At 54.2% G+C, this 57,671-nt stretch carries 55 protein-coding genes (2 of these 55 cut by a window edge); 52 read left to right on the forward strand and 3 right to left on the reverse strand.

The window, feature by feature from the left end; genetic code table 11:
- From NYE74_RS15375 to NYE74_RS15415, 9 genes are all read left to right on the forward strand, one after another.
- On the forward strand, positions 1-102 hold the final stretch of the coding sequence (locus NYE74_RS15375) for a Gfo/Idh/MocA family protein (RefSeq protein WP_240751863.1). 981 nt of this gene lie to the left of the window's left edge; the window shows 102 of its 1,083 coding nt (coding positions 982-1,083); its start codon lies beyond the left edge, outside the window; it ends in the stop codon at positions 100-102.
- A 42-nt stretch (positions 103-144) separates the two neighbouring features.
- On the forward strand, positions 145-1,113 hold the full coding sequence (locus NYE74_RS15380; protein ID WP_270618684.1) for a sugar phosphate isomerase/epimerase family protein: 969 nt from the start codon (positions 145-147) through the stop codon (positions 1,111-1,113).
- 186 nt (positions 1,114-1,299) lie between these two features.
- Positions 1,300-1,617 carry a winged helix-turn-helix transcriptional regulator gene (locus NYE74_RS15385; protein ID WP_036621667.1) on the forward strand — a complete coding sequence of 106 codons (318 nt, stop codon included), beginning with the start codon at positions 1,300-1,302 and terminating at the stop codon, positions 1,615-1,617.
- Between the two features lie 59 nt (positions 1,618-1,676).
- Positions 1,677-2,243, forward strand: a complete 567-nt coding sequence (locus NYE74_RS15390) for an FAD-dependent oxidoreductase (protein WP_340928128.1) — start codon at positions 1,677-1,679, stop codon at positions 2,241-2,243.
- A gap of 183 nt (positions 2,244-2,426) precedes the next feature.
- Positions 2,427-3,125 carry an iron-sulfur cluster repair di-iron protein gene (ric, locus tag NYE74_RS15395; protein ID WP_036627926.1) on the forward strand — a complete coding sequence of 233 codons (699 nt, stop codon included), beginning with the start codon at positions 2,427-2,429 and terminating at the stop codon, positions 3,123-3,125.
- Between the two features lie 155 nt (positions 3,126-3,280).
- Positions 3,281-4,006, forward strand: a complete 726-nt coding sequence (locus NYE74_RS15400; protein WP_036621670.1) for a hypothetical protein — start codon at positions 3,281-3,283, stop codon at positions 4,004-4,006.
- 226 nt (positions 4,007-4,232) lie between these two features.
- A complete protein-coding gene (nirB, locus tag NYE74_RS15405; protein WP_036621671.1) occupies positions 4,233-6,671 on the forward strand; it encodes a nitrite reductase large subunit NirB in 2,439 nt (812 codons plus the stop codon).
- A 37-nt stretch (positions 6,672-6,708) separates the two neighbouring features.
- Positions 6,709-7,056 (forward strand): nitrite reductase small subunit NirD, encoded by a 348-nt coding sequence (nirD, locus tag NYE74_RS15410; protein WP_172531688.1) that lies wholly within the window; start codon positions 6,709-6,711, stop codon positions 7,054-7,056.
- 87 nt (positions 7,057-7,143) lie between these two features.
- Positions 7,144-7,953 (forward strand): formate/nitrite transporter family protein, encoded by an 810-nt coding sequence (locus tag NYE74_RS15415; protein WP_036621672.1) that lies wholly within the window; start codon positions 7,144-7,146, stop codon positions 7,951-7,953.
- 348 nt (positions 7,954-8,301) lie between these two features.
- Here NYE74_RS15415 and NYE74_RS15420 read toward each other — a convergent pair whose 3' ends face one another.
- Positions 8,302-9,018: a Crp/Fnr family transcriptional regulator gene (locus NYE74_RS15420; protein WP_036621673.1), complete on the reverse strand. Its 717-nt coding sequence runs from the start codon at positions 9,016-9,018 to the stop codon at positions 8,302-8,304.
- A gap of 341 nt (positions 9,019-9,359) precedes the next feature.
- Between NYE74_RS15420 and adhE the strand changes: the two genes are divergently transcribed.
- The 21 genes from adhE (at position 9,360) to NYE74_RS15525 (ending at position 39,113) form a co-directional block, all read left to right on the forward strand.
- Entirely contained in the window at positions 9,360-11,975 is a 2,616-nt protein-coding gene (gene adhE, locus NYE74_RS15425; protein WP_036621676.1) for a bifunctional acetaldehyde-CoA/alcohol dehydrogenase, read from the forward strand.
- Between the two features lie 295 nt (positions 11,976-12,270).
- Positions 12,271-14,532, forward strand: a complete 2,262-nt coding sequence (gene pflB / locus NYE74_RS15430) for a formate C-acetyltransferase (RefSeq protein ID WP_036621677.1) — start codon at positions 12,271-12,273, stop codon at positions 14,530-14,532.
- Positions 14,533-14,607: 75 nt separating this feature from the next.
- Positions 14,608-15,363: a pyruvate formate-lyase-activating protein gene (pflA, locus tag NYE74_RS15435; protein WP_124332950.1), complete on the forward strand. Its 756-nt coding sequence runs from the start codon at positions 14,608-14,610 to the stop codon at positions 15,361-15,363.
- 195 nt (positions 15,364-15,558) lie between these two features.
- Positions 15,559-16,947, forward strand: coding sequence for an extracellular solute-binding protein (locus NYE74_RS15440; protein WP_124332949.1), 1,389 nt, complete (start codon positions 15,559-15,561; stop codon positions 16,945-16,947).
- A gap of 85 nt (positions 16,948-17,032) precedes the next feature.
- The gene (locus NYE74_RS15445) at positions 17,033-17,917 is read left to right on the forward strand and encodes a carbohydrate ABC transporter permease (RefSeq protein WP_124332948.1); all 885 of its coding nucleotides are present in this window, start codon (positions 17,033-17,035) and stop codon (positions 17,915-17,917) included.
- The gene (locus NYE74_RS15450) at positions 17,917-18,744 is read left to right on the forward strand and encodes a carbohydrate ABC transporter permease (protein ID WP_036621683.1); all 828 of its coding nucleotides are present in this window, start codon (positions 17,917-17,919) and stop codon (positions 18,742-18,744) included. The genes NYE74_RS15445 and NYE74_RS15450 overlap by 1 nt, the downstream gene beginning before the upstream one ends.
- A gap of 78 nt (positions 18,745-18,822) precedes the next feature.
- On the forward strand, positions 18,823-20,667 hold the full coding sequence (locus tag NYE74_RS15455) for a cache domain-containing sensor histidine kinase (protein WP_278738119.1): 1,845 nt from the start codon (positions 18,823-18,825) through the stop codon (positions 20,665-20,667).
- Complete coding sequence (locus NYE74_RS15460; protein WP_227872909.1) at positions 20,636-22,261, forward strand: response regulator; 1,626 nt, start codon at positions 20,636-20,638, stop codon at positions 22,259-22,261. Before NYE74_RS15455 ends, NYE74_RS15460 begins: the two co-directional genes overlap by 32 nt.
- Positions 22,262-22,279: 18 nt before the next feature.
- On the forward strand, positions 22,280-23,917 hold the full coding sequence (nagZ, locus tag NYE74_RS15465) for a beta-N-acetylhexosaminidase (protein WP_213510321.1): 1,638 nt from the start codon (positions 22,280-22,282) through the stop codon (positions 23,915-23,917).
- 112 nt (positions 23,918-24,029) lie between these two features.
- Complete coding sequence (locus tag NYE74_RS15470) at positions 24,030-26,258, forward strand: copper amine oxidase N-terminal domain-containing protein (protein ID WP_036621690.1); 2,229 nt, start codon at positions 24,030-24,032, stop codon at positions 26,256-26,258.
- A gap of 378 nt (positions 26,259-26,636) precedes the next feature.
- A complete protein-coding gene (locus NYE74_RS15475) occupies positions 26,637-27,092 on the forward strand; it encodes a Fur family transcriptional regulator (RefSeq protein ID WP_036621692.1) in 456 nt (151 codons plus the stop codon).
- 2 nt (positions 27,093-27,094) lie between these two features.
- Positions 27,095-27,379 (forward strand): membrane protein insertion efficiency factor YidD, encoded by a 285-nt coding sequence (gene yidD, locus NYE74_RS15480; RefSeq protein WP_051985378.1) that lies wholly within the window; start codon positions 27,095-27,097, stop codon positions 27,377-27,379.
- A gap of 441 nt (positions 27,380-27,820) precedes the next feature.
- Positions 27,821-29,857 carry a methionine--tRNA ligase gene (metG, locus tag NYE74_RS15485; RefSeq protein ID WP_036621694.1) on the forward strand — a complete coding sequence of 679 codons (2,037 nt, stop codon included), beginning with the start codon at positions 27,821-27,823 and terminating at the stop codon, positions 29,855-29,857.
- A gap of 245 nt (positions 29,858-30,102) precedes the next feature.
- Positions 30,103-31,128: a metal ABC transporter substrate-binding protein gene (locus NYE74_RS15490; RefSeq protein WP_036621696.1), complete on the forward strand. Its 1,026-nt coding sequence runs from the start codon at positions 30,103-30,105 to the stop codon at positions 31,126-31,128.
- Between the two features lie 90 nt (positions 31,129-31,218).
- The gene (locus NYE74_RS15495; RefSeq protein WP_036621701.1) at positions 31,219-31,980 is read left to right on the forward strand and encodes a metal ABC transporter ATP-binding protein; all 762 of its coding nucleotides are present in this window, start codon (positions 31,219-31,221) and stop codon (positions 31,978-31,980) included.
- 22 nt (positions 31,981-32,002) lie between these two features.
- Positions 32,003-32,806 (forward strand): metal ABC transporter permease, encoded by an 804-nt coding sequence (locus NYE74_RS15500; protein WP_036621704.1) that lies wholly within the window; start codon positions 32,003-32,005, stop codon positions 32,804-32,806.
- Between the two features lie 114 nt (positions 32,807-32,920).
- Positions 32,921-33,634 carry a cytochrome c biogenesis CcdA family protein gene (locus NYE74_RS15505; protein WP_036621706.1) on the forward strand — a complete coding sequence of 238 codons (714 nt, stop codon included), beginning with the start codon at positions 32,921-32,923 and terminating at the stop codon, positions 33,632-33,634.
- A gap of 132 nt (positions 33,635-33,766) precedes the next feature.
- Positions 33,767-34,192, forward strand: a complete 426-nt coding sequence (gene mntR, locus NYE74_RS15510) for a transcriptional regulator MntR (RefSeq protein WP_036621708.1) — start codon at positions 33,767-33,769, stop codon at positions 34,190-34,192.
- Between the two features lie 127 nt (positions 34,193-34,319).
- The gene (locus NYE74_RS15515; protein ID WP_036621709.1) at positions 34,320-35,996 is read left to right on the forward strand and encodes a family 10 glycosylhydrolase; all 1,677 of its coding nucleotides are present in this window, start codon (positions 34,320-34,322) and stop codon (positions 35,994-35,996) included.
- A gap of 355 nt (positions 35,997-36,351) precedes the next feature.
- Positions 36,352-38,061 (forward strand): proline--tRNA ligase, encoded by a 1,710-nt coding sequence (locus NYE74_RS15520; protein ID WP_124332946.1) that lies wholly within the window; start codon positions 36,352-36,354, stop codon positions 38,059-38,061.
- Positions 38,062-38,138: 77 nt separating this feature from the next.
- Positions 38,139-39,113, forward strand: coding sequence for a patatin-like phospholipase family protein (locus NYE74_RS15525; RefSeq protein WP_036621713.1), 975 nt, complete (start codon positions 38,139-38,141; stop codon positions 39,111-39,113).
- Positions 39,114-39,504: 391 nt separating this feature from the next.
- Here NYE74_RS15525 and NYE74_RS15530 read toward each other — a convergent pair whose 3' ends face one another.
- Both NYE74_RS15530 and NYE74_RS15535 read right to left on the reverse strand, forming a co-directional pair.
- A complete protein-coding gene (locus NYE74_RS15530; protein WP_036621715.1) occupies positions 39,505-39,834 on the reverse strand; it encodes a hypothetical protein in 330 nt (109 codons plus the stop codon).
- A gap of 7 nt (positions 39,835-39,841) precedes the next feature.
- On the reverse strand, positions 39,842-40,840 hold the full coding sequence (locus NYE74_RS15535; protein ID WP_036621717.1) for a DUF1385 domain-containing protein: 999 nt from the start codon (positions 40,838-40,840) through the stop codon (positions 39,842-39,844).
- Between the two features lie 168 nt (positions 40,841-41,008).
- On the opposite strand from NYE74_RS15535, the gene NYE74_RS15540 reads away from it, so the two are divergent.
- The 22 genes from NYE74_RS15540 to xseA form a co-directional block, all read left to right on the forward strand.
- Entirely contained in the window at positions 41,009-41,608 is a 600-nt protein-coding gene (locus NYE74_RS15540; protein WP_082207733.1) for a YqhR family membrane protein, read from the forward strand.
- A 75-nt stretch (positions 41,609-41,683) separates the two neighbouring features.
- On the forward strand, positions 41,684-42,130 hold the full coding sequence (aroQ, locus tag NYE74_RS15545; RefSeq protein ID WP_036621719.1) for a type II 3-dehydroquinate dehydratase: 447 nt from the start codon (positions 41,684-41,686) through the stop codon (positions 42,128-42,130).
- 51 nt (positions 42,131-42,181) lie between these two features.
- Positions 42,182-43,255 (forward strand): M24 family metallopeptidase, encoded by a 1,074-nt coding sequence (locus NYE74_RS15550; protein ID WP_036621721.1) that lies wholly within the window; start codon positions 42,182-42,184, stop codon positions 43,253-43,255.
- Between the two features lie 169 nt (positions 43,256-43,424).
- Positions 43,425-43,982 (forward strand): elongation factor P, encoded by a 558-nt coding sequence (gene efp, locus NYE74_RS15555; RefSeq protein ID WP_036621724.1) that lies wholly within the window; start codon positions 43,425-43,427, stop codon positions 43,980-43,982.
- Positions 43,983-44,203: 221 nt separating this feature from the next.
- On the forward strand, positions 44,204-45,457 hold the full coding sequence (locus NYE74_RS15560) for an aspartate kinase (RefSeq protein WP_036621726.1): 1,254 nt from the start codon (positions 44,204-44,206) through the stop codon (positions 45,455-45,457).
- A 482-nt stretch (positions 45,458-45,939) separates the two neighbouring features.
- Entirely contained in the window at positions 45,940-46,206 is a 267-nt protein-coding gene (locus NYE74_RS15565) for a YqhV family protein (protein ID WP_036627938.1), read from the forward strand.
- A 151-nt stretch (positions 46,207-46,357) separates the two neighbouring features.
- Positions 46,358-47,356: a stage III sporulation protein AA gene (spoIIIAA, locus tag NYE74_RS15570; RefSeq protein WP_240751862.1), complete on the forward strand. Its 999-nt coding sequence runs from the start codon at positions 46,358-46,360 to the stop codon at positions 47,354-47,356.
- A complete protein-coding gene (gene spoIIIAB / locus NYE74_RS15575; RefSeq protein WP_036621732.1) occupies positions 47,349-47,867 on the forward strand; it encodes a stage III sporulation protein SpoIIIAB in 519 nt (172 codons plus the stop codon). Before spoIIIAA ends, spoIIIAB begins: the two co-directional genes overlap by 8 nt.
- 59 nt (positions 47,868-47,926) lie before the next feature.
- Positions 47,927-48,130 carry a stage III sporulation protein AC gene (spoIIIAC, locus tag NYE74_RS15580; RefSeq protein WP_036621734.1) on the forward strand — a complete coding sequence of 68 codons (204 nt, stop codon included), beginning with the start codon at positions 47,927-47,929 and terminating at the stop codon, positions 48,128-48,130.
- 10 nt (positions 48,131-48,140) lie between these two features.
- Positions 48,141-48,530, forward strand: coding sequence for a stage III sporulation protein AD (spoIIIAD, locus tag NYE74_RS15585; protein WP_240751861.1), 390 nt, complete (start codon positions 48,141-48,143; stop codon positions 48,528-48,530).
- Positions 48,531-48,593: 63 nt separating this feature from the next.
- Positions 48,594-49,793: a stage III sporulation protein AE gene (gene spoIIIAE, locus NYE74_RS15590; RefSeq protein ID WP_124333687.1), complete on the forward strand. Its 1,200-nt coding sequence runs from the start codon at positions 48,594-48,596 to the stop codon at positions 49,791-49,793.
- Between the two features lie 43 nt (positions 49,794-49,836).
- Positions 49,837-50,664 carry a stage III sporulation protein AF gene (spoIIIAF, locus tag NYE74_RS15595; RefSeq protein WP_036621741.1) on the forward strand — a complete coding sequence of 276 codons (828 nt, stop codon included), beginning with the start codon at positions 49,837-49,839 and terminating at the stop codon, positions 50,662-50,664.
- A 17-nt stretch (positions 50,665-50,681) separates the two neighbouring features.
- The gene (spoIIIAG, locus tag NYE74_RS15600; RefSeq protein WP_036621744.1) at positions 50,682-51,323 is read left to right on the forward strand and encodes a stage III sporulation protein AG; all 642 of its coding nucleotides are present in this window, start codon (positions 50,682-50,684) and stop codon (positions 51,321-51,323) included.
- Positions 51,324-51,514: 191 nt separating this feature from the next.
- Positions 51,515-52,360 carry a SpoIIIAH-like family protein gene (locus NYE74_RS15605; RefSeq protein ID WP_124333688.1) on the forward strand — a complete coding sequence of 282 codons (846 nt, stop codon included), beginning with the start codon at positions 51,515-51,517 and terminating at the stop codon, positions 52,358-52,360.
- 168 nt (positions 52,361-52,528) lie between these two features.
- Positions 52,529-53,014, forward strand: a complete 486-nt coding sequence (gene accB / locus NYE74_RS15610) for an acetyl-CoA carboxylase biotin carboxyl carrier protein (RefSeq protein WP_036621750.1) — start codon at positions 52,529-52,531, stop codon at positions 53,012-53,014.
- Positions 53,015-53,070: 56 nt separating this feature from the next.
- Complete coding sequence (gene accC / locus NYE74_RS15615; RefSeq protein WP_036621753.1) at positions 53,071-54,414, forward strand: acetyl-CoA carboxylase biotin carboxylase subunit; 1,344 nt, start codon at positions 53,071-53,073, stop codon at positions 54,412-54,414.
- 115 nt (positions 54,415-54,529) lie between these two features.
- Positions 54,530-54,937 (forward strand): Asp23/Gls24 family envelope stress response protein, encoded by a 408-nt coding sequence (locus NYE74_RS15620; RefSeq protein ID WP_036621756.1) that lies wholly within the window; start codon positions 54,530-54,532, stop codon positions 54,935-54,937.
- A gap of 68 nt (positions 54,938-55,005) precedes the next feature.
- Positions 55,006-55,545, forward strand: coding sequence for an alkaline shock response membrane anchor protein AmaP (gene amaP / locus NYE74_RS15625; protein WP_036621759.1), 540 nt, complete (start codon positions 55,006-55,008; stop codon positions 55,543-55,545).
- A gap of 14 nt (positions 55,546-55,559) precedes the next feature.
- The gene (locus NYE74_RS15630; RefSeq protein ID WP_036621763.1) at positions 55,560-55,793 is read left to right on the forward strand and encodes a DUF2273 domain-containing protein; all 234 of its coding nucleotides are present in this window, start codon (positions 55,560-55,562) and stop codon (positions 55,791-55,793) included.
- Between the two features lie 165 nt (positions 55,794-55,958).
- Positions 55,959-56,408 carry a transcription antitermination factor NusB gene (nusB, locus tag NYE74_RS15635; RefSeq protein WP_036621766.1) on the forward strand — a complete coding sequence of 150 codons (450 nt, stop codon included), beginning with the start codon at positions 55,959-55,961 and terminating at the stop codon, positions 56,406-56,408.
- A 29-nt stretch (positions 56,409-56,437) separates the two neighbouring features.
- Positions 56,438-57,295, forward strand: coding sequence for a bifunctional methylenetetrahydrofolate dehydrogenase/methenyltetrahydrofolate cyclohydrolase FolD (gene folD / locus NYE74_RS15640; RefSeq protein ID WP_124333689.1), 858 nt, complete (start codon positions 56,438-56,440; stop codon positions 57,293-57,295).
- A gap of 15 nt (positions 57,296-57,310) precedes the next feature.
- A protein-coding gene (xseA, locus tag NYE74_RS15645) for an exodeoxyribonuclease VII large subunit (protein WP_036621771.1) crosses the window boundary here: on the forward strand, positions 57,311-57,671 show its start. Its footprint extends 1,016 nt past the window's final position; the window shows 361 of its 1,377 coding nt (coding positions 1-361); it begins with the start codon at positions 57,311-57,313; its stop codon lies off the right edge, out of view.

Consider the following 57,671-nt stretch of genomic DNA (forward strand, 5'->3'; position numbering starts at 1 on the left):
AAAGAGCCGCTCGTGAAGCCGGAACAGGCGCTTGTGGTCACGGAAATTTTGGAAGCCATCTATAAATCGGCCAAAACCGGCCAAACCGTATATTTTGACTAACCCGGCCTTGGGCCAAACCACGAAGCAAGGAGGAGCATAGAGGTGAAATTAGGAGTATTTCTGGTTCTGTTTGGAGGCCTTCCGCTCGAACAAGCGCTCGATAAGGCGGCCGCACAAGGGCTGAAAGCCGTGGAAATCGGCACCGGCGGACATCCCGGGAACGCCCACTGCAATCCCGATGTGCTGCTGGAAAACAAGGCGGCCCGGGAAGAGTTCAAAAAAGCGGTGGAGTCCCGCGGACTCATTATCAGCGCGCTAAGCTGCCACGGCAATCCGCTGCATCCGCAAAAGGCGATCGCCAAGGAGTTCCACGACGTTTTCGTCAAAACCGTGCAATTGGCCGAGTTGCTGGAAGTGCCGGTCGTCAACACGTTTTCCGGCTGTCCGGGCGATCATGAGGATGCCAAGTATCCCAACTGGCCGGTAGCGCCTTGGCCCAACGACTTTCAGGAAGTTCTGGACTGGCAGTGGAAAAATAAAGTCATTCCGTATTGGACGGAATGGGGCAAATTTGCCGCCGATCACCATGTGAAGATCGGGCTTGAGCTGCACGGCGGATTTTCCGTGCACACGCCGGCGACGCTGCTGCGCCTGCGCGAAGCGGCCGGCGAAGTCATCGGGGCCAACCTCGACCCGAGCCATATGTGGTGGCAGGGAATCGATCCGGTTCAAGCGATTGCGATCCTTGGCAAGGCCGGCGCCATCCACCATTTCCACGCCAAAGATACGACGATTGATCCGGTGAACGTAAACCGTTACGGCATCACGGATATGCAGCCTTACACGAACATGCAGGAGCGGGCTTGGCAGTTCCGCACCGTCGGTTACGGCCACGATCTGAAGACGTGGGCCGACATTATCAGCGCGCTTCGGCTGTACGGCTACGATTACGCGGTAAGCATCGAGCACGAAGACGGGCTAATGTCGATCGATGAAGGATTTACCAAAGCCGTGCGCAATCTGCAGCAAGTGCTTATGGAAGATTCCGCCGCGGAGATGTGGTGGGTATAACTGACCATAAACGTAATATACTATATTAGCGGCTGCCGCCAAGGCGGCCGTTTTTTCGGATACGGGGCGGTGAATGAAGAGTCCCCCCCTTACTTTCCGCGTGTAAATATGCTATTATGAAATATATTAACTTACTTAACGTAAGTTTAACGCTTGCAGGCTTGCTATAATAATGAGGTGAATGTTATGGATGAGCATTCGTATGGAATGTGTCCGCGATTTGAATCGGCTTTTTCGTTTTTGGGAAAACGCTGGAACGGCTTGATTATTCAAACCCTGATGAGCGGGCCGAAACGCTTCAAGGATATTTCCAATCAGATTCCTTCCATGAGCGATAAGATGTTATCGGAACGGATGAAGGATTTGGAATGTGAGGGGATTTTGGTCCGTCATGTTTATCCGGAAACGCCGGTTCGCATCGAATATGAATTGACTGAGAAAGGGCGGGCGCTTCGTCCGGTGATGGAACAGGTGCAGTCCTGGGCGGAGCAGTGGATTAAATAAGCTCATGCCGTTTTCGGGTCGCGAAGGCGGCATGAAAATTTTAGAAAGTAGGTGTACTTGTGGCTGAGGTAATTGTAATCGGGGCAGGGCCGGCTGGAGCCAGCGCGGCGTTATTTTTGGCCAAGGCGGGCAAAGAAACGCTTGTTTTGGACAGCAACGCAAGCATGACGAAGCGGGCCTGGATTGAGAACCATTACGGGGCAAAGGACATTTCCGGACCGGATTTGCTCAAAATCGGACGGGAGCAGGCCGAAAAATTCGGCGCCAAGTTCATTGAAGAAAAAGTGACGCATATCGATGCCAACGGCGGTTCGACAGTAACCGTAAAAACGGAATCCGGCCGCAGCTACGAGGCGTCCCATATCATATTGGCCACCGGCGCGTTGACCGATCTTGCAAGCGCTGCCGGCCTGGAGCTGAAAGAAGGCCGCGAGCCGAGAATCAAAACCGTCATCGCTACGGACGGGCAAGGCCGGACCCGCGTTCCGCGAATCTGGGCGGCCGGCACGGCGGCGGGCGTCAGCGTTCATACGATCATTACGGCAGGCGACGGGGCAAAGGTCGCCATCGAGTTGATCAGCGAAATAAACGGCGAACGGTACGTGGATCACGATGTGCTGAAATAAAACGAACTTATTTGCAAGTCCAGACGATAACAAGGCCTCCCGGTTACGGGCGGCCTTTAAATATTTTGAGCGGAAGCAAGAAAAACAAAAGTGATTAAAATCACAAGGAGAGGCGCTTCTATGCGTTAAGTTAAAAACGTAAGCTTACGACATTAGCTCAGGAGGTCTTTCCGGATGAATCACATACAAGCATTATTTAAGGAACAAGACATGGTTCGTGATATCGTGCTTCGTTTTCCAAAATCGGCGGATTATTTCCGCGGGCGGAAAATCGATTTTTGCTGCGGCGGCGCGCGTCCGTTGGGGGAAGCGGCGGCAGAGCGGGGGATTCCGGTTGAAACGCTGCTCACGGACTTAAACCGCTTGGCGGCCGAACATCCCCGGGCAGAGGAAGAACAGGATTGGACAAAGGCGGAATCGGCCGATTTGATCGGGCATATCGTAAACACGCACCATCGCTATTTGCGCGAGGAACTGCCGGAAATTCAAAAAAACGTGACCAAGGTGTCCCGGGTCCATGGGGATGCGGATACGCATTTGCGCGAGGTCGAGCGGTTGTTCGGTGAGCTTCGGCGCGAGCTGCTGGAGCATACCGACAAGGAAGAGGCAGAGGAGTTTCCTAAGATAATCCTTTGGGAGAAGAGCCGGGACCCGGAAGTGCTGGAAAAATTGCAGTCCGCCATCGCGGAGTTGGAATCCGAACACGACGCGGCGGGCGACATTCTCAAACAACTGCGGGAGTTGACCGACGATTTTCAGCCGCCTGGCCATGCGTGCACGACGTACCGTTTGACCTATTCGCGTCTAGAAGAGCTGGAAGCCATGACTTTTACGCATGTGCACCTGGAGAACAATATATTATTTCCGCGATATACAATATAACTTGAAGTATTCAGGCCTCGCCCTTCCCTGCTTAGGGAAGGGTTCTTTGCGCCTGCCCCGAAATTTGAGAACTTTCTGCCGGTCCGGTATGCTTAAGATATGGAATATTCCTGGATTGAATCAGGGAAAATGATTAAAGGAAAGGCGGGGCGGCGATGCGCTGGAGATTGAAATGGCTGGCAGGACTGTTGGTTTTGGCCGCGTTCTTCACGGCAGCCTGCGCCGATGGCGGGACGATCGACAAACCGGACCCTTCGGAGGAGCTGCAAAGCGAGGATGGGCATGCCGATGACATTACTTTAACGATTGACGGGGGGACGTTTATCCCCGATGTGACGCGCAGTTTGCATTTTGATTATACGGAAGGGATTACCGTTCTTCAGGCGCTTGAAAGCAGCGGTATCGTAAAACTGACGGAGGATAGGGGCAAAATTCAATCCGTGGGTGAAGTTTCGCTTGATTCGACGCTGGAGTGGGGGATCCGCCTAAATGACAAGGAGCTGCCGTCCCGCGATTGGGACAAACAGCTCAAGGCGGGGGACAACATACTCGTTTACGTTAAAACCGCGGGCAGCGCAACGGCGGGGCAAAATGGAGCATCGCTGCTGCTGACCGTGAACGGGGGCAGTCAAAATCCGCAGCTTAAAAGCTATTTTGTCCATCAATACAATGAAAACACGACCGTGAGGGATTTGCTCAAGCGCAGCGGGATCGTGGAGCTGAACAAAACCGGGCAACATATCGTTTCCGTCAATGGTTATCGTCCGGAGGAGACGGAAGCATGGGTGCTGAAGGTCAATCATAAGAAATTGCTGGACACCGGCCTTGACATGAGGTTAAAACCCCAGGACAATGTGGAAATCGCTTTGGTGCGAAAATAAGTTTCGGAGAAAAAGCAAATCCGCAGTTCTCTTAGATAAGAGGCTGCGGATTTTTCAATAGGTATGCAAAAAAAAATGTGACAATTAAATGTGATAACTTTCACAATTAATGTGAATGAAATCACAAACTATTCATAATTTTAAATGTATACTTTCGGCATAAGGGATTGCAGGTAATCAACTAACAATTCGGAACAGTCTTATTCTGAAAGGGGCTTGGATGAAGATGGCTACAGCAAAAGAGAAACTGGTCGTGATCGGTAACGGAATGGCGGGCATCAGTACCGTTGAACAAATATTGAAACTAACTTCCAAATTCGAAATAACGGTGTTTGGCAGCGAGCCGCATCCCAACTATAACCGGATCATGCTTTCCTATGTGCTTGAAGGCAGCAAAACGATAGACGATATTATTCTGAACGATTTGAACTGGTATCGCGATAACGGGATTACGCTGCATACCGGAACGGCGGTGGCCCGGATCGACAAGGATACGAAGGAGGTTGTCACGGAGGACGGCCAGCGCGTGCCTTACGATAAGGTGCTGATCGCTACCGGGTCGACTTCGTTTATCCTGCCGATTCCCGGCAGCGATAAGGAAGGCGTGGTCGGCTTCCGCGACATTTCGGACTGCGAGCAAATGATCCAGGCGGCCAAGACTTGCCGCAAAGCGGCGGTCATCGGCGGAGGCCTGCTCGGACTGGAGGCGGCCAAAGGGCTCGTTCAGCTCGGCATGGACGTGACGGTCGTGCATTTAATGGAAGATTTAATGGAGCGTCAGCTGGATCATCAGGCGGCGGGGATGCTAAAAGCGGAACTGGAGCGCCAGGGCATCAAATTTAAAATGGGCGCGCAGACGACCGAACTGCTTGGCGGTTCGCGGGTAAGCGGGCTGCGGTTCGCCGACGGCACGGAACTGGAAGCGGAGTTCGTCGTCATGGCGGTCGGCATCAAGCCGAACGTTGCGGTGGCCAAAGCGAGCGGCATCGAAGTGAACCGCGGGATCGTCGTCAACGACTATTTGCAGACATCGCTGGAGGGCGTTTATTCCGTCGGCGAATGTACGGAGCACCGTGGCGTCTGCTACGGACTGGTCGCTCCGCTGTTTGAGCAGGGCATGGTACTGGCGAAGCATATCAGCGGCGTGGAAACCGCGCCTTACGCCGGTTCGGTCGTTTCGACCAAGCTGAAGATTTCCGGGGTTGACGTTTTTTCGACCGGCGAATTTATCGATGGTCCGGAACATACGGTGATTTGCAGCAAAGACGACTGGAAGCGGACCTACAAAAAAATTCTGCTGAAGGACAACGTTTTTGTCGGCGCGGTGCTGTTTGGCGATATTAACGATTCGGCCGAGCTGCAGAAGCTGATCAAGCAGAAGGCGGAGATGACGGACGAACTGTACGCCGCGCTGATGGGCACGGGCTGCTGCGGCGGCGGCGGAGCCAAGAAAGCTTCGGTGGAAACGATGGCGGACGACGAAATCGTCTGCGGCTGCAATGGGGTAACCAAAGGCACGATCGTCGACGCGATTGCCAATCAGGGTTTGACGACCGTCGACGAGATCAAAGCCTGCACCGGGGCAACCCGCTCCTGCGGAGGCTGCAAGCCGGTGGTTGAGCAAATTTTGCAATACGTGCTGGGAGACGGGTTTCAGTCGGCGGCGAAACAGGGCATCTGCGGTTGCACGACGCTGAGCCGCGATGAAATTGTGGCGGAGATCAAGGCGAAAGGGCTGCAGACGACCAAAGAAGTGATGAACGTGCTTGGCTGGAGCCAGCCTGAAGGCTGCTCGAAATGCCGCCCGGCCATCAACTATTATCTCGGCATGCTGTACCCGGAAACGCACGAGGACGAAAAAGAATCGCGCTTCGTCAACGAGCGGATGAGCGCCAACATCCAAAAGGACGGAACCTATACGGTTGTTCCGCGGATGTACGGCGGTGTGACGACGCCGGAGGATCTGAAGAAAATCGCCGACGTATCGCTGAAATACGATGTGAAAGTCGTTAAGGTCACCGGCGGCCAGCGGCTGGACTTGATCGGCGTGAAAAAAGAAGATCTGCCGAAAGTGTGGGCCGAGCTCGACATGCCGTCGGGGTACGCCTACGCCAAATCGCTCCGCACGGTGAAAACCTGCGTCGGTTCGCAGTTCTGCCGGTTCGGCACCCAGGATTCGATGGGCATGGGCGCGCTGCTTGAACGGAAATTCGAACGGCTCGACTTTCCGGCCAAATTCAAGATGGCGGTAAACGGCTGCCCGCGCAACTGCGCCGAATCGTGCACGAAAGATATCGGGATCGTCGGCAACGACGGCGGATGGGAGATCTTTATCGGCGGCAACGGGGGGATCAAGGCCCGGCTTGCGGATTCGCTGTGCAAGGTGAAGACCGACGAGGAACTGATCGAGCTGTGCGCAGCCATCATGCAGTATTACCGCGAGACCGGCAATTATCTGGAAAGAACGTCGGAGTGGGTTGAACGGATAGGGCTGGACAATATCCGCGCGGCGGTAGTGGAAGACGCGGAAAACCGCAAAGCGCTGGTGGAGCGTATTGAGTTCGCCTTGAAGCAGGTCACGGATCCGTGGAAGAAGATGCTGAACGACGAAGAAACCCGCGGCAAGCTGTTCCACAGCCTGGAAATGAGTAAACAGGCGAACTAAAGCCGTTAGACGGATGACAGGAAAGGGGAAGAGGAGCATGAACAAGGACATGAGTAAAGAGGCATTTTTCCCGGTTGGGCATGTGGAGCAGTTTCTGCCCCAGATCGGGCGCGTGGTGGAAGCGGGAGGCCGCGAACTGGCGGTGTTCCGCCTATCCGACGGGCGCATTTTCGCCGCCCTGAATCAAAACCCGCATCCGAAAGGAGGGCCGCTGGCCGAAGGCATCGTGTCCGGGCATTACCTTTACGATCCGCTGTACGATTGGAAAATCGATCTGACGACAGGCCTTGTCCAGGCCCCGGACAGCGGGCAGGTGCCGATGTTCCCGGTCAAGGTGGAGGACGGACAGGTGTGGATCGCCGCCAGCGCCTTGCAGGAGGTATAGGTTAGAGCGAAATAAGCGCGGTGTGCAAAGGGAGGGACGCCGCGCTTATTTTTTAAATCGGGGGATCGACAGAGGGAGGAAGCGGCGATGTATACGCCAAATGTGGAAACCATCGTAGAAACAGCAGTCAAGAAAAAAGAAAAAATGAACGAAAGCCTTCCGAGGTATATCGTTTCGGCCATGCTTGCCGGCGCTTATGTAGGGCTCGGCATCATTCTCATTTTCAGCATCGGCGCGCCGCTGGCGGCGGCGAAATCGCCGTACCAGACGATGCTGATGGGGATGTCCTTTGGGCTCGCCCTGACGCTGGTCGTTTTTGCCGGTTCGGAGCTGTTTACCGGGAACAATATGTTTTTTACGGCGAGCACGCTGGCGAGGCGAACAACGGTAGGCGATACGGCGAAAAACTGGACGATCGTGTTTCTCGGCAACCTGGCGGGGGCGGTTGTGCTTTGTTTGCTGATCGTCGGCAGCGGGCTGTTCAAAACGGCGGCGCCGGAGCATCTTATTTTTGCCTCTGCCGCGAAGAAGATGGGCGCTCCGGTCACTGAACTGTTTTTTCGCGGCATTTTGTGTAACTGGCTCGTTTGCCTCGCTTTATGGATGGCGAACCGCTCCAAGGAAGATATCGCCAAGCTGGTGCTGATTTGGTGGTGTTTGTACGCCTTTATCGCCAGCGGCTACGAGCACAGCGTGGCCAATATGACGCTGCTCAGTTTGTCGCTGCTTTTGCCGAACCACCCCGACACGATTACGCTCGCGGGCTGGTTTCACAATATGATTCCGGTGACGCTGGGCAATATTATCGGCGGCGGGGTATTTGTGGGCATGGCGTATTGGTTCATATCCCCGGTGCGCAAAAAGGCGAAACAAGCGGAAGATGGAAAGGCAGCATAAAAACGGCTCGGGATGAGCCGTTTTTTTCATTATATTTATCAAAATATTTAGCAAATTTCCGGCGGGACAGAGGCCGCTAAGACTAACGGACCCATATGACGAAATTTCCCTCGAAGCGGCTCGGGTGAGCTGCTTTAGAGCGAACTAGAGTCGTATGGGTCCGTTGCTGGGGCTGGGAAATACCCCGGAAAGGGGTAGGGGCTCGAAATAGAACTGAAGAGGGAATGGGTATGGGGGCATACCCATTCCCTCCCGCGCGTCCAACGTATAGGTTTAAAACCGTCCCGGTCATTTCGGGGCAGTTCCGCAAAGAAAGGCAGGCACATATAGACGGACGCAAGCGGCATGTCAGATCCGGCAAATTTCGTTCGGGCACAGCTCGCAGTGGCAAATATCCTGCAGCATGACCATATCCTTAATGACGATCATGCCGTTTTCGTATTCGAGCGCATCCTTTTTGCGCAGGTCGCTGAGCATCCGGTTGACGCTTTCGCGCGTAGCCCCGATCATATTGGACAAGTCGGTATGGGTGATTTTTTTGTTGATCAGAATCGTGTCCCCATGCTGCTCGCCATACGTGTTGCTCAGGCGGATCAGCGTCGAGCAAAGGGCCCCCGGCTTGCCGTACATCATCAAATCGCGGAACTTCGTCTGCGTCAGGCGATGGTGGATGCCCATCCATTTCATGAAGTCGATCGCAAAATCGCAGTGCTGGCAAATCATAATTTCAAGGTCTTTCTGATCGATTACGCCGATTTCGCAATCCTCAATCACCTCGGCCGTGAAGCTGTGCTTGGTGCTGAAGAACGGATCGGCCTGGCCGACCATATCGCCGCGTCCGTACATATACAGAATGAGTTCTTTACCCTCGTCGGTCGATTTGGTCAGTTTGACGCGTCCGCGTTTGATGTAAAACAGTTTATCGGAAAAATCACCTTCCCAGAACAAATGCGTCCCCTCGGGATATGCTTTATCTTTCATTGTAACGAGAAGGCGGTTGAAGTTTTGTTCTGTGAAGCAGCTCGTGTTACCGCGGGGCAGGGTGGCGTTTACGATTTCACTCATCATGGATTTCCCCTTTATATTCCTGATTTTTATGAAATTTTTAATTAATTATATAACGATTATTGCAAAATTTGGGGGCTCGGAAGGCCGAAAAAGTGTCGAAATTCTAACATTGTGACTAAATTCACGAAATTTGTTTGCTAAATGAAATAATTTCAGAACTTTTTCAACTTTGTGAAAAAATTCACTATACAAAATCAAATTTCTATGCTATGATCAAAACATAAAGAGAAGCAATACATCTTTTAAGGATGAACTTGCAAGTGAAAAATTTCACGAACTTATGATTTGCCTATCTACACTGCAGGTTGGTCCTTACAGAACTTAGGAGGATGAGAGAAATGGCCGTAAAGAATGAAGCGACAACAAAAGCCCAGCCCACCCCGGAAGCTTACATCCAAACCTTGATCGACAAAGCGAAAAAGGCTTCCGAAGCGTTCATGAGCATGACGCAGGAGCAGATCGACGCAATCGTGCAGGCGATGGCCCTGGCGGGGCTCGACAAGCACATGCATTTGGCGAAAATGGCGGTGGAAGAAACAGGGCGCGGGGTCTACGAGGACAAAATCATTAAAAACATGTTCGCCACGGAGTACATTTACCACAGCATCAAGTACGACAAAACGGTAGGCGTTATCGAGGACAACGATTTTGACAGCTTCCAAAAAATCGCCGAGCCTGTCGGCATCATCATGGGGATTACTCCGGTGACGAACCCGACGTCGACCACGATTTTCAAATCGCTGATTGCGATAAAAACACGCAACCCGATCATCTTCGGCTTCCATCCGTCCGCTCAGAACTGCAGCGCGGAAGCCGCTAAAATATTGCTGGAGGCCGCAGTGAAGCACGGGGCGCCCGCCGACTGCATCCAGTGGATCGAAAATCCGTCCATGGACCGCACGAACGCTTTGATGAACCATCCGGATGTGGCCTGCATTCTCGCTACCGGCGGTTCCGCGATGGTAAAAGCGGCTTACAGCTGCGGCAAACCGGCCCTTGGCGTCGGCCCCGGCAACGTGCCTTGCTTCATTGAGAAGAGCGCGAATCTCGATCAGGCCGTCAACGATCTGATTCTTTCCAAAACTTTCGACAACGGCATGATCTGCGCATCCGAGCAAGCGGTCATCATTGAAGAACCGATATTCGATCAGGTGAAAAAGAAAATGATCGCGAACGGCTGCTATTTCGTGAACAAAGATGAAGCGGCAAAACTGACGGCGGGCGCGATCATCGCCGACAAATGCGCGGTGAACCCGGCGATTGTTGGACAACCGGCCACTAAGATCGCGGAAATGTGCGGCATCGACGTGCCGGCCGGAACGAAAATTCTCGTCGCCGAAATCGAAGGCGTCGGACCGAAATTCCCGCTTTCTGCGGAGAAGCTTAGCCCGGTGCTCGCTTGCTATAAAGTGAAAAACGCCGAGCAGGGCATCGAACGCGCGTTGGAAGTCGTGCAGTTCGGCGGCATGGGCCACTCTTCGGTCATTCATTCGAACAACCAGGAAGTTATCCAGAAGTTCTCGGACCGGATGCCGACCTGCCGGATTTTGGTGAACCAGCCTTCCTCGCAAGGCGGCATCGGCGACATTTACAACTCGAACCTGCCTTCGCTGACGCTGGGCTGCGGGTCTTACGGACGCAACTCGACTTCGTCGAACGTCACGGCCGTCAATCTGATCAACGTGAAAAGGGTGAACCGTCGTACCGTGAATATGCAGTGGTTTAAAGTGCCGAGCAAAATTTATTTCGAGAAGAATTCGACGCAATATTTGGCGAAAATGCCGGACATCTCCCGCGTCATGATCGTCACCGACCCGATGATGGTGAAGCTGGGTTACGTGGAAAGAGTCGAGCATTATCTCCGCCAACGCCAAACGCCGGTGGCGATCGAAGTGTTCGCGGACGTTGAACCGGATCCTTCGACCACGACGGTGGAACGCGGTACGGAGATGATGGCGAAGTTCCAGCCGGACTGCATTATCGCTCTCGGCGGCGGGTCGGCGATGGACGCAGCGAAAGGGATGTGGCTGTTCTACGAATACCCGGATGAAGATTTCTTTAACCTTAAACAAAAATTCATGGATATCCGCAAACGCCTTTACAAATATCCGCGGCTCGGACAAAAAGCGAAATTCGTGGCGATCCCCACGACCTCGGGTACCGGTTCGGAAGTGACGTCGTTTTCCGTCATCACGGACAAAATCAACGGTAATACGAAATATCCTTTGGCGGATTACGAACTGACGCCGGACGTGGCGATCATCGACCCGGTCTTCGTGTACAGCTTGCCGAAAACCGCCGTGGCCGACACGGGCATGGACGTTCTGACGCATGCGATCGAAGCTTATGTATCCGTCATGGCCAACGACTATACGGACGGACTGTGCATTAAAGCGATCCAGCTCGTCTTCCAGTACCTTGAAAAATCGGCGCTGACCGGCGACGAACTGGCCCGCGAGAAGATGCACAACGCTTCCACGATCGCGGGGATGGCGTTCTCGAACGCATTCCTCGGCATCAACCACAGCTTGGCCCATAAATGGGGCGGCGAATTCCATACCGCGCATGGACGGACCAACGCGATTCTGATGCCGCACGTCATCCGCTACAACGCCAAGAAGCCGACGAAATTTGCCGCTTGGCCGAAATACACGCATTTCGTCGCCGACGAACGTTATGCGGAAATCGCCCGCATCTTGGGGCTGCCGGCGCGGACGACGGAAGAAGGCGTGAAGAGCCTGATCAATGCGATCCGCGACCTGAACAGAAAGCTCGGCATTCCGGAAACGTTCCAGGATCTCGGCTTCGATCCGAAAGTGTTCGAATCCCGCGTCGATTATTTGGCCGACCGCGCGTTCGAAGACCAATGTACGACCGCCAATCCGAAGCTGCCGCTGGTGACGGAGCTGGCGGAAGTTTATCGCGACGCTTTCTACGGAAGATTTGAAGATTAAGTGAACAAAGGGCTTTGAAAACGTGAGAAATATCACTATATGTGATATTTCTCACAATCTTATTCGACAAATTGAGCTATGATTACAGTATAAATGATCCCTCAAAGTTTGATGACGGATTAGCCCCGGGAATAACAACGGGGGCTCAATCGAAGCCTTAATCGGGTACATTTAACGCTATAAATGTGAAAATTATCACGTAAATTATGTGAAAAATATCACAAATTTTAAGGGATCATGAGGCGCGGTACATCTCCTTCGAACCGCGACCAAAATATAAATGGAGGGAATAAAGATGTCGGTGATCGAAAAGGAAGTACAAACCGTGGACAATGCTTGGAGAGGATTCAAACCGGGCAAATGGATGAAAGAAGTGAACACCCGCGATTTCATCCAAACCAACATCAAACCTTATGAAGGCAACGAATCCTTCTTGGCGGGCGCGACGGCCAACACAAAAGCTTTGTGGGAAATCGTGTCGCAGCTGTCCAAGAAAGAACGGGAAGCCGGCGGAGTGCTGGATGTGGACGTCAACACGCCATCCACGATCATTTCCCACGCTGCGGGGTATTTGGATAAGGACAAGGAGCAAATCGTAGGCGTACAGGGCTCGGCCCCATTCCAACGCACGATTCGCCCGTTCGGCGGGATCAATATGGTCATCAACTCCTGTAAGGCTTATGGCTATGAACTGCCGCAGGAAATTATAGACTTGTTTACGCATATTCGCAAAACGCATAACCAAGGCGTTTTTGATGCTTATACATCGGAGATGAGAGCGGCTCGTAAAGCCGGCATTATTACCGGGCTTCCCGACGCTTACGGCCGCGGCCGGATCATCGGCGACTACCGCCGGGTGGCGCTGTACGGCGTGGATTTCCTGATCAAGCAAAAACAACAGGAACTGAAAGCTCTCGAAGTGGATGTCATCGACGAGGATGTGATCCGCCTCCGCGAAGAACTGTCCGAACAAATCCGTGCGCTCGGCGAACTGAAACAGCTGGGCGAAATGTACGGATTCGATATTTCCAGACCGGCAAACAATGCCAAAGAAGCTTTCCAATGGCTGTATTTCGGTTACCTGGCAGCCGTTAAGGAACAGGACGGGGCCGCAATGTCCCTCGGACGCGTATCCTCCTTCCTGGACGCTTACATCGAACGCGACCTGGCCGAAGGAACGCTGACGGAAGAAACGGCGCAAGAACTGGTCGATCATTTCGTCATGAAGCTGCGGATCGTGAAATTCCTGAGAACTCCGGAATACAACGAACTGTTCAGCGGCGACCCGACTTGGGTAACGGAATCGCTGGGCGGCATGTCGGTGAACGGCAAAACGCTCGTTACGAAAAACAGTTTCCGCTTTCTGCACACGCTGTACAATCTCGGCCCGGCTCCGGAACCGAACCTGACGGTGCTTTGGTCGGAACAACTGCCTGACGCGTTCAAGAAATATTGCGCCAAAGTATCGATCGAGACCAGTTCGATCCAATACGAAAACGACGACCTGATGCGTCCGATCTACGGCGACGATTACGGCATTGCCTGCTGCGTGTCGGCGATGGAAATCGGTAAACAAATGCAGTTCTTCGGCGCCCGCGCCAACCTGGCCAAGGTGCTGCTGTACGCCATCAACGGCGGTAAAGACGAAAAATCCGGCGTCCAAGTCGGTCCGGAATATCCGGCGATCACGTCCGAGTATCTCGACTACAATGAAGTCAAGAAACGTCTGATTCCGATGATGGAGTGGCTGGCTAAGCTGTATGTCAACGCGCTGAACGTCATCCACTACATGCACGATAAATATTGCTACGAACGGATCGAAATGGCGCTGCACGACCGCGACATTCTGCGGACGATGGCCTGCGGTATCGCCGGCTTGTCCGTAGCGACCGACTCGCTGAGCGCGATCAAATACGCCAAAGTCAAACCGATCCGCAACGAAAACGGCATCGCCGTCGACTTTGAAATCGAAGGCGAATTCCCTTGCTACGGCAACAACGACGACCGTGTCGACCAAATTGCGGTTGAACTCGTGGAAACGTTCATGGGCATGATCCGCAAACACAAAACTTACCGTAACTCGCTGCCGACGCAATCGATCCTGACGATTACCTCGAACGTCGTATACGGTAAGAAAACGGGGACTACGCCGGACGGACGCAAAGCGGGCGAACCGTTTGCGCCGGGGGCCAACCCGATGCACGGCCGCGACAAGAAAGGCGCGCTGGCTTCCTTGAGCTCCGTGGCCAAACTGCCGTACGAACACAGCTTGGACGGCATTTCCAACACGTTCTCGATCGTGCCTAAGGCGCTGGGCAAAGAACTCGACGCCCGCAAATCGAATCTGGTGTCGATGATGGACGGCTACTTCGGCAGCAAAGCCCATCACCTGAACGTCAACGTATTCGATCGCGAAACGCTGCTGGATGCGATGGATCATCCGGAAAATTATCCGCAGTTGACGATCCGCGTATCGGGTTATGCGGTGAACTTCATCAAGCTGACCCGCGAACAACAGCTGGATGTCATCAACCGGACATTCCACGGCAAAATGTAATCCCATTTCCTGCATACAGGCAGCCGATTTCAGGTTGAACCTCCGGTTCAACCTGCCACAGAAAGGGTGACGAAAATGCTAAAAGGTCGCATACATTCATTAGAAACTTTCGGAACGGTCGATGGCCCGGGTATTCGCTTCGTGCTCTTCATGCAAGGCTGCCTGCTGCAGTGCCAGTACTGCCATAATCCAGACACCTGGAACCTGTCGGGCGGAAAAGAAATGACGGTAGAGGAAGTGCTCAGCGAAATCGAACCCTACCTGAACTACTACCGCCCGTCCGGCGGAGGGCTCACGGTCTCGGGCGGGGAAGCGACACTGCAAGCCCCGTTCGTGACCGAGCTGTTCCGGGAAGCGAAGAAACGCTGGAACCTTCATACTACGCTGGATACAAACGGGTATAATGAAGGGGATAAAATCCGCGACCTGCTGGATGTGACCGACCTCGTACTGCTCGATTTAAAGCATATCGACAACGAAAAGCACATCAAGCTGACCGGCAAACCGAACGACCGGATGCTGAACATGGCCCGCTGGCTGTCCGATCATGGACGGAGCATGTGGATCCGCCACGTATTCGTGCCCGGCATCCATGACGACGAACAAGATCTGCGGGAGCTTGGGCGGTTTATCGGCAGCTTGAAGGGCGTTGAGAAGTTCGAGATTCTCCCGTACCACCAAATGGGGATCTACAAATGGCAGGAGCTTGGCTGGGATTATCCGCTTGACGGCGTTCCATCGCCGACGGAGGAACAAATCGAATGGGCGTACCGGATCATTCATGAGGGAGAACGGGAAGCGGCAGAGCAAAGAGAAGTTCATGTCAATTAACATGACGTAAAACTTAATAATCTTGACCAAAACGGTTAAATCGGACAATTATATGTCAGGTTTAGCCGTTTTCATTTTGTCTTTTGGATGATATTATCCCTCTAAAAGAAAAATGTCCTCCTTACCAAAGAAGAAGACGCTTTCTATAATGGGGGTGTAAGTGAATCTACCGCGTTTGAGGAGGGGTCTAGAAATATGAGGAAAAGTTTGCTGCTGTTGCTGTCTTTGATTTTTATCGCCTCCGCGCTGCTTGCCGGCTGCGGATCATCAGGCAACGGGGGGAATAAAGCTCCGGCGAACGAAGGGCAAGGGACCGAGAATAAGGGGAATGCCGGATCCGGGACAGAGACAAGCAATGAACCGTTCGAGATTACGATTCGCCACACGCAAGTCGGGGAATCGAAGAAGTTCCGGTTGGCGATGCTCGAGGATATCGTCAAGCAGACGGAAGCGGCCGTCCCTGGCCTCACGATCAAGCTGGATGCGGTGGACTCCGAAGTCAACCGCAAGGAGAAGCTGCGCGGCGAAATGGCCGCCGGGAAACCGCCGGAAATCTTCGACGTGTTCGGCAGCCCGGATGCGGCACTGTATGCCAAAGAGGGCTTGATGCTCGATTTGACGCCGATTATCGAAGAGCTTGGCATCAAGGATAAATTTACGACCCTCGATCCGTTTACCCATGACGGCAAAGTGTACGGACTGCCGATCGGCGGATCGATCGAAGGTTTCTTCTACAATAAAGAATATTTTCAGCAAAAAGGGCTGCAGGTGCCCAAAACGCTGGGCGAACTGGAGCAAATCGCCGAGAAGATCAAGGCCGACGGCAAAATTCCGTTTGCGCAAGCCTCCAAGGACGCCTGGATTCCGTTGATGACCACCAACAATTTATGGACGTATTACGCGGGGCCTGAAATTACGTACGGGTTCAAAAGCGGCGCGACGAAATGGACGGACGAAAATATGGTTAAAGCGATCGCCAAACACCAGGAATGGGTGCAAAAGGGATATTTCAAAAAAGGCGAGCTGGGCTTTGAATACGCGGACATGCGAAATCAGATCATCACGGGCGAAGCGATGATGATGATGGACGGCTCTTGGGCCAACTCCGTCTTCCGCGATCCCGAGCAGGCCGGCGACATGGTCGGTAAAATCGGCTACTTCAACATGCCGCCGCTAAACGAAGGCGACCCGGTCATCGTCATGCAGGACGCCAACAACGGTTACGGCTTCTCCAGCGCCGCCGCTGAAGATCCGCGGAAGCTGGCGGCCGTCAAAGAGTTCATCAAAAACATGTGGACGGAAGAAATGCAGCTGCGCGGCCTTAAAGAAGACGGCGTGCTGCCGGCGATGAAAATGGATCTTGAGCAAATGAAAACGGCGTCCGATGATCCGCTTATGCAGGACATTTTCAAGGGCGTCAGCGAAATCGGGACCTCGTTCCCGGCGTTTGACGCTCTGGTGCAGGCTGATGTCAATACGGCGCTGAGCATGGGGATTCAGCAAATTATCGGCGAAGAAATCAAGCCGGAGCAAATGCTGGAAAACGTCCAGGCCGCACAGGATGCAGCCAACGCCGTAGAGTAACCGATCACGAATGAACTTTGGCAAGGGCGCCGCTCGCCTCGATGGCGAGGGGGCGCCTTTGCTCCCGACTACGGAGGTTATTGGCATGAACAAAGCGCTTAGAAATCCCCTGCTGTACGTGCTGTTTGTTTTACCGGCTTTTGTGCTTTTTCTGGCTTTCTTTATATATCCGATTTTTACCGCCATTAATCACAGCTTTACCAGCTGGAACGGAATCTCGAAAAATCTAAGCTATATCGGTCTGGACAATTACGCCACGGCCATGCATGATAAAGCTTTTTGGAAATCGGTGCGCAACAACGCGTATTTCATCCTGTTTTCCTGCCTGATCCAGGTGCCGCTGATCGTCTTTTTTTCGCTGCTGATCGCGAGTGTGAAAAAGCTAAAAGGCTTGTACAAGACGGCCGTGTTTATGCCGTCCATCATGTCGACCGCCGTCATCGGCATTTTATGGGGGTTCATCTATAACCCGGATTTCGGGCTGATGAACAAGGTGCTGGGCATGTTCGGGATTCCGCCGGTCTATTGGCTGTCCGACAAAAATTGGGCGATGCTTTCCATTCTGATTACCAATGCCTGGCAGTGGACAGGTTTCTACATCGTGATGGTGCTGGCGGCGATCCTCGCCATTCCGCGAGAGCTGGAAGAAGCGGCGGCGATCGACGGGGCGAGCGGGATTCAGCGGGCGTTAAAAATCACGATTCCGCTCATCATGCCGATCATTTCCGTCGTCATCATGCTGTCGGTCGCCGGGGCGATGAAAGCGGCGGACATCGTGCTCGTCATGACCAAAGGCGGTCCGGCGGGATCGACGGACGTGATGGCGACGTATATGATCCGCTACGCGATCACCAGCTTCCGCCACGGCTTCGGCAACGCGATCGCGGTGCTCATTTTCGTGTTTACGATCCTCATTACGGCGGCGTACCAGCTCTTCGTCTCCAGACGAACGGAAAGGATTGAATATTGATGAGAGCGCTCAAAAAAACGATCCCGCATATTTTTCTGATGGCTTATTTGCTCGTCATTTTATATCCGTTTCTGTTCGTGTTGTTTTCTTCGGTCAAAAGCGACAACCAGGCGATCGCTGCAAACCCGTTTGGGCCGCCGGGCTCGATCATATTTGACAATTACGTCAACGCCTGGGTGAACGCCAAGATCAGCACGTATTTTTTCAACAGTTTGTATATTGGCGTATTGTCGGCCTGTCTGTCCATCCTGCTGGCGGCGATGCTGGCGTTCGCGGTAACGCGGATGCGCTATGGCCGGATCAGCATGGTCATCTTTCAGCTGATTTTGCTGGGGATGCTGATTCCGAACAACTCGCTGTTGCTGCCGATTTACGGAATGATGCGCAGGCTGAACGTGCTCGACACGCATCTGGCGCTCATTTTGCCCTATGTGGCGAATGCGATTCCGCTTTCGGTCATTATCCTGGCCGCCTTCATGCGCTCGATCCCCGGGGAGATCGAAGAAGCCGCCGTCATGGACGGGCTCGGCTCCGCCAGGCTGTTCGCGCGGATCATCGTTCCGCTGACCGTTCCGGCTATCGTCACGGTGTTTATCGTCAATTTTCTCGGGAACTGGAACGAGTTTTTGCTGGCGAACTACTTTTTGTCCAGCGACGAGCTGCGCACGCTGCCGGTAGGCATGGTCGGTTTCCGCGACGCCTACAATACGAACTATGCCCAAATGTCGGCCGGGATTGTGTTCAGCGTGCTTCCCGTCATGATCATTTACGCCGTGCTGCAGGAAAAAATTATTGAAGGGGTGACGGCGGGAAGCGTTAAAGGATAAGCGGCGGCGTGGTAAAATGAGGTAAAACGCCTAAGTAGACGTCAAGCATATTCGCTCAAAGCATGGGAGCTGCCGCCGATGAATCTGCGCATTAAATTGTTTACCGCCTTTTTGGGGCTTGTCATTATTCCTTTGTTTATTTTGGGGATTATTACGTTTTGGGTCACGTTCCGTTCGATCGAAACGAAATACAGCCAGCAGGCCGAATATTCGCTGAAGGCGATCGGCTACAGCATCAAAAGCGCGCTGCATGAAATGGACAACGTAACCGACAACGGCATTGCCAAGGGCGTGTTCCAGGATGCGCTGGTGGCGAAGGATCCGGATTCGCAGGATTTGACGGCGACAACCCAACTGGAGCTCAACGCCAACCAGCGGAACTTCCGTTCCCTGCTGTACAGCCATCCCGCCATCGATTACGCGTTCTTGTACAATCTCCACGGCGGGGAACGCTCGAATGTCATCGCGATTTTTAACAAGGAAAATTTTCAGACACTGCCCTACGAAAAATTCAAAGAGCATCCTTTATATAATGAAGTGATGGCGTTAAACGGGATGCCGAAGTGGATCGGTCCGCACGAATATCCGGAACTGACCGGGTCGGACAGCGTGTTCACGCAGATTCGGCTGATCAAGAAGCTGAGCAATCTGGAGCGTGTGGGCGTGCTGGTGGTGCAGATCAAAAACTGGGAGTTCGAAAAGATTTTTCAAAACTTGAATCTGGGCAGCAGTTTGCAGGATACCCGGTTTATGCTGGTCAACGATCAGGGGCTTATTTTGTACGATTATCAGGCGGAGCTGGATGGCCGGCAAATCGGGGAGTATGTTTCGCGCAAATGGCGGTTCCCCGCAAGCTATCACAGTTTCAAAGGGAAATTTGACGGGCAGGAAAGCGTCATTTCGATCTATAAGCTGCAGGATTACCCCTGGAGCCTGGTGTCGGTGACTTCCTGGAGTTATTTGTCCCGGGAGGTGACGACGTTCGCCAAATGGTTTGTGGCGATCATTTGCGTGTGCGTGCTGACGGCGATGCTGTTTAACGTCCTGTTCATGAACCGGATTACCGGAACGATCGGCGTGATCGTGCGTTTCATGCGCAAGGTCGAAAGCGGCGATTTGCAAGCCCGGGTCGACGAAAAGGGCGACGACGAGCTGCTGCTGCTGCAAAAAGGCTTCAACAATCAAATGGCCAAAATCAATGAATTGTTCGAGCAGGTTAAGCGGGAGCAGCTGCAGAAGGCCAATGCCGAGCTCAGGGTGCTGCAGGCGCAAATCAAACCGCATTTTCTGTTTAATACGCTGGAATCGATCAACGTGCTTGCCGTGCAAAACGAAGGGCGCAAGGTCAGCGAAATGGTCGTCCGCCTTGCCAGCATTTTGCGCATCAGTATCCAGGGGCGGGAAGAGATCGGGCTGAGCCAGGAAATCGAGCATTTGCGCAATTATTTGGAGATCCAGAAGTTCAGGTTCGACGACTTGTTTGATTATGAAATCAACATTCCGGATGAGATGCTGAATTGCCGGGTGCTTAAATTGACGCTGCAGCCGCTGGTGGAAAACAGCATTCAGCACGGCTTTGAAGGAATTGAGTATAAAGGCAGGATCACGGTAACGGGGAGCATGGAACAAGACCGGATTTTGCTGAAGGTAGCGGACAACGGAATTGGGATGACGAGCGAACAGCTGGCGACGATTCAATACGCGGATCTGGGGGAACCGGCTTGCGAGACGGTGGCGCCTTATCCGAGCCATGAGCGGCGGGGGCTGGGGCTGCGCAGCGTGTATGATCGGCTAAGATTTAAGTACGGCCGCAAATACGGCTTGTTTATTTGCTCGCAGCCCGGACACGGAACGATCATTCAATGTGTGATACCTAAATACGGGGCGGGTGATGAGGATGCGTCTAAAAGCGCTGCTGGTTGACGATGAAATTCATATTTTGAGCAATTTGTCGAAAATATTGCCTTGGCAGGATATGGGGTTTGAAATCGTCGGTTTGGCCCGGAACGGCAAGGATGCGCTGGAAGCGGCGAACTTGCATCGTCCCGACTTGATCTTGAGCGACATTCGCATGCCGGTCATGGACGGCATCACGCTGCTGCAAAAAATTCGCGAGCTGAATTTTCCCTGCGAATTTTTGCTTTTGACGGGGTATCAGGAGTTTGAATATGCAAGAACGGCGATCCGCTACGGGGTCAAAGATTACATCTGCAAGCCGATCCATTATGCCGAGCTGGAGGAAACGGTAGGCCGCATCGCCGGCGAAATTCGGGAAAAACGCAAAACGCTGGGCATGGAGAAACGCCTCCATCAGGCCAGGGATTTGGCCGCCGAAAATTTCCTGCTTCATGCGCTGCTGGGACAGGAAACGGAAAACGGCGCCTTGTGGGAGGAGGAGGAAGAACCAGCGGAAGAGCGGCGTTATGCCGTTATGCTGCTGGATTTCGAGGGCTACTCGCATCATTCCCTGCCCTGGAGCGCACATGAACGGAAAGCTTGGAATTTGCGGACCAAACACGCGATCAAAGAAATTTTTGGCGGCGTTTTCCCCGCGGGGGCCACGGTGCTGCAAATTCGCGAGGGGGAATGGTGTCTGGTGGTCCCGGCCAAGCCGGACAGCCCGCCGATCACGAAACGGTCGCTGCTCCCCGGGTTTGAACGCCTACGTCAGCGGCTCCGGGAAGGGGGCGAGGATGGCCTTGCGGTCCGTTTCTGCCTGGAACCGCGGCCGCAAGCGGCTCAGGAGCTGCGCGCCGCGTACAACCGGTTGCAGCAAATGCTCATCTTGAACCCGCCGGAGGAATGGTTTTTGGAGGCCGGGGGAGGACGTGCGGAGGACTTAAGGGAAATCTGGCCCGCGGAGGATTCGCGGATGCACTGGCGCTGGATCGAGCTGCTTGGCAGCGGCCTGCGAAGCGGAAATCAGGAGGTGCTGGAGCAGGTGGTGGCGGAGCTCAAACGGTATGTCGGGCACGCGGATGAGCACCATGCGTACGCAGCCGTTAAACTGCTGCATTACTTGCTGATCCATCTGCTGCGCGAAATGCGCGAACTGCAGATGCTGCCTGGCGAGCAGGAGGAAGCGTTGTGGCAAAGGCTGCAGCGCTCGCTTGATCTTAAGGATCTGCTGTCCCTGATCGTGTCGTTGATCGGGCAGTCGCGAGCCTGCCTCTCCTCCAAAAAGACCTCCGAACTGCTGATGATGACCGCGCAAAACTACATTCAGCGGCATTTGGGCGATGATTTCGGCATCGAGGAACTGGCCGATCACCTCGGGATCAGCACGAGTTATTTCTGCCTGCTGTTCAAAAACCACTTCGGGGAAACGTTCGTGGAATATTTGACCAAACAGCGGATCGAATTGGCCAAATGCCTGCTGCGTGAAAGCGAACGCTCGATCGCGCAAATCGGCAGCGAAATCGGGTACCAGGAGCGGCGCTATTTTACCAAAGTGTTTCAAAAATATACCGGGATGACGCCTTCCGATTACCGTCTGAAGGAGACAAACGCATCCTGAACGGGGAGATGACGGGATTTGAACTTAGGAGCACTCACCTTGGAGCAAAAGGTCGGCCAGCTGTTTATTTGCGGTTTTCACGGCACAACGCCGGATGAGCATATTCGGACGCTGATCCGGCAATACCATATCGGCGGGGTGGTCTATTTCCGCCGCAACATCGAATCGGCCGCGCAGCTTGCCGGCTTGTCGCGCTGCCTGCAAGCGATCAACCGGGAGGCGTCCCAAGTCCCGCTGTTCATTTCAATCGATCAGGAAGGCGGCATGGTCGCCCGGCTGGATCATGAAGGGATGAGCCGGATTCCGGGGAATATGGCGCTTGGAGCGGCAAACGATCCGAAGCTGGCGGAACAGGTGGCCGCGCTGGCCGCAAGGGAGATGGCCCTGCTTGGCATCAACTTCAATTTTGCGCCCTGCGTCGACGTCAACAACAATCCGGCGAATCCCGTCATCGGCGTTCGCTCCTTCGGGGAAGATCCGCAGCTTGTGGCGCGGCATGCGACGGCGGCGATCCGCGGCTACCGGAGCCAGGGCGTGATCGCCACGGCCAAGCATTTTCCCGGGCACGGCGACACGGACGCCGATTCCCACCTCGGGTTGGCCGTGGTGCCTCACGGCAAGGAGCGGCTGCGCGAGGTCGAGCTGGTTCCGTTCCGGCGGGCCATCGCGGCGGAAGTAGACGCGATCATGACGGCGCACGTCATTTTTCCGGCTTTTGAGCCTGACGAAATTCCGGCGACGTTGTCGCGCCGCGTGTTGACCGAATTGCTGCGCGAAGAGCTGGGGTACCGGGGGCTGATCGTCACCGATTGCCTGGAGATGCAGGCGATTTCCCGCCATTTCGGAGTGGCGGAAGGCGCCGTGCGCGCGATCGCAGCCGGGGCGGACCTGATCCTCGTCAGCCACACGATGACGGAGCAGATCGCCGCGATCCGGCAGGTGTGCGCGGCGGTGCGCAGCGGGCGCTTGAGCGAGGAGCGGATCGATGCGGCGGCGGCGCGGATTTTGGCGCTGAAGGCGGAGCGGCTTGGGCTCGGCGGCGGGCCTAAGCCGGAGAAGGCGCCGGAGCTGCCGCATCCGCTGACGCCGGAGGCGGAAAGCGCCGCGTTGCTCCGCCGCTGCGCCGAACGCAGCGTCACGCTCGTCTGCGAGGCCGGCAACCTGCCGCTCGATCCGGCCAAGCCCGTGCTTGTAGTGTGGCCGGAGCTGCGCCACCGCACCGAGGTGGATGAGCCGGCGGTGCACTCTTACACGCTCGCCGATGCGTTAAAGCCCCTGCATGAGCAGGTCGTCCTTGCCCTCATCGGCTCGCGTCCGGCGGCCGCGGAAATCGCCGCGGTGCTCCGGCAAAACGAAGGTTTTGAACAAATCGTCGCGGTCACCTACACGGCGGAGGGAGAAATCGACGAGGGGCAGAAAAGCTTGGTGAATGCCCTCATTCAAGCCCGGGGTTCACGGCTGATCGTCGCTTCTTCGCGGAATCCTTACGATATCCGCGCATTTCCGGACGTCGGTACGTACTTGTGTCTTTACGAAAATCGTCCTTTTGCCCTTCAGGCGTTGGCCGGGGTATTGACCGGAAAACTTCGGGCGAACGGAGTCTTGCCGGTAAGCCTGAATGCCCGTTATTCCGCGGGGAGCGCGGGGGACAAATAGTTTGTCTAATTTTGTATATAAACTTTAGAAACTTTTCCCCTTTACATGCGTTTAATAGATTGTGAGATCGCGAGGGATCTACATAAAATGGGAGAGTAAAGGGAGTTAAGGCATGAATTTGAAACGAATGTTAATCACCACGATTCTGGCAGCATCGCAAATGGCCATGGTTCTTCCGGCAAGCGCCGAGGAGCTCGTCCAGGGGAATAATCCGAACGCGGGCAGCGTATCGGAGCAATCGATAGATCAGGTCGCATCGATTGATCAAAACGGAATGAACGAAAACAATGCGGGTCAGGTTCAAACCGAAGGCCAGACCGGGGACTTAGAACAGACAGGAAACGGCGAAACGGACGGAACTGCAGTTCCTGCGGAAGGGCAGGATGGAACGAACGATGGGAACGGCGAAGTGCCGGTAACGGATCCGGCCACGACGACAACTCCTGGCTCGCAAACGACAACGACGGCGGGTCCGGGCCAACTGATTTTGATGGTAAACAGCAATAAAATGTACCAAGACGGAAAAGAATACCTTGCCGGCTATCCAATGGAGGTTAAAGACGGCGTATCCTATATTTCGATCCGTGCCATCGTAGAGCGGGCCGGATTTGAACTCTCTTTCGATAATAGTACCAAAGAAACGATTATCAAGCGCGGCGGCGACGAGCTGCGTTTTAAACTGGACACGACCTACTACAAAGTCAACGGCGTGACGCAGACGATGCGGGGCAAATCGTATTCCGTCAAAAACAATTTCATGGTGCCGTTGACGGCGATCACCAAAGCTTTGAACATTGCTTATGAATATGATTCGGTAGGCAAGCGGGTCATCGTAAATTTGGCGATGCCGCCGGTCGCTTCCTTTAAAATCGGAAACCAGGAGATTATTGCCGGCGAGACGCAGGTGCAGTATATTACCGAATCCTCTTCTCCGAGCGGCCTGGACATCGTCAATGAGGAATGGACCGGCCGCCAGGACGTGTTCGCGGAGCCTGGAAGCTACACCGTTACCTATCGGGTTCAGGATTCCAGGGGCCAGTGGAGTAATCCGTTCTCCTTGACCGTAAACGTATCGAAACCGCATACGCCGCCGGTCGCCAGTTTCACGACCGACAAAGATACTTACAAAATGGGCGAATTGATTTTGTATACGGACCTTAGTACCGATGAAGTGGGCATTACCGATCGCAAATGGGAAAACAAAAAGCTGGCCTTCTTTACGCCGGGCCCGGTGACGATTCGGCTGACGGTCGTCAACCAGTTCGGTCTGTCTTCAACGACCGAGAAGACGATCAACATTACGAATGAACTGCTGTATCCTGAAGACGAATTCAACAAGATATTCGTTCCGGTCGGCGACAAATTCACCTTCGACGGCGGGCAAGTGCCAAGCTGGAACAAAATTCAATATTCCTATACTTCCGAACCGGTAACCCTGATTCGCAGCAACAGCCCGGAAACGGTTTACAGTAAAGGCTTGTTGTATCGGGAGAACGCGATCGGGGCTACCCGCTTTATGGTCCATCACGTGAACTCCACAGGTACGCCGAAGAACATGTACGTGATTGCCACAAACAATAATGCGGAAGCGACCCATCTGTCCCAATCGTTCCTTGGCTTCGGCGGACCAAGCCCTTTTGCCACGGCAGCGGGGAAAGTATCCGTGCAGCGGTATTTCGAATCGATGCAAAACGGCACCAAATATAAAGATATGTGGCTCGCTCCGGGCGAAAGTAAAATCATTTTGAACGAGCTGAGCGAAAAGCCCCTGAAGCAGGGAGATGTCATCTCTTTGTTTGCGGATTTATACAGCGATCATATGTTGCAATATAACGTAGTGATGGTCGATCAAGGAGAGGATCCGATTAGCGCGCTGCCTAATTTAATCGCTCCGCCGGAGGATGTTCACAACCGGGGAACGTACATGGAATCAACCCGGATCATCGAGGTTACGGATTTGATCGGGACGACGCCATCCCGCCTGGCGATCGGCGACAACGTAAGCGACCCGTTCCAGGTCGGTGCGGACGGAATTACGCAAGCCTATAAAACGAATGCCGGCAATTTTGGAATGTTGTATAAAATTAAACTGCACCGTGTTGCCCCAAATACGCTTGTGACGTTTAACCCGCGGGGCGGAAAATACATGGGCGTCATAATGGTGAACGGAAGCGTCGTACAGTTGGCCAACGGTTCCAGCCTAAGCGCGCCGAGTGAAAACGGCGTATTGTTCCGCACCGGGGACCAAGAACAGACGGTAGAGCTGCTGTTTACGGCGGCCCCGGGCAGCAACCTGCCTTTCAATATTCTGTTCCAGCAAATGCCCGCAACGAAAAATTAAACAATAAACAGGCACGGCGACGATCGCCGTGCCTGTTTATTTTGAAATGAAAGATTTATGGTTCAACCTAATCATCAGTGCTTGACAGTCAAGCCGACAACAGACCGTGGCCTGGAGCGAGACTCGCTGTCCGGAGGCTTTGCACGATTATCCCGTTTGACCAGGTGACTTGGCTTCCTGAACCAAAGAGATGATCGTGCAAAGTGGTTTGGAGAGACAACCCCCTTAAGGACTTCTATATGAATCATAAAATGTCGTTCCTCGCTGATCTATGACGGATTTTGCGCCCGCAGCCCTGTCTCATTGACGGGGCTTGCGATTTGCGGCATTATTAAAGAAGACGCATGTAGAAACGGTTCAAGACAGGAGGAATGTCACATGCTGTCGACAGAGGATATTATTAAGGTGATGTCCAGCCGGGGGTTGCGGATTACGGATCAACGCAGAAGTTTGGCGAAGCTGTTTGCCGGGACGGACGGTTATCTGACCCCAAAGGACGTTTATGACTATATGTGCAAGAAATACAGCGGGCTCAGCTTTGATACGGTATACCGCAATTTGCGCGTGATGGAGGAACTCGGTGTTTTGGAGCAGGTTGTATTCGAGGACGGGTTGAAGTTCAGGGTTTCCTGCAGTGAAGGAGAACATCACCATCATATGATCTGCCTGCAGTGCGAAAAGACGTACCCGATTCATTTTTGTCCAATGCCGCTGACCGATGCGCCCGAACAGTTTCAGGTAGTGAAACATAAATTCGAAGTGTTCGGGTATTGTGAAAATTGCCGTCCGGACGCAAAAGATAAGCAGGTTCCGGAGCAGCACGGGGTGTCCTGAAAATGGGCGTGGTTCGCAAGACGTTTCAGGCTCCGATTTACGTCTATCGTAAATTCATTTCTCCGCTGAAGCCGCCGACCTGCCGGTTTTATCCGACCTGTTCGGCTTACGCTCTTGAGGCGATCGAGGTTCACGGGCCGTTGAAGGGATCATGGCTGGCGGCTAAGCGCATCGCGAAATGCCATCCCTTTCATCCGGGGGGCATCGATCCGGTTCCGCCGAAAGCGGAGAAGCGCCGCGGGAGCGGCGGAACGCCGCCGGTAAGGGACGGTCGGGCCCGAAGTTAGGCGCGGAAGCGGCGGCACTTCGCTTGACACGGCCTGAAACTTTTCATAAGATATAGAAAGTTATATACTTCCAGTGAACGGATGAGTACGAAGAAGGAATTCAGCTACAGAGAGCCGGGGAAGCTGCAAACCGGTCTGAATCCGCTTTGGAAGATGGTCCGGGAGGAACCGTTTTCGAGCCGGCGTCCGCGTTTTACGAACGGGCGGGTAAGGGGACGGCGTAAGTCCGGCGTTAACGGAGGGGTCGTTAATCGACCTGCGGAGCCCGCCGCCTGTAAAGGCGCGGGGAATTTGGGTGGTAACACGTGAGCAATCTCTCGTCCCATAGGGGGCGGGAGTTTTTTTGTTGCATTTAAATGCGTGTTCAAAAAGGCGGGTTTTCTACCACCGAAGCCGATGCCTTCCGGACAACCTCATTAAGAACAAGGAGATGAAAAGAGTATGTCTAACAACAAACCAACCTTCTACATCACGACGCCGATTTATTACCCGAGCGACAAACTGCACATTGGGCACGCCTACACGACGGTGGCCGGCGACGCCATGGCGCGCTACAAGCGGCTGCGCGGGTACGATGTGCGCTACTTGACGGGGACCGACGAACATGGGCAGAAGATCGAGCGCAAAGCGCAGGAGAAAGGGCAAACGCCGCAGCAGTTCGTGGACGGTATCGTAGCTGGGATCAAGCAGCTGTGGGAGAAGCTGGATATTTCCTACGACGACTTCATCCGCACGACGGAACCGCGGCATAAGCAGGTTGTTGAAGAGATCTTCGACCGTCTAGTGAAGCAGGGCGATATTTATAAAGGCGAATACGAAGGCTGGTACAGTATTCCCGACGAAACCTACTATACGGAATCGCAGCTTGTCGATGTCGTCCGGAACGAAAAAGGCGAAATCGTCGGCGGTAAAAGCCCCGAAAGCGGACATCCGGTCGAATTGGTGAAGGAAGAGTGTTACTTTTTCCGGATGAGCCATTACGTGGACCGTCTGCTGAAGTATTATGAAGAAAATCCGGACTTCATTCAGCCGGAATCGCGCAAAAACGAGATGATTAACAATTTCATCAAACCGGGGCTCGAGGATTTGGCCGTATCGCGGACGACGTTCGGCTGGGGCGTCAAGGTGAAAGGCGATCCGAAGCATGTCGTGTACGTGTGGATCGACGCTTTGTCCAACTATATTACCGCGCTGGGATACGGCACGGACCACCAGGAGCTGTTCGAACGGTATTGGCCGGCTGACGTGCATCTGGTAGGCAAGGAGATCGTGCGTTTCCACACGATTTACTGGCCGATCATGCTGATGGCGCTGGGGCTGCCGCTGCCGAAAAAAGTGTTTGGCCACGGCTGGCTGCTGATGAAGGGCGGCAAAATGTCCAAATCGAAAGGCAATGTTATGGACCCGAACGTGCTGATCGACCGCTACGGTCTGGACGCGACCCGCTATTATTTGCTGCGCGAGGTACCGTTTGGTTCGGACGGTTCGTTTACGCCGGAAAGCTTTGTGCAGCGGGTGAATTCCGATCTGGCCAACGACTTGGGCAACTTGCTGAACCGGACGGTCGCCATGGTCGACAAATATTTCGGCGGCGAGGTGCCGGCTTACCGGCCTGACGTAACGCCGTTTGACGCGGGGCTGGTGAAAGCGGCGGAAGAAACGGTCCGCAAGGTGGAGGAAGTGATGGAGAATATGGAGTTTTCCGTCGCTCTGACCCACATTGGAGCGTTTATCAGCCGCACGAACAAATATATCGACGAGACGCAGCCGTGGGTGCTGGCGAAGGATGAGGCCAAGCGGGCGGAGCTCGCCTCCGTCATGGTTCATTTGGCCGAATCGCTGCGTATCGCCTCAATCTTGCTGCAGCCGTTCCTGACGCAGGCGCCGGCGAAAATTTGGGCGCAGCTGGGGATCGCTCCCGGGGAGCTGACGGCCTGGGAGAGCCTGCGCACGTTCGGCCTGATTCCGGCACGCACGAAGCTGGTTAAAGGCGAGCCGATTTTCCCGCGGCTCGATGCGGAGCAGGAAATCGAGTTTATCGTAAACTCGATGAGCGGGGGAGCGCCGGCCGCGGAGGAAGCGGCGGGAGCGGCTGCGGCGAGCGCTGCTTCGGCGGCGCCGGCGGCATCGGCGGCGGAGAAGCCGGAGCTGAAGGACGAAATCGGAATCGACGATTTCGCCAAGGTGGAGCTGCGCGTAGCCCAGGTGCTCGCCTGCGAGCAGGTAGAGAAGGCCGACAAGCTGCTGAAGCTGCAGCTGGATCTCGGCTTCGAGCAGCGCCAGGTCGTATCGGGCATCGCCAAGTTCTACAAGCCGGAGGAACTGGTCGGGCGCAAGGTCATTTGCGTCACCAACCTGAAGCCGGTGAAGCTGCGCGGCGAGCTGTCGCAGGGGATGATCCTCGCGGCTTCGCAAGGCGATCAGCTGACGCTGGCGACGGTGCCGGACTCGATGCCAAACGGCGCGGTCGTCAAGTAAGCTAAACGGAGCAGCGGCTATTCGCCCGCAAAACCGCCGGGAGTCAACGTACTCCTTGGCGGTTTTTGTTATTTGCCGGCTTTTTCGAGGAAGACTAGAAGATAGGCTCCTTGATTTCCGCGAAATGTCGGCGATGTGTGTCGAAAATATACAAAGCAGGCTGAATTTAATAGTTGACAATCGTTTGGGAAAGGTCCTATAATCCTTTTGGTAATCATTACGATTAAGAAAAGGGGAGTTAATCCATGCGTTTACATAAAAAGAGCTGGATTATGCCGGCGGTTTTGCTGCTTGCGGGAGCGTTGCTGCTTTCCGCGTGCGGGAAGAACTCCGGCGGGAACATTGTGGAGGGCAAAGTTAACGTAGTCACGAGTTTCTATCCGATTTATGAGTTCGCCAAGGAAATCGGCGGGGAGCACGCGAACGTCATCAATCTGCTGCCAACGGGCGTGGAGCCGCATGATTGGACGCCGCGCAGCCAGGATATTTTGAATACTTCGAAGGCGCAGCTGTTTCTCTACAACGGTGCCGGACTTGAGGGATGGGTGCCCAATTTCCTGAAAGGGCTGGGGAATGACGCCAAGGTTAAAACGGTGGAGGTCAGCAAAGGCATTGAGCTGATTCGGGCGGAAGGCGATGATGGTCATGGACATGGGGCGGTGGCTGAGGAATCCGAGGAAGCTGAGGAAGCCGGCCATTCGCATACGGAAGGAACCCAGCATTCGCATGAAGGGCATGACGTCGACGCATCCGTCGATCCGCATACCTGGGTAAGCCCCAAATCCGCGATGGTCATGGCGGAAAACATCAAAGACAGCTACGTCTCCGCTGACCCGGAGCACCGGGCGGATTACGAAGCGCGTTACGAATCGTTGGCCGCCAAGCTGAAGACGCTGGACGCCGAATTTACGCAACAATTGTCCGGCGTGTCCCGACATGAAATCGTCGTTTCGCATCAGGCGTTCGGTTATCTGTGCCGCGATTACGGTCTGACGCAGCATGCGATTATGGGGCTTTCGCCGGAAGCCGAGCCGCGGGCGCAGGATTTGGTCGCTTTATCGAAACTGGTAAAGGACCGCGGTATCAAGTATGTTTTCTTTGAGGAATTGGTCTCGGACAAATTGGCCAAAACGCTGGCGTCCGAAGCCGGCGTAAAGACGCTGGTGCTGAACCCGGTCGAAGGCTTGACCAAAGCGCAGGAACAGGCCGGGGACAATTATTTCACCTTGATGAAGAAAAATTTGCAAAATTTGATTCTCGCTCTACAATAAAGTAAGAAGAAACAGCCATCGACGTAATTCAAAGATAAATCACGTAATCCAAAGATAAATAAAGAAGACTCGTACCGGAAGGAAGACGTTATGAAATCCGATACTACCGCGGCCCTTGAGGCCGATTGCCATAACAGCATTATCGAGCTGGATCATGTCTCTTTTGCCTATAAAGAACAAAAAGTGATTTCCGACTTCAGCTTCGTTGTCCGGGAGCGGGATTTCGTCGGGGTAATCGGCTCCAACGGGGCGGGAAAAACAACCCTGCTGCGCATGATGGTCGGTTTGCTGTCGCCGACGGAGGGGGAAATTCGCTTGTTTGGCAAGCCGATCCGGCGTTTTCGCGATTGGGAACGGATCGGATACGTGCCGCAGAAAAATGCCTTTAACCCGCTGTTTCCGGCGACCGTTCGCGAAGTGGTGCTGTCGGGATTGTACAACAACAAGAAGCTTCTCCGCCGCATCGGGCGCGAGGAGCAGCGCAAATGCGACGATGCGCTGGAGGTGATGCGGATCGGCGATCTCGCGGGCAAGCGGATCGGCCAACTGTCGGGCGGGCAGCAGCAGCGCGTTTTTTTGGCCCGGGCGCTGGTCAACAAACCGGATTTGCTTGTGCTGGACGAGCCGACCGTCGGGATCGACGCCCAGACGCAGGCCGATTTTTTTGAATTGATCTTTCATATGCATGCTCACCATCATATGACGTTCCTGATGGTTTCCCACGATATTGAAATGATCGAAGGGCGCCTGGGGAGCGAACCGCGCGAGCGGTGCGGTGCGATCAAATTTTATGTGCGCCATTCGCATGAGCAGGATTGCGCCATCCCGGACCTGCAGCATTCGCTGATCTAGTAACCTTTAGGAGTTGTGAATCTTGGAAATCTTAACCGCTGATTTTTTTCAAAGAGCGCTGGCCGGGGGGCTGCTCATCGGATTGACGGCGCCGCTCATCGGGATATTTCTGGTGCTGCGCCGCTTGTCCATGATCGGGGATACGCTGGCGCACGTCACGATTGCCGGGGTCGCTTTGGGCTTTCTCGTGGGCGCATATCCCGTAGGGATCGGACTGGCCTTTGCCGTTGCCGCATCCTTTGCCATCGAAAAGCTGCGTAAAGCGTACAAAGGTTACGCCGAGCTTTCGATCGCGATCATTATGTCGGGCGGCGTTGCCCTGGCCTCCCTGTTCTTTACGCTGGGGATGGGGTACAATACGGATGTCACCAGTTATTTGTTTGGAAGCATTTATACGCTTGACACCACTGATCTGTATGTCGTAGGGGGCGTAACCGTCGTTGTCGTCGCGGTGGTGTCTTTGTTTTTCAAGGAATTCTTTTTGCTCACTTTTGAAGAGGACGCGGCGTCGGTCAGCGGGCTGCCCGTAAAGCTGCTCAATCTGCTCATCACCGTGATGACGGCACTTGTGATCAGCACGGCGATCAAAATCGTCGGCGCTCTGCTGGTGTCCGCGTTGCTTACGATTCCGGCGGCCTGCAGCCTGCTGATCGCCCGCAGCTTCAGAACTTCCGTCATTTTCTCGGTGATTGTGGCCGAAATCGCCGTGGTTGCCGGTTTACTGACAGCGGGAATTTGGAACCTGGCGCCTGGAGCGACGATCGTGCTTCTGCTGATTTTTATGCTGATCCTCACCTTGCTTGGCAAAAAAGGCTTGTCCGCTTAAGTGAGGTTTTGGCGGTTGGAACACCGAAATTTATGGCCCGGAAAGCCGCTTGCGGCTGCTAAGGCACGGATAAGCTGCTGACAAGCAGCGAAAAAAGACGCTTTGGAGGTTACGATGGCCGATATCAATTTGGGACTCGCTTTCGGCGCGGGGGTGGCTTCGTTTATTTCCCCGTGCTGCCTGCCTTTATATCCTTCCTATCTATCCTATATCACCGGGATGTCGGTTCAGCAGCTGAAGACGGAACAAACCAAGCGGGAGGTCCGCTTCCGGACGATGACCCATACGCTCGCGTTTATCCTCGGGTTTTCCGTCGTTTTTTTCACGCTTGGTTTTGGCGCGGGGTTGTTTGGCGAACTGTTTAACCAATACCGGGGTCTGATCCGCCAGCTTTCCGCCATTTTGATCATATTGATGGGCTTGTTTTTGCTTGGTATTTTCCAGCCCCAATTTCTGATGAAGGAGCGCAAGCTCGATCTCAAATTCAAGCGGGCCAGCTATGTCGGATCGTTCATTTTCGGCGTCGGCTTTTCCGCCGGCTGGTCTCCCTGCGTCGGACCGATTTTGGCGGCGATTATCGCGCTTGCGGTCAGCGAACCGGGGACGTGGCTTGGCCTGATTACGGCCTATACGCTCGGATTTGCCGTTCCTTTTTTTATTCTGGCGTTTTTTATCGGTTCCACCAAATGGATCGTCCGCTATTCCGCGGTGATGATGAAAATCGGCGGCGCCCTCATGCTGCTCATGGGCGTTCTTCTGTTTACGAACCGCATGGCTCAAATCACCATTTGGCTGCAGCAAATTACTCCGGAGTGGCTGAAATTCTGACGTGGGCGGAAGCGGGAAAGTGTGCAAAAGTGCACTTGCCAACGGACAATCATAACATGTATCATAAACAGAGTAGTGTTTTTTGCGTACAATGAAGTCCGCTTCAACTCATGGAAAAGAGGGAATCATCAGATGCCAACGCCCAGTATGGAGGATTATTTAGAGCGTATCTACAAGCTGATCGACGAGAAGGGATACGCGCGAGTATCCGATATCGCGGAAGGTTTGGAGGTTCATCCTTCGTCTGTCACGAAAATGATTCAGAAATTGGACAAGGATGAATACTTGATTTACGAGAAGTATAGAGGGCTGGTATTGACCAGCAAAGGCAAAAAAATCGGAAAACGGCTCGTGGACCGGCACCATCTGCTGGAGGAGTTTCTCGGCATGATCGGGGTCGATCATGAAAATATTTATAAAGACGTGGAAGGAATCGAACATCACCTGAGCTGGGATTCCATTACCCGCATCGCAACGCTGGTGGAATATTTCAAACGCGACAACTCGCGGATTCGCGACCTGGAAAACGTGCATCAGGAATTGTTAAACGAATCTTAGAAGAAGCATCTGTCTTATGAACAAGGCAGATGCTCTTTTTTTCGGGGGAACCGCAACTCTTCGGCTATCCAAAGCGTTAATAGAAATAGACGGATTTGTCCATACATAATATTTGTGGAGGTTACTGATGAAATTTCGCACTTGGTTTATTCCTCTTCTCGTTTTACTGCTTGCGTGGCCGATAGGCGGACAGATGAAGGCGAACGCGGCCGACGCCATTACGATTCTATTGGACGGGACGAAGCTGACCACCGATGCCCCGCCTTATATCAAAGCGCAGCAAAACGTAACGATGGTTCCGCTAAGGGTGATTAGCGAAGGTTTGGGCGCGCAGGTAGCGTGGTCGCAGGCCGCAAAAACGGTCACGATCCAAAAGGACGGCAGCACCCTGGCTCTTGTCGTAGGCGAGCAAACGGCTCAGGTCAACGGTGCTCCTGTAGGACTCGACGTTTCGGTGGAAAGTACGCAAGGGCGCACGATGGTCCCGCTGCGCTTTGTCGGCGAGCAGCTTGGGCTGGACGTAGATTGGGATCAGCAATCGAAGACGATCTCGCTTTCCACGGGACGGAAAGCGGAAACGCCTGCCGCCGATACGGATAAGGATACCGGCAAGGACGATTCACAGAGCAGCCTGCCGCAAACATCGCAGACGCCGCAGAAGCCGCAAACGCCGCAGGCGGGAACGCCCGTGGACGCGGACGGTCTGCGCGGCGTCTGGGTGTCCACCGTTGCCAATCTGGATTGGCCGAGCACTAGCTCGTACGGAAAAGCGGAAGCGCAAAAGGCGGAATACATCAAGCTGCTTGACGATGTGCAGGCGATGGGGATGAACGCGGCGTTCGTCCAGGTCCGTCCTTCGGCGGACGCCATTTACCCTTCCAAGCTTGTTCCGTGGTCCTCTTACTTGACGGGTACGGCCGGTAAAGATCCGGGGTACGATCCGCTACAGTTTTTGATCGAGGAAACGCATCGCCGGGGGATGGAGTTCCATGCCTGGTTTAATCCGTTCCGGGCCAGCACGGGCGGGAACGCCAGCAAGCTGCCGGCGAACCATGTCGCCAACGCGCATCCGGATTGGATCGTGAAATTCGACGGCAAGCTCTATATTAACCCCGGCATTCCGGAAGCCCGGGAGCATGTGATCGAGGCGATTATGGAAGTCGTCCAAAACTACGATATCGATGGCGTTCACCTGGACGATTATTTTTATCCGACGGGGGAAACGGCATCGAGCAAGTTTAACGATGACAGCACGTACAAACAATACAATGCCAAGCAAATTTCCAACAAGGGAGACTGGCGCCGGGATAACATCAATCAATTTGTAGAAGAACTTGGGGCCAGCATTAAGCAGGAAAAACCGAAGGTCTCGTTCGGCATCAGCCCGTTTGGGGTATGGCGCAACAAAACGAACGATATTACCGGCTCCGACACTAAAGCGGGGATCACGGCTTACGACAGCACTTATGCCGATGTGCGCACCTGGATCAAACGCGGATGGATCGATTACGTCGCTCCGCAGCTCTACTGGAGCATGACGCGCAAGGAAGTCCAATACGACGTGCTGGCCAATTGGTGGGCCGGCGAAGTGCGCGGCACGGGCGTGAAGCTGTACATCGGCCATGCCCCGTACAAGATCGGCACGCCGGAAATCGGCTGGTCCAGCGCATCGGAAATAATCAGCCAGCTGGAGTATAACCGCCAGGTTCCGGAAATCAGCGGCAGCATCTTTTTCAGCGCCAAAGACTTGCGCAAAAATCCGCTTGGACTGATTCCGCTGCTTAAGGATTATTACGGTATGTAAGATTTTTACTGAATTTGCTTGACAACGGAGTTTGGATCATATAAATTCGTACTCATACTATCTCATATGAAATAGCCGTGATTAAGGACATAAGCATCCATTTCGCGCCCCCAGAGAGGAGGTCCGTAGAGCTGAAAGGCCTCTGCCGCGTGGGATTGCTTCCCGCCTTAGGAGCTGTACGGGAGAACTTCGCATTAACCCCGTACCGGATTCCGCCGTTATCCGGATTAGAGCAGCGTTGCTTTTTGCGGTAACGGTGAAAATAGGGTGGTACCACGACACATTCGTCCCTGACGAATGTGTCTTTTTGCGTTTATACGGCTTATTTCATGAAACGATAAGGAGGTCATCTGCGATGCGTCAAAGCCGGTTATTGCTGCCTACGCTAAGGGAGGTTCCGGCGGAAGCCGACTCGGCCAGCCATGCTTGGCTGCTTCGGGCCGGTTATATCCGCCAATTGGCTGCGGGGGTTTATACCTATTTGCCTCTAGGAAGACGCGTTCTTCACAAACTCGAACAAATCGTCAGAGCGGAGATGGATCGGGCCGGGGCGCAGGAGTTGCTGCTGCCGGCGCTGCAGCCGGCCGAGCTCTGGCGCGAGTCGGGCCGTTATTCCCGTTACGGAGCCGAACTTATGCGGCTCATCGACCGTCACGGCCGGGAATTTGTGCTTGGACCGACTCATGAGGAAGCGATTACCAGCTTGCTTAAAGGGGAGGTTCATTCTTACCGGAAGCTGCCGGTTACGGTATATCAAATTCAGACCAAGTTCCGGGATGAACGGCGCCCCCGCTTCGGCTTGCTGCGCGGCCGGGAATTTTTGATGAAGGATGCCTATTCTTTTGACGCGGACTGGGCCGGTCTCGATGTTTCCTATTCAATGATGTACCAGGCGTACCGGAATATTATGCAGCGTTGCGAACTGAACTATCGCGCCGTGGAGGCGGATTCCGGCACGATTGGGGGCGAAGGCGGGTCCCATGAATTCATCGCTTTTGCCGGCATCGGCGAGGACGTTGTCGCGGTCTGCGATCACTGCGAATACGCGGCCAATATCGAAAAAGCCGCCTCACTGCATCACAACGCGACTATACCGCCGCTGCCCGGTGATGCCGCTTGGGAAAAAATTCATACGCCCGGAGTGCATAGCATCGAGGAATTGACACAGTTTTTGCAAGTTACGTCCGCCGCGCTGATCAAAACGTTGATTTACGTGCTGGACGGCAAACAACCGGTGGCTGTGGTCGTACGCGGGGATCATGAAGTCAACGAACTGAAGGTGCAAGCCTATATGAACGCCGAAAGCATTGAGCTTGCCGACCCGGCTGCGGTTGAACGAGCAACCGGCGCTCCGCCCGGTTTTGCGGGGCCTCTCGGATTAAAGATTCCGATTCTTCTCGACCGGGACGTCAGCACACTGCCGGAGGGGATTGCGGGAGCGAATGAACGTGATTACCACCTGCGGCATGTTAGTCCGGCCAAAGATATCGTAACGAGTTATATCGGGGATTTCCGCAATGTCATGGAAGGCGAGACTTGCCCGAAATGTCAGGCCGGCAAGCTGACGTTGTCTCGCGGAATCGAAGTGGGCCATATTTTTAAATTGGGTACAAAATACAGCCAGATGCTCGGGGCGTCCTATTTGGACCGGAACGGCAAGCGGCAGGATATGATTATGGGATGCTACGGCATCGGTATCTCGCGTTTGCTCTCCGCCGTGGTTGAACAGCATTACGACGAGCGCGGAATCGTTTGGCCGGCGGCCCTGGCTCCTTATCGGGTGCATATCATTCCCGTATCCGTGAAGGATAGGCAGCAAATCGAACTGGCCGAACAACTGTATGAGCAACTGGCCCGCAAAGGAATCGAGGCGCTGCTGGACGATCGCGACGAACGCCCGGGCATCAAATTCAATGATGCCGACCTGATCGGCATCCCCTACCGTATTATTGTCGGGAAAGCCGCCGGACAAGGCGAGATCGAATTTATGAAACGCGGGGAAGCGGAAGTGGAGAAGATGACCTTAGAGGAGGCGCTTTCCCGCATCACGGCTCCGTTAGAATAAATCTCCGCATACGTACAACCTCCGCCATCATACATAAGCAGTAGACTTGTGTATGGGATGGGGGGCTTTGGAATGCGATGCTGATGAACGGCGTGTTTGAAGGCGGGGGCGTCAAAGGCATTTCGCTGACGGGAGCGGTAAGGGCGGCCGAAAAATACGGGGGGAAGTTCTATCGCGTAGCCGGCACCTCATCCGGGTCAATCGTGGCCTCGTTGATCGCGGCCGGGTATACCGCGGAAGAGATGAAGGACATTATCTTGTCCACGTCGTTTTCCCGTTTTCTTAAACGGGCGCGGATTTTTAATATGGCCCTCGTCGGGCCGGCGCTCCGAGTGCTGCTGAAAAAAGGGCTCTACTCGGGCGAGGGGTTTGAGGATTGGGTCAGGCAAGTTTTGCTGGCCAAAGGCGTAAGGACGTTTGCCGACCTCCCCCAAGGCAAGCTGACGATCATCGCATCGGATATTACGAACGGCAAAATCCTGATACTGCCGGACGATTTGGCCAAAATAGGCCTGCGGCCGGAATCGTTCGAGGTCGCCAGGGCCGTGCGCATGAGCTGCAGCATTCCGTATTTTTTCGATCCCGTGCTGCTGCGCCTGCCGCCGAAGCTGGCCAAAGGCAAGCCTTTTTCCGAACAGTTCCTTCATATCGTCGACGGCGGCCTGCTCAGCAACTTCCCGCTTTGGCTGTTTGACCAGGAAACGCCGCGCAGCGGAGAGCGGATTCCGACGGTCGGGTTTCAAATGGTCGGCAAAAACACCAACCAGCCCCACGACATTCGCGGGCCGTTTTCCATGCTGCAGGCGATCGTGGAAACGATGCTGTCGGCGCACGATGAACGTTATATCGAACAATCGAACCGCTACCGGACGATAAAAATTCCGACGTTAGGGTTTCCGACGACGCAGTTTGAAATTAGCGAGGAGGAGAGCCTGCTCCTTTACGAGTCGGGCCTGCGCGCCGGCGAGCGGTTTTTCGGCAAATGGAACGCTCAATATTATGAGGAGCAATTTAATAAATATCAGCAGGCGAATCCGGGCGCTTTTAAATGACAGGTAAGGATGTCCCGGGAAAAAGACGGGCGAAATCCACTAGCGTTGCATGAACTGGGGAAATGATCATGTTTTCAAGCCGATAATGCGCCCGCCGGAAATCTAACGGTTGTAGCAGCGGCTAATTTGCGAAAAAAGCCTTTTTCAAAACTCTAACGGTTGTGATCGCCGTTATTTGCCTGAATCTAAGCAAACTAAGCCGGAATTCAGTGAAATAAGCGCTATGGCAACCGTTAGAATATTGGTGCGGCTAGAAAATGTATCTTGGCAGATTTAACGCAACGGCTAGTGGGTGAAATCTAAAAAAGCAGGGCGAAAGCCATCTTGTATGGCTATACGTCCTGCTTTTTTCAGATAGATTGCTTTAAGCGAAAGTTCTGAACAACCTATTTTAGTGGTATTTGGGCAAGTCGTCGTCATTTTTGCCTTTTTGGCCGTCAATGACTTGAAAAGGATAAGATTTGCGTCTTTCGCCGGAAGAACTGCGCCGTTGTTCAGCGGCCACTTTGGCCATCGTCCGCGCGGAAGGCTTGACTTTGGGCTGCTGCTTCTTCCGGTATTTCCGCGGCGGGAACTTGTATAGCAGAAATACTATGCCGACGATGGCGACCGGAACGATGATGTTCGCCAAACTGATGATATGGCTAACGAATATTCCGTTAACGATGCCGATTACGACCAGGAGCATGATGATCCAAAACATGATGCCTTGTTTTTTCATGCTTTCATCACCCTTTCAAAGGATCCAAAGCTGAACTTACCGGCGATTCCACGACATGAACTTTCTCCAGTTCGGCATCCAGCTCGCGCATGCGGTTGAAAGAAGCGATCGACACTTCCACTTGATCGTCGGTCGGTTCTTTAGTGGTCAGAAGCTGGAGCCAAAGACCCGGATACCCGAGAAAACGCAGCACCGGAATATCCCGCACGGCGTTGGTGAACCGCAGCAATTCAAAAGAGATGCCAATAACCAGCGGGAGCAGCAGAATCCGGATGTACATCCGTTCCCATACCGTATCCCAGCTGAAGATCGGCAGCGAATAAATGATGACGCCGACGATAACCGTCAAAATAATAAAGCTGCTGCCGCAGCGGTAATGCAAACGGCTGTATTTTTGCACGTTTTTGGGCGTTAATTCTTCTCCCGCCTCATAGGCGGAGATAACTTTATGCTCCGCGCCGTGATACTGGAACAACCGCTTGACGACCGGAGTTTGCGAGATAAGCCATAGGTAAGTCAGCAGCAGCGCGATTTTGATGACGCCTTCCACGAGCGTATGCAGCGTTTGGCCCGCAAAAGCGTGCTGGAACAAATACTGCTCAAGCAGGGCGGGAACCAGCGTGAAAATGAGTTTGCCGACGATAAAAGACAAAACCCCGGCCACGGCAACGCCGACCAGCATCGTCAGCGAAAAGCCGGACTCCTCCTTTTCCTTCTGTTTGGCGCGTTCCTCCGGTTCCACCTCGTCATCGGCCATGGCTTCGGCGGAATAATTGAGATGTTTGGAGCCTTTGGCGCTGGAATCGACGATGCTGACAATGCCGCGGATGAGCGGAATTTTGCGCAGCATTTTGACCCAGTCTTTATCTTGTTTGGGAACTTCAAAGAAAGTAATTTCTCCCGTTTTACGGCGCACGGCCGTCACATTAACATGTTTACCACCGAACATAACGCCTTCTATAACGGCTTGGCCGCCGTAAATCGCGGGTGCAGATTGCTCAGGCAAGCATTTCACCTTCCTACAATGATATAAGTTATGTGCGAACGGACGGCGGGCGTCATTCGTAATAAATCCATTGTATCGAACTTTAGGGGCAAATTCTAGTTGTTTAGGCTTTTTGGAATTGAGCATACTAACCAACAAAATATTTCTAATTGGGAAGGATGAAAGCGCATGAATCAACCGCAGCGGGAAAGACGGGAACCCGAAGGGAACGAGCGGGAGCTTTCGCGGGGAGGCGGGCATGAAGAAAACCTGCAATTTTACGGGCAGGGCTGGCGCCAACACAGGAGGGAGCGGACGAACATTTGGATCTATTCGCTCGAGATCGGTTTTTTTGCCGGCCTGATCTGGGGAGGCATCAAAGGTTTTTTTTATTTCTTGCGGTTCACGACGGTTATCCCCGGATATCTGGTGGAGCCCTTTTTTAAAAGATCATTTTTATACAGTCAACCCGGCTATTATGTCGGATGGCTCTCCTTCATCGTTTTTTCCATTTTGGCAACGCTCATTTATACGCTCCTGTTCCGCAAGCTGAAAGGTCCGGGACCGGGAATTTTGTACGGCATCGTTTGGTGGGGGCTCATCTTCGGCATCCTTGGCCCGGCGTTCGGAATGACCCGCCCGCTGCTTGAGCTTTCGAAAGATACGCTTATCAGCGAATTTTGCCTCTATTTATTATGGGGGTTGTTTATCGGCTATACGACTGCGGAGGAATATACGGACGAGCGGGAACGCGAACCGAAGAAATCTCCGGGGGGCGTGCTGCAGTAAGACAAAAAGCTTCTCAAGCGGCTCTCTTCTATGTTAAAATTACTTTTGGTTATTTTTCGGGAAAGGGGAGAGCTTATGCACCGAATCCTGGTTATGAACGGACCGAACCTGAACCTGCTGGGCGTTCGCGAACCCGGCGTCTACGGATCCGAGACGCTTGGCGACATCGAAGAGCGTTTGCGGAAGCTGGCGGAGGACCATGAATTTGAGCTCTCGTTCTTTCAATCGAACCATGAAGGCGCGCTGATCGACCGGATTCATGAAGCCTTCGGGGCCGTTGACGGAATTTTGCTCAATCCCGGCGCGCTTACGCATTACAGTTATGCTCTGCGGGATGCTTTGACATCGGTGAACATTCCCGTCGTGGAGGTGCATTTGTCGAATATCCACGCGCGCGAGGCCTTCCGGCACACTTCGGTCATCGCCCCGATTGCGGTGGGACAAATTGCCGGTTTCGGATCGTACGGTTATGAAATGGGACTGCTTGCGCTCAAACGCCATCTACAGACGAAAAAGGCCTGAACTGGCGGATCGCGATAGCGGGCTCTAAGCGAAAATAAGGGAGAGTTTTTTATGGCGAGCACTCGAGTTGTTCGGCTTCGCGAAGCGATGAAGCTTCAGAATATCGAAGCGGTGCTGATTACCGGAGAGGTGAACCGCCGCTATTTGACGGGATTTACGGGAAGTTCCGGCTACGTGCTGGTTACCCTGGACAAAGCTTGGCTGCTGACGGACTTCCGTTACTTGACCCAAGCTGCCGAACAGGCGCCCGGGTTTGAGATCGTCGACCACGGCGCATCCGTTACGGGAGCGATCAAGTCTTTGCTGGCTAAGGAGAACCTGGATCGCCTCGGGTTTGAGGAAGAGCATGTCGTTTTCTCGGTTTACCGCACCTATGAACGCGAATTGCAACCGATCGCGCTTGTACCGGTGAGCGGGCTGGTGGAGGAGCTCCGGCTGTACAAGGACAGCGAGGAATTGGCGCTGATGAAAGAGGCCGCGGAACTGGCCGACCGCACGTATCTACATATGCTGGACGTTCTGAAGCCCGGCGTCAGCGAATGGGACGCGGCGCTGGAGCTGGAAACGTTCATGCGCAAGCACGGAGCCGAGGGCACTTCGTTCGATACGATCATCGCCTCCGGGGAACGGTCAGCTCTGCCGCACGGCCGGGCCAGCGGGCGCATCATGCAGACGGGCGAACTGGTGACGATGGACTTCGGCGCGTTTATGAACGGGTATTGCTCCGATATCACCCGTACCGTCGCTTTAGGCAAACCGGCCGACAAGCTGCGCGAAATTTACGATGTCGTGCTGGAGGCGCAGCTGCACACGCTGGAGCATCTTCGTCCGGGCATGACCGGCCGGGAGGCGGATGCGCTGGCCCGGGACGTGATTGCCCGCTACGGCTACGGCGAGTATTTCGGGCACAGCACCGGACACGGTCTCGGCATGGAAGTTCACGAAAATCCGCGCGTATCCAAAACGAGCGATACCGTGCTTCAGCCGGGCATGGTTGTCACGGTGGAGCCGGGCATTTATTTGCCGGGTCTCGGCGGCGTGCGCATCGAGGACGATGTCGTCATCACCGATTCCGGCGTGCGGCGTTTGACCGAATCGGCGAAGGACTATATCGCGATCGGCTGACAAGCGGCCTCGGCGGGTAGGCCAAAGGCAAAAGCCGGGGGAATGGCGGGGTTACGCGGGTACTCCCCGAATGTGGGGTAACAGCAGCTAACAAACGTCACTGTTAATTTAGGGTATTCTTTTAAAATAAATATAATAAATTTGTTAACCCACTTGAGGAGGTACTTTTGTGATTTCAGTAAACGATTTTAAAACAGGCTTGACCGTAGAGGTGGACGGCGACATTTATACGGTGCTGGAATTCCAGCACGTTAAACCGGGCAAAGGCGCGGCTTTCGTCCGCTCGAAGCTGAAAAACCTGCGCAACGGCAACACGGTGGAAAAAACATTCCGCGCCGGCGAGACGATCAGCCGCGCTATGATCGAAAACCGCGACGTTCAATACTTGTACGCCAGCGGCCAGGAGCACACCTTCATGGACAACGAGACTTACGACCAATTTACGCTGTCGTCGGATCAGTTGGAATGGGAGCTGAACTTCCTGAAGGAGAACATGAACGTTAAAATCGTCAGCTACCAGGGCGAAATTATCGGGATCAACCTGCCGAACAGCGTGGAGCTGAAAGTTATCGAAACCGAGCCGGGCATCAAAGGCAACACCGCCACCGGCGCAACCAAAAACGCCAAGGTCGAAACGGGACTCAACGTTCAGGTGCCGCTCTTCATTAATGAAGGCGACGTGCTGCTGATCGATACGCGCGAAGGTAAATATATTTCGCGGGCCTAAGCGGTTTAGCGATGAAGTTTCGGACGGGGGCGGCAGGGCGGTGAACCTGGCGTTCCCTTAAGAATGCTGCATCCTCCACCTTTCAAGGTGGGGGAATTTTTTGTAATGACCGCCAAAGCATTGACGACCTTCGGGTCCTTCGTATTATACTGGTTTAAAGCGTTACTGGTTCAAATGGTTGAATGCTCATAGGATAACGGGCACATTAGGGAGGGTCTGACTTGGCTTTATACGTGATGAAATTTGGAGGCAGCTCCGTCGGCGACACGGAGCGGATGCAGCGTGTGGCAAAGCGCGTTGTCGACAAGCAAAAGGAAGGGCACCAGGTCATGGTGGTCGTCTCGGCGATGGGGGACACCACCGATGATCTGATCGATCAGGCGAAGCTGCTCAGCAAGGAACCGCCGCTTCGGGAAATGGATATGCTGATGACGACCGGCGAACAAATTTCCATTGCTTTGCTGGCGATCGCGATAGATGCGCTTGGCGCCAAAGCGGTTTCGTATACGGGATGGCAAGCCGGCTTCCGCACAGAATCGGTTCACGGCAAAGCGCGAATCACCGATATCCAGCCGGAGCGCGTGCTGAAATCGCTGGAGGAAGGTTACATCGTCATCGTTGCCGGATTCCAGGGCATGACCGTGGACGGCGAAATCACGACGTTCGGCCGCGGCGGTTCCGATACGACGGCGGTGGCGTTGGCGGCCGCGACCAAGGCGGATACCTGCGAAATTTATACCGACGTGGACGGCGTCTATTCGACCGATCCGCGGATCGTAAAAAACGCACGCAAACTGAATGAAATTTCGTATGACGAGATGCTGGAGCTCGCCAATCTGGGAGCGGCCGTGCTGCATCCCCGCGCGGTGGAATACGCCAAACATCACCAGGTGCGCCTCGTCGTCCGCTCCAGCTTTAACCATAATGAAGGCACAGTAGTGAAGGAGGAAGCCAAGATGGAGCAAGGAGTAGTTGTCAGCGGGATCGCTTACGATAAAAATGTAGCCCGGATCAGCATTATGGGGGTTTCCCACGTTCCCGGCGTGCTCGCCAAAGTGTTCGGTTCGCTGGCGGAAGCGAAAATCGACGTCGACATTATCGTCCAGAGCGGCGTACAGGACGGCAAGGCCGATTTCTCCTTTACCGTTGCTTTGTCCGACTGCGAAAAAGCGCTGCAGGTGCTGGAAGGCATCCGCAGCGGGCTTCCGTATGAAGATGTGACTTCGGAAGACGGCTTGGTCAAGGTTTCGATCGTAGGCGCAGGCATGGTCAGCCATCCCGGGGTTGCCGCGCAAATGTTCGACGTGATTTCCAAACAGGGGGTCAACATCAAGATGGTCAGCACCTCGGAAATCAAAGTATCGTGCGTCATCGACGCCGACAAGTTAAATGAGGTCGTGACCGCGCTGCACACCGCTTACGGCCTGGATACGGAAACGCAGGCGTTTGTCGGCGGGCCTAAGGACCGTCGGTAGACCGGCGCAAAACGAAGCGGATATACGTTTTTTGCATAAGAGGCATCTTCAAGCCGGCGGCTTGGGGGTGCCTCTTTCCACAACTATTCTAACGGTTGCCATAGCGCTTATTTCACTGACACCCGGCATATTTTGCTTAGATTCAGGCAAATAACGATTCTCACCACCGTTAAAATTTTGAAAAGGGCTTTTTTCATAAATAGCCGCTGCTGCAACCGTTAGATTTCCTGCAAGCTCAATTTAATTCGAACACCTAAGCCTTTCCCGGGAAAACTGAAATGTATCAAGGCAACAAGTTGTCTTGTGCAGGAGCGGCAGGGGAAACCTCATACCCGCATACCCATCAATCCCTCCCCTTGCACACAACGTATATACGATGAAGGACCTCGCCGGCGGCGGGGTCTTTCTTTTCTATTAATAAATAGAAAAATACGGGCATATCGTTAAGAGAGCACCATTTGGACAAGGAGGCGAAGGTGGATATGCTCGATAAATTTGTAGTCAGCATGGCGACGCTGCGAATGTTCTCCGGGACCGTCGAGATTTTGGCGGCCCTGCTCATGCTGAAGCTGGGAAGGGTGGATAAGGCGCTGGCCGTCAATTCGGCGCTGGCATTCGTCGGACCGACGGTTCTGCTTGTCACGACGTCCATCGGACTGGCCGGAATCGCCGACAAGCTGTCCTGGGGAAAAATGATTTGGATCGGCTGCGGCGTCGCCTGTCTCTTAATTGGGATTTTGAAGAAATGATAGATTGCCCGGAATAATGACAAAGTACAGGCATACATATGAGGTATAGCAAAAAAAATCATTAAAGTTAGAGTTCAAAAGTCAGGTATTTCGTGAGCAAAAGATGACTTTTTGAACAGCCTCTTAAGATTAAGAGTTTTGGGGGTACGCCATGAACCCAAGTTGGTTAACCGTATTTCCCGACAACATCCGGGCTTTGCTGCTCAAGCTGCCGCCTTCCATTTTTCCCGTTCTGGAAGAGATTCGCATTCGCGAGGGACGCCCGCTTGAGATTAATTCAGGCGGCCGCTACTATTTTGTGACACCGGACGGAAGCCTGACGCAAAATCCGGAGGCAGCCTACAAGCCGGGAAAACAGGACGGCAACCGGCTGCTGGATCTGATCACCAACCACTCGCTTTATACGATGGAGGAAGAGCTTCGCAAAGGCTTCATCACGATAGCGGGGGGGCACCGGATCGGACTGGCCGGCAGGACTTTGCTAAGCGGAGGTAAGGTGGAGCATTTGCGCGATATCAGCGGATTTAATGTGCGGATCGCCCGGGAGGTCAAAGGCATCGCCGACCCGATTTTGCCAAGGCTGCTCGATTTCAAGCGCAGAAGCGTATACCATACGCTGATTTTGTCTCCCCCGCAGCAAGGCAAAACGACATTGATCCGCGATTTGGCCCGGCAAATCAGCAGCGGAACCTGGGGGCACCCGGAGGCGTCCTGGCCGGGGCTGAAAGTGGCCGTCGTCGATGAACGTTCGGAGATCGCCGGCTGCAAAAAAGGCGTTCCCGGATTTGACGTCGGTCCCCGCACGGACGTCATGGACGGCTGTCCGAAAGCGGAAGGGATCATGATGATGATCCGCTCCATGTCGCCGGACGTGCTGATCGTGGACGAGATCGGGCGGCCGGAGGATGCCGAGGTTTTGGCCGAGGCGCTGCATGCCGGGGTGCGCGTCATCTGCACGGCGCATGGGGCAAGCTTGGACGACCTGTCCTCGCGGCCGGCGTTGGCCAAGCTGTCGGAAACCGGCTTTTTCCAAATGTACGCGGTGCTTGCGCGGACGGAAAAGGGACTGGCTTTCAGGCTCTGGGACGGAAAACGGCGGGGAATCCAGCTGCACGGGGCGGAATGGAAAGGCAGGGAGGAGCATGCTTAAAATGTTCGGGGCCGCGCTCGTCATTTTGGCGGCAACTTTGGCCGGATGGGTGCAGGCGAGGCAGTTCGCCAGCCGGCCGAACCAGATCCGCAGGCTGATCCTGGCGCTAAAACGGCTGGAAACCGAAATCATGTACGGTTTTACGCCGCTTCCCGACGCGCTGCGGCGGATCGGGGAACAAAGCCAGGAGCCGGTAAGAGCCATCTTCGTCACCGCGGCGGACAACATGAGCGCCTCCAACCGTTTGAGCGCCCAGGAAAGCCTGGAGCAGGCCGCCATCAACGTTTGGCAATTTACCGCCATGAAGGCCCCTGAGCAGGAGGTGATCCGCCAGCTCAGCTATACGCTTGGGACAAGCGACCGGAAGGATCAGTTAAGACATCTGGCGACGGCCGTCCGGCAGCTGGAGAGCGAGGAATCCGCGGCCCGGGAAGAGCAAGCCCGCTATGAAAAAATGTACCGCAGCCTGGGGCTTTTATGCGGAGCGTTCATCGTCATTCTGTTCTACTGAATTCATTTCCCTCCAGGGCTGATTGTCGCCTGTGAAATCGATCGTGAGGTGCCAAATCAATGAACATAGAAGTGAACGCCATATTTCAAATCGCGGGCATCGGCATTATTATCGCCATGATCCATACGGTGTTGAAGCAGATGGGAAAAGAGGACATGGCGCATTGGGTAACGCTGATCGGGTTCGTCGTCGTGCTGTTTATGGTCATCCGGCTGCTGGACAATCTGTTTCAAGAAATCAAATCGATCTTTTTGTTCCAGTAGGTGAGCTCCGGTGGAAATTATCCAGGTTGTAGGGCTGGGACTGATCGCGACGGTGCTGATTCTGGTCATCAAAGAACAAAAGCCGATGTTTGCCTTTTTGATCGCCGCCAGCACGGGCATCCTCATTTTTCTGTATCTGATCGGCAAAATCGGGAGCATCATCGAGGTGCTGGAGGATTTGGCCAAAAAATCCGGCGTGCAGATGATCTATCTGAAAACGATCCTGAAAATCATCGGCATCGCCTACATCGCCGAGTTTGGGGCGCAAATCGTCCGCGACGCGGGGCAGGAAGCCATCGCTTCGAAAATTGAAATGGCGGGCAAGGTGCTGATCATGGTGCTCGCGATCCCGATCATCAGCATCATTATAGAAACGGTAATCAAGCTGCTGCCGGCTTAAAGTGGAAGTTCAGAAAGTCAGGCTTTAGCACCGAACAACCTCTTAAAGAGGGTGGGGAGACGGATGATAGGAACGACAAACGAGCTCTGGCGCGGCAAAACGCTGTTTCTGATCGTCCTCGGCGCTCTGCTGGTGTGGTTGATCCCGCAGGTCTCGCTTGCCGAAGGCGCGGACGGAGGCTGGATCAAGCGGCAAGCCGAAGAGCTGCCGACCGACCAGGTGGAGACTTACTGGCAGCAGCTGATGAAAGATTACGGCGGATTTTTTCCCGATCAGAAGCTCCCGTCCTTTATGGATATGCTGCTTGCGCAAGATCAAAGCTTCAGCCTAAAGACGGGATTAACCGGTCTGATGAAATATATGTGGCACGAGGTCCTGTATAACGGCCGCATTCTGGTAACGATCGTGCTGCTGTCCATCTTCAGCATGATCCTGGAGACGCTGCAAACGGCGTTCGAACGCAATCAGGTCAGCAAAGTCGCGTACTCCATCTGCTATCTGGTCATCCTTGTGCTGGCGATCAACAGCTTCCATGTGGCGATTACGTACGCCAGCAATGCCATCGGCGGCATGATCGACTTCATGATGGCGATGGTGCCGCTGCTGTTCACGCTGCTGGCCTCCATGGGCGGCGCGGTCACCGTCACGGTCACTCATCCGCTCGTCGTGTTTATGGTGCACGCGGTCGGCACGGCGGTGCATACGATCGTTTTCCCGCTGCTCTTTTTCTCGGCGTTGCTGCATATCGTCAGCTCCCTGTCGGACAAATACAAGCTGACCCAGCTCGCCGATCTGCTGCGCTCCATCAGCATGGCGTTGCTCGGGGTGCTGCTGACCGTCTTCCTGGGGGTCATCTCCGTGAAAGGCATCGCCGGTTCGGTGACCGACGGGGTGACGCTGCGGGCGGCTAAATATTTAACCGGCAATTTCGTGCCGGTCGTCGGCAAGGTGTTCGCCGACGCGACGGACACGGTGATCTCCGCGTCGCTGCTGGTGAAAAACTCGATCGGGCTCGTCGGCGTCATCATTCTGTTGTTTCTCTGCGCTTTCCCGGCGATCAAAATCATCACGCTGGCGCTGATCTTCAACCTTTCGGCAGCGGTGATGCAGCCGCTTGGCGATTCGCCGATCGTCACCTGCCTGGAAACGATCGGCAAGAGCATGCTGTACGTTTTTGCCGCGCTCGCGGCCGTCGGGCTGATGTTTTTTCTGGCGATTACGATCATGCTCACCGCCGGCAACATTACGGTCATGATGAGGTAAGCGCGGGGGGCGCCCCGCCGGAAACGGGAAGGTGATCCAAGCGATGAACTGGCTAGCGGAATGGCTGAAAGAAATCATTTTTATCGTACTCATCGCCGTCTTTGTCGATCTGCTTCTCCCCAATCGCGCGATGGAACGCTACGTCAAGCTTGTCGTGAGCCTGCTGATCTTGCTGACACTGATCTCCCCGGTCATGCGCTTCTTAAGCTCCGATGCCAAGAAAGAGCTGGAAACGGCTTTTTCCGAAAGCATCGAAGGGCTGGAGAACGAAGCGGCCGGGCAAAGCACGGAAGCGATTTTGCGGCAGGGCGAAGAACTGCGCCAGAAGCAGGAAGCCGAGGCGCTGCAGTGGGCGGGGGAAGAAACGGCGCGGCAAATGAAGGAGCAGATCGAACGCGAGACCGGGCAGCCAGTAGAGCGGGTATCGGTTAAACTGACCACAAAACCCGCGAAGACGGGGGCGGACAAGGAAGGCGCGAGCCCGCCGGCAGCGGAGCCGGTCATCTCCGAAGTTGAGGTGGTCATGGCCGAGGCCAAGACGGAATCGTCCGACGCGGACAGCAATGCTTCCGGGCGGGGGCCGGAGATAACGGTTGCACCTATCGAAAAAATAACGGTCCGCGTTGGCGCAAACACAAATGAGAGTTCCGAACAAAGGCCAAGCAGCGGTGCGAACGACCCAACCACTGAGGCGATGGCCGGCTCCGGTGGCGACACGGTGGAAAGGAAGCGTTCCGGAGAGAATGGGAATCTCGTGAATGAAGCGGTGCCGGAAATGCTCGTGACACAAATTGAGGAGCTGCTGAGCAAAAACTGGGGGGTTGCCGAAAATGCCGTAACGATCATCCGGCCGCAGGCGGAAAAAAGCTAGTCGGGAGGTGAAGGGACATGCCGGGATGGCTGAAAAAGCTTGAGCAATGGATCGGCAAAGGCGCGGACGGGAAGAAGCGCGCAAATACGTTCCGCCTGCTGCTGATTCTCGGATTGGCAGGCATCGCGATTATGCTGTTCAACTCTTTTGTGAACGTTAAGGAGGTGGATAACGGGGGGGAAGGCCGAGAACCGCCGGTGATGCAGGATCTGGCGTCCGAGGCCATGGAAGAGAGCGCCGCCGGCGGCGAATTCAACAGCATTGAGTTGTCGCTGGAGAACAAAACGAAGGAGATTTTGGAAAAAATCGTCGGCGTCGGCGCGGTGGATGTCCTCGTTACGATCGATTCGACGGAGGAGGTCGTCGTGCAGCGCAACGTAAAGGATACCCAGGAATTGACGGAGGAGAGCGACGCGGACGGGGGGAGGCGCCATGTGACGCAATATACCCGCGACGGTCAAATCGTGACTTACGAAAATTCCGGCAGCGAGCAGCCCATCGTCACAAAAAAAATCAAGCCGAAAATCCGCGGGGTTCTCGTCGTCGCGAGGGGGGCAGAAAACAAAACGGTGAAAGGCCTGATCGTGGACGCTGTCGAGAAGGGATTAAATGTTCCGGCGTACCGGATATCCGTCGTTCCCCGCAAGCAGTCCCAGTAGTTCTCAGAGCCGCTTTCTTAAGAAGAGGGAGTTATGCTCACAAACCAAAGCGGATGCTGCCGAAGCAAGTTTTGTTCGAAGCTTATTCAGGAAGCAACGCTCACAAAACTAAGCCTATGCTTTCGAAGCAAGTTTTGTTCGAAGCCTATTCAGGAAGCAACGCTCACAAAACTTTTAGGAGGAATCTTTTTATGAAATCCAAAAGACAAACGATTTGGCTTGTATCGATGCTCAGTTTGATGGTTGTTTTATCGGCTTATTATCTGTTTACGGAAGAAGGGCCGGCGCCTGCGGCGAAAACCGACGGCCAGCAGGTCAGCATGGACGGCGGAACGGCTCAAAACGGCGGCCTGGAGGGGTCCGGCTTGTCCGCCCAAGATGAAGTGATCCTTTCCGAAGTCGCCAGCGACGGCGAAGCCGGCAGCGCTGCCGTTACCGACGACGAAGCCGCCGCGAAGACGGATGATTCCCAGGCTGCAAAAGAAGAAGCCGCAACCGAAGAAAGCGGCGCGGCCGGCGGCGCGGCGGACGCGTCCTCCCAAAATGGCGGAAAAGAAGCGGCCAAAGAGGGGAATAGCGCGGCCGAAGGGGACAAAACGGCAGAACCTTCCGCAGGCGCAGGGGGACCGCAGCAAACCAAAACCGACGAAGATGTGTTGAAACAAATGGAGGCGCAAGGCATCGCTTCCTCCGATTCGCTGACGGCCTATCAGTTTGAGCGGACGCAGGAAAACCTGAAAAAGCAGGAAGAGCTGATGCAGGCGATCAACGATGAAAAAAAATCGCTGGAAGAGTCCGCCATGGCGCAGCAAGAGTTAAGCGCTTTGGAGGAAAAAGAAGAGAAAATTTACGATATCGAGGAAAGACTGCGCCAGCAATATGCCAACGCCGTCGTGGCCGAAGATGGCAACAAATACAAAGTCGTGGTCGTCAGCGAAAAAATGGAGGCCAAAGAGGCCGTAAGCATTATGGACCTGGTGATGAAGGAGCTTGACGTGTCCCAGGATAAAGTAAGCGTGCAATACGTCACGCAGTAAAGCACGGCCGTATGTTGGGATGGAGAATATGCAAAGGTTAGGAGGAGTCCGGGGAAGCTTGGACTCTTTCCATTTTGATCGATTGTGATATAATACATAAAGCTATGAACTGATGGTCCAAGCAATAGGCTAAGGCTTTCCCGACAAAGTGAAGGAGAGAGTGAAGACATGTTTAATTTGAACGAAATTAAAGAATTGATTGAATTGGTAGACAAAACGTCCATTCAGGAAGTGGAAATTGAAAACGAAGGCGCGCGCCTTTGCATTCGCAAGCCGGGAAAAAGCGAAATCGTCCAAGTGCAGCCGCAGCTGGCAGCTGCCGCTCCGCAAAACGTTCCGGCGGCCTTGGCGGTCGCTCCGGCCGTGAACGAACCGGCGGCTCAGCCTGCGAAACCGGCCGAAAACGCAGCTAACCTGCATACCATTGCTTCGCCGATGGTGGGAACCTTTTATCGTTCATCCTCCCCGGATGCTCAGCCTTACGTCAACATCGGGGACAAGGTTGGCGAAAAAACCACGGTCTGCATTATCGAAGCGATGAAGCTGATGAACGAGCTGGAGGCCGAGGTCAAGGGCGAAATTATCGATATTCTTGTGGAAAACGGCCAATTGGTAGAGTACGGACAACCTCTCTTTTTGGTGAAGCCGGAGTAAGTCGGGGGCCAGCCGCCCCTGATTTTTAGTGAGAGGGCAAGGAGGATGGATGACAGATGAAATTTCATAAAATATTGATCGCGAACCGCGGCGAAATCGCGGTGAGAATCATTCGGGCATGCCGCGAGCTGGGGATATCCACGGTCGCGGTTTATTCTGAAGCCGATAAGGATTCGCTGCACGTGCGGCTTGCCGACGAAGCTTACTGCATCGGCCCGACGCTGTCCAAGGACAGCTACCTGAACCTGACCAATCTGATGAGCGTGGCGACGCTCACCGAATGCGACGCCGTGCATCCGGGCTATGGCTTTTTGGCCGAAAATGCCGATTTCGCGGAGATTTGCGGGTCCTGCAACATCACGTTTATCGGCCCGTCTCCGGAAGCGATCACCCGCATGGGGGATAAAGCGGTGGCCAAACAAACGATGAAGGATGCGAACGTTCCGGTTATCCCCGGTTCCGACGGCCTGATCGAGGATTTGGACGAAGCGGTCATGATCGCCCGCGATATCGGCTATCCGGTGATCATCAAAGCGACCGCCGGCGGCGGCGGCAAAGGCATCCGCATCGCCGAGGACGAAGAATCGCTGATCAAGCAAATCACCACGGCCCAGCAGGAAGCCCAAAAGGCTTTCGGCAACGCCGGGGTGTACCTTGAAAAATATTTGACCGGCATGAAGCACGTGGAGATCCAGATCATGGCCGACAAACACGGGAACGCCGTTTACCTCGGCGAACGCGACTGCTCCGTGCAGCGCCGCCGGCAAAAGCTGGTGGAGGAAGCGCCGTGCCCGGTGCTGACTCCGGACAAACGCCGCGAAATGGGCGCGGCCGCCGTGCGCGCGGCCTTGGCCGTCAATTATTCCGGCGCGGGAACGCTGGAGTTTTTGCTGGGCCCGGACGGCCGGTTTTACTTCATGGAAATGAATACGCGGATTCAGGTCGAGCATCCGGTCACGGAGATGGTCACCGGCATCGATCTCATTCGCGAGATGATTTCGGTGGCCGAAGGGAACCCGCTTTCCTTCACGCAGGACGATGTGCAGCTGAACGGCTGGTCGATCGAGTGCCGGATCAACGCCGAGGACCCGTCGCGCAATTTCATGCCTTCGCCGGGCAAAATCGGCTTTTACCTGGCCCCGGGCGGCCCCGGCGTTCGCGTGGACAGCGCCGCATACCCCGGATATACGATCTCCCCGCATTACGATTCGATGATCGCCAAGCTGATCGTTTGGGGGACGACAAGGGAAGAAGCGATTGCGAAGATGAAGCGGGCCTTGTCCGAATTCGCCATTGAAGGCATTCATACCACGATCCCTTTTCACCAGAAGCTGTTGAATCATCCGACCTTCGTCAAAGGCGATTTCGATATTAAATTTTTGGAAGAAAACGAGATTTAAGACGCTTGCCGGAAGTTTGTCATAATGAATCCAAAATGATATAGTATGTATAATAAGTGCGCAGTATCAAGGATTTGAGCAGCGTCATACTTATTGAGAGGTGGATGAATAGAAAATGAGTACATTGCCTACGGAATTCGAACGCACGGATATCGGGGAAATCCAGATCGCTCCGGAAGTGATCGAAGTGATCGCCGGTTTGGCCACCGTCGAGGTGAAAGGCGTGGCCGGCATGAGCGGCGGTTTCGCCGGCGGCATCGCCGAACTGCTGGGGAGAAAAAATCTTTCCAAGGGCGTTAAAGTCGAAGTCGGACAACGTGAAGCGGCCGTAGACGTATCCGTCATCATCGAGTACGGCAACCGTTTGCCTGAAGTCGCCTCGGAAATTCAACGCAACGTCAAGCGTTCCATCGAAACGATGACCGGCCTGAACGTAGTGGAAGTGAACGTGCATATCCATGACGTCATTTTTAAGGCGGCTGAAAAAGCCGAAGAAGCCGAACCGACTCATCGCGTAAAATAGTGAACTCTTAGGTGAAAGCCCCCGACCAATCAGGGTCAGGGGTTTCTTTTAAGGAGGCTGTACCCGTCGTGGCCAAAATTTTAGACAGACTTTTGCTGTTTATTTACAGCTTGAGCATCGGAATTTTATCCGTCATCGCGATCCTCCTGTTGACGGACGCCGTGCCGCCCGATTTCTATGCGGCCCAGGAAAGAAACCTGTACATAGCGGCTTGGGTGGTGGCCGTCGTGTTGTTTTTGCTGAGCATCCGCTTTTTTTACATTTCGGTAAAAAGAGAGCGCGGCTCCCTGCCGTCCATCAATCAACGTACGGAATACGGAGATATTCAAATTTCCGTGGATACGATCGAAAACTTGTCGTACAAAGCGGCTACCCGCGTGCGCGGCATCAAAGAGGTCAAGACGCGAATCCGGATTACGGAAGCGGGCTTGGAAATCGTGGTAAGAGCCCTTGTGGATGGAGAAACCTCGATTCCCGCCCTAACGGAGGAAGTGCAAAAACAGGTTCACGATCATGTGGAGGAAATTACGGGGATTCCCGTATCCTATGTTTCGGTTTACATCGCCAACCTGGTTCATTCGCCTGCCGTCAAAAGCCGGGTTGAATAGGGGTGAGTAGCGGGGTGTTCTGGAAGCAATTGTGGGAGAGTCACAGGGGACGCTTGCTGGGCGTGGCCGCGGCGGTGTTTCTATGCCCGATTTATCTGTTTTTCGGATTTTGGAATATGCTGTTTTGCGCGCTGCTTCTGTTTATCGGGTATACGATCGGCAAGCAAAAGGATTTGGATCAAGGCCCGCTGTTGCCCTGGGGCGAGATCTGGGAATGGTTGTCTTCGCGCTGGCGTCCTTTCAAATGATTCCTGTGATAAGCTTTCTCCGGAAAAAGACGATGTTGCCATTTTGTGGAGAAAGCTTGTTGCGGGTTTTTTTTGTGCGCAGAGAAGGTTTTGGCGAAAAAGTGATGATCGGCACGTTTTTGGTCCATGCTGAAAAGTAGGATCGTGATTATAAGGAGGAAGCAGATGAAACGGCGATTGGCGAGAGAAATTGCAATTCAAAGTTTGTATCATATGGAAATGAACGAAGTGGAAGCGGAAGAAGCGGTTTCGATGCTGCTTTCCGAAGCCGCGGGCGATAACGAGGGCGAAGTCAAATTGTCCGATGCCGAAGGAGACAAGGCGTTTGTCCTTGAGCTAGTCAACGGGACCTGGAGCCGAAAAGACGCGATTGACGGACTGCTGTCCGACTATTTGAAGGGCTGGCAGATCAGCCGGCTGTCGAAAGTCGACCGCCAAGTGCTGCGGCTGGCGGCGTACGAAATGATATTCCGCGACGACGTTCCGGGCAAAGTGGCCGTCAACGAGGCGATCGAGCTCGCCAAGCATTTCGGCACCGAGGAATCGGGCAAATTCGTAAACGGCGTGCTCGGCAAAATGATTCAGGACGTGGATCAGCTTAAAAGCAAAATCTAAACCATTATACCGGCAGAGGAGAGATGACAATGTCAGCACCGATTATTAACGGAAAACAAGTTTCGCAGGATATCCGCGCGAGCCTTCGCGAAGAAGTGGAAGAGCTTAAGAAGCAAGGGCTTACTCCCGGTCTTGCCGTCGTTCTCGTCGGCGAAGATCCGGCGTCCCAGGTTTACGTGCGCAACAAGGAAAAAGCCTGCCATGACCTGGGCTATTATTCCGAAGTTCACCGTTTGCCGGCATCAACCTCGCAGGAGGAGCTGCTGGCGCTGGTGGACAAGCTGAACCGCCAAAACAACATCCACGGGATATTGGTGCAGCTTCCGCTGCCGAAGCATATCGACGAGAAGGCCGTCATCGACGCGATTTCCGTGGACAAGGACGTCGACGGGTTCCATCCCGTCAATGTCGGCAACCTGGTGATCGGAGATGACAGCCTGCTCCCTTGTACGCCTGCGGGAGTCATCGAATTAATCAAGCGCGCGGGCGTAGAAATCGCGGGCAAGCATGCGGTAGTGATCGGGCGCAGCAATATCGTCGGCAAACCGGTGTCCCTGCTGCTGCAGCGGGAGAACGCGACGGTCACGATGTGCCATTCGCGGACGGCGAATATGAAGGAATTGACCAAGCAGGCGGACATTTTGGTCGTGGCGATCGGCCGGGCCAATTTCGTGGACGCTTCCTATGTGAAGCCGGGCGCGGTCGTGATCGACGTCGGCATGAACCGGCTCGATAACGGGAAGCTGGCCGGAGACGTCGATTTCGACAGCGTCAAGGAAGTTTCCGGTCCGATTACGCCGGTGCCCGGCGGCGTCGGCCCGATGACGATTACGATGCTGATGCAAAACACGCTGATCGCCGCCAAACGTTTGCAAGGATTGGCGTAAAGGGGCCGGTCTGTCGTGGAGCAGCGGATATTAACGATCAAGGAATTGAACCGCTATATCAAAATGAAGCTGGATTCGGACCGCCTGCTTTCGGAGGTGTGGATTCGCGGGGAGATTTCCAATTTTACGCACCATTCCAGCGGCCATATGTATTTTACGCTGAAGGATGAAAGCAGCCGGGTCAAATGCATCATGTTCGCCTCGTACAACCAGCGTCTGCCGTTCAGGCCGAAGGAAGGGGCGAAAGTGATCGCCCGGGGCAATGTGACGGTGTATGAGCGGGACGGGCAGTACCAATTTTATGCGACCCAGATGCAGCCGGACGGGATCGGCAGTCTGTATCTCGCCTTCGAACAGCTGAAACAGAAGCTGGAGG

The sequence above is a fragment of the Paenibacillus sp. FSL P4-0127 genome, assembly GCF_038007325.1.
Taxonomy (GTDB): Bacteria; Bacillota; Bacilli; order Paenibacillales; family Paenibacillaceae; genus Fontibacillus; species Fontibacillus macerans.

Bases quoted from the DNA above. Each gene is read 5' to 3' on its own strand.
- NYE74_RS15385 (WP_036621667.1), top strand. From the start codon at position 1,300: ATGGATGAGCATTCGTATGGAATGTGTCCGCGATTTGAATCGGCTTTT.
- NYE74_RS15400 (WP_036621670.1), top strand. From the start codon at position 3,281: ATGCGCTGGAGATTGAAATGGCTGGCAGGACTGTTGGTTTTGGCCGCG.
- nirB (WP_036621671.1), top strand. From the start codon at position 4,233: ATGGCTACAGCAAAAGAGAAACTGGTCGTGATCGGTAACGGAATGGCG.
- nirD (WP_172531688.1), top strand. From the start codon at position 6,709: ATGAACAAGGACATGAGTAAAGAGGCATTTTTCCCGGTTGGGCATGTG.
- NYE74_RS15415 (WP_036621672.1), top strand. From the start codon at position 7,144: ATGTATACGCCAAATGTGGAAACCATCGTAGAAACAGCAGTCAAGAAA.
- NYE74_RS15420 (WP_036621673.1), bottom strand. From the start codon at position 9,018: ATGAGTGAAATCGTAAACGCCACCCTGCCCCGCGGTAACACGAGCTGC.
- adhE (WP_036621676.1), top strand. From the start codon at position 9,360: ATGGCCGTAAAGAATGAAGCGACAACAAAAGCCCAGCCCACCCCGGAA.
- pflB (WP_036621677.1), top strand. From the start codon at position 12,271: ATGTCGGTGATCGAAAAGGAAGTACAAACCGTGGACAATGCTTGGAGA.
- pflA (WP_124332950.1), top strand. From the start codon at position 14,608: ATGCTAAAAGGTCGCATACATTCATTAGAAACTTTCGGAACGGTCGAT.
- NYE74_RS15440 (WP_124332949.1), top strand. From the start codon at position 15,559: ATGAGGAAAAGTTTGCTGCTGTTGCTGTCTTTGATTTTTATCGCCTCC.
- NYE74_RS15445 (WP_124332948.1), top strand. From the start codon at position 17,033: ATGAACAAAGCGCTTAGAAATCCCCTGCTGTACGTGCTGTTTGTTTTA.
- NYE74_RS15450 (WP_036621683.1), top strand. From the start codon at position 17,917: ATGAGAGCGCTCAAAAAAACGATCCCGCATATTTTTCTGATGGCTTAT.
- NYE74_RS15455 (WP_278738119.1), top strand. From the start codon at position 18,823: ATGAATCTGCGCATTAAATTGTTTACCGCCTTTTTGGGGCTTGTCATT.
- NYE74_RS15460 (WP_227872909.1), top strand. From the start codon at position 20,636: ATGAGGATGCGTCTAAAAGCGCTGCTGGTTGACGATGAAATTCATATT.
- NYE74_RS15470 (WP_036621690.1), top strand. From the start codon at position 24,030: ATGAATTTGAAACGAATGTTAATCACCACGATTCTGGCAGCATCGCAA.
- NYE74_RS15475 (WP_036621692.1), top strand. From the start codon at position 26,637: ATGCTGTCGACAGAGGATATTATTAAGGTGATGTCCAGCCGGGGGTTG.
- yidD (WP_051985378.1), top strand. From the start codon at position 27,095: ATGGGCGTGGTTCGCAAGACGTTTCAGGCTCCGATTTACGTCTATCGT.
- metG (WP_036621694.1), top strand. From the start codon at position 27,821: ATGTCTAACAACAAACCAACCTTCTACATCACGACGCCGATTTATTAC.
- NYE74_RS15490 (WP_036621696.1), top strand. From the start codon at position 30,103: ATGCGTTTACATAAAAAGAGCTGGATTATGCCGGCGGTTTTGCTGCTT.
- NYE74_RS15495 (WP_036621701.1), top strand. From the start codon at position 31,219: ATGAAATCCGATACTACCGCGGCCCTTGAGGCCGATTGCCATAACAGC.
- NYE74_RS15505 (WP_036621706.1), top strand. From the start codon at position 32,921: ATGGCCGATATCAATTTGGGACTCGCTTTCGGCGCGGGGGTGGCTTCG.
- mntR (WP_036621708.1), top strand. From the start codon at position 33,767: ATGCCAACGCCCAGTATGGAGGATTATTTAGAGCGTATCTACAAGCTG.
- NYE74_RS15515 (WP_036621709.1), top strand. From the start codon at position 34,320: ATGAAATTTCGCACTTGGTTTATTCCTCTTCTCGTTTTACTGCTTGCG.
- NYE74_RS15520 (WP_124332946.1), top strand. From the start codon at position 36,352: ATGCGTCAAAGCCGGTTATTGCTGCCTACGCTAAGGGAGGTTCCGGCG.
- NYE74_RS15525 (WP_036621713.1), top strand. From the start codon at position 38,139: ATGCTGATGAACGGCGTGTTTGAAGGCGGGGGCGTCAAAGGCATTTCG.
- NYE74_RS15530 (WP_036621715.1), bottom strand. From the start codon at position 39,834: ATGAAAAAACAAGGCATCATGTTTTGGATCATCATGCTCCTGGTCGTA.
- NYE74_RS15540 (WP_082207733.1), top strand. From the start codon at position 41,009: ATGAATCAACCGCAGCGGGAAAGACGGGAACCCGAAGGGAACGAGCGG.
- aroQ (WP_036621719.1), top strand. From the start codon at position 41,684: ATGCACCGAATCCTGGTTATGAACGGACCGAACCTGAACCTGCTGGGC.
- NYE74_RS15550 (WP_036621721.1), top strand. From the start codon at position 42,182: ATGGCGAGCACTCGAGTTGTTCGGCTTCGCGAAGCGATGAAGCTTCAG.
- NYE74_RS15565 (WP_036627938.1), top strand. From the start codon at position 45,940: ATGCTCGATAAATTTGTAGTCAGCATGGCGACGCTGCGAATGTTCTCC.
- spoIIIAA (WP_240751862.1), top strand. From the start codon at position 46,358: ATGAACCCAAGTTGGTTAACCGTATTTCCCGACAACATCCGGGCTTTG.
- spoIIIAB (WP_036621732.1), top strand. From the start codon at position 47,349: ATGCTTAAAATGTTCGGGGCCGCGCTCGTCATTTTGGCGGCAACTTTG.
- spoIIIAC (WP_036621734.1), top strand. From the start codon at position 47,927: ATGAACATAGAAGTGAACGCCATATTTCAAATCGCGGGCATCGGCATT.
- spoIIIAE (WP_124333687.1), top strand. From the start codon at position 48,594: ATGATAGGAACGACAAACGAGCTCTGGCGCGGCAAAACGCTGTTTCTG.
- spoIIIAF (WP_036621741.1), top strand. From the start codon at position 49,837: ATGAACTGGCTAGCGGAATGGCTGAAAGAAATCATTTTTATCGTACTC.
- spoIIIAG (WP_036621744.1), top strand. From the start codon at position 50,682: ATGCCGGGATGGCTGAAAAAGCTTGAGCAATGGATCGGCAAAGGCGCG.
- NYE74_RS15605 (WP_124333688.1), top strand. From the start codon at position 51,515: ATGAAATCCAAAAGACAAACGATTTGGCTTGTATCGATGCTCAGTTTG.
- accB (WP_036621750.1), top strand. From the start codon at position 52,529: ATGTTTAATTTGAACGAAATTAAAGAATTGATTGAATTGGTAGACAAA.
- accC (WP_036621753.1), top strand. From the start codon at position 53,071: ATGAAATTTCATAAAATATTGATCGCGAACCGCGGCGAAATCGCGGTG.
- NYE74_RS15620 (WP_036621756.1), top strand. From the start codon at position 54,530: ATGAGTACATTGCCTACGGAATTCGAACGCACGGATATCGGGGAAATC.
- nusB (WP_036621766.1), top strand. From the start codon at position 55,959: ATGAAACGGCGATTGGCGAGAGAAATTGCAATTCAAAGTTTGTATCAT.
- folD (WP_124333689.1), top strand. From the start codon at position 56,438: ATGTCAGCACCGATTATTAACGGAAAACAAGTTTCGCAGGATATCCGC.